Raw genomic sequence first — 56,484 nt, forward strand, 5'->3', positions numbered from 1 at the left:
AGCGATGCTCGCCAACTCTGGAAAGCTTCCTTGCAAGAAGGGGACAAGGATAGGCAGAAACACATAAACCATCAAAGGAACAGCTGATATGAATAGGAAAAATATTCCAATATAGAAGCTTATCCTTGCCCACAGAAGTTGCCTTCCAAGCTCTTCGTGCGCGGTTGAGAAGCTACTTGCAAGCCCTGCAACCGTAGCCCCCTTCAGCATACCCTCACTCTGATTGATTAGGTCAGTGACCGACTGTTCTTGTTCTTGAAACCTCTCAAAGAGCTGCCTCTGGATTTGGTTCCCTTCTTCAAAGTCAGCATTACGAGCTTTGAGTCGCTTGTCGAAGCCGTCAAAGTTGTTTTGGTATTGCGTCACTTCATCCTCTAAAGACGATGCCAAATATTGAATGGAATCGATAGAAGCCTTCTTCTCCGTGGCGTCGGCAAGATATTCGCCGATAGTTTTGCGTTCCTTCGCACTTTCATCTTTTAAGCGAACAGCCTCTTCCCACGCAGTCCTTGTGTCAGATGCCTTTGTCAAAGCGTCCGCAACAGCTTTTTTAAGCTCCATGTTTTCAGTCCGCAGTTTTTCAATTTCCTCACTCGAACTCTGTACTAAGGAAGACAAGGCATTCGCCGCCGCTTGAAAGCTGAAGGTTGCCTTGGAGGGCCGCAAGACGACTAAGATACTGAAAAATGCCTCTAGTAGGCTTTCAGTTGTGTCACAGAAGTTCTTAAAAAAAGCCCTGAAGTCATGGTTTTGACCATTAACGGTTTGGAGGTGAAAGTTGTCATAGTTGAAGGATCCTACTCCTCCACCGCCTTGGACAATCTGCCGAAATTGGTTGGCGAGGGTATCAAGGTGCTGTTTCGAACCGTCTATCGCTTGCTTCAACTGCAAAATCCGAGGCAAGGGAACAAGGAGGGAATGGTTCGACTTCCCGAACGTCTCGGAAATGTCTGCGACTACGACTACTCGGCTAAGACAGTCCGCGTAACTGATATCTGTCCCATGTATGTTTTTCTTCACATTGAAGTAAACACTGCCACTCTCGGTGGAGCTGTTGAAGTACCCAAGCAAATCAGTTGCCGAACTGGCGAGGTCAGCAGCTCCGAGACTGATTTCTTCGATTTGTGTTTTTCGCATGATTGACCCACCCTGAATTGCACCCTTCGCAATCAACTACCGTCAATGTCAGAGATTCCTTCGAAGTGCGCAAGGCCTTGGCTGCCGAATGATGCTAGGCCTTTACTGCAGGCATAAGCACTACTCGGTCTATGAATAGACAGCAGATTAAAACGTGGTCTAAATTCACGGCACGATGCCAGTTGAACATGAGCATGCGCCGCAGATCACTACCCAAAGCCAGAAATTGCCTGAGAGCCCCAGCACCTTCAAAAGGTATACCCTGAGGTACACCCCAACAAAAAAGCCCTCGAAGACGATCTCCAAGAGCTTGCGCTAACCTATTGAATTAACTGGTGCCGCTGAAAGGACTCGAACCTTCGACCCCATCATTACGAATGACGTGCTCTACCATCTGAGCTACAGCGGCGTTCCAACTGGCACAAGGGGTGTGCCGGAAAGTGGAAGTTTGATACCCAAGCTCCCAATAAGATGCAAGTATGATTTGCAATGGCAGAGAATGCATCCACCATCAATCTACGAAGGCAGGAGACGCAACAAAGAGCACGCGTCCTGCCTGTCCAAGTCTCTTAGAGCACGTCGCGTTCATTAGCATTCACGCATCGCGCTCTAACATATTTGGCCTAGCGAATTCTTCTCGTTTGATTGAATCCAATCAAACGGAACACGCCCTTAGCGGAAGAACCTGAAACTCTGATCCTTTGGAGTTTTCGGATCTTCATCATCTGGTTCAGGTCCTGGGTCATCAGGAAGCTGAGAAAGCGGGAACTCCACCAGCTTCTCATCTTTCTTCTCAGGTTTGTCATCCGGCGAGCTCGGAGCTTCCTTCTCGGTCTTGGAAGGGTCCTCTGCCTTGTCCGCAGCCTTTTCATTGGCTTTGGTCGGCGCCCAACTGGAAGATTCCACAGGTACGACAGTCGCACGAGGTTCTTCAGTCTTGGCTTGCTCATCCGGTTTTTTCTCAGCAGATGGCTCTTTAACAGTCTCTGTCACAACAACAGGTTCAGCAATGTCAGGCTTTTCCGCCGGTGCCTCCACAGGCTCGTCCTTCACTGCAGCAGGCTTCTTTTCCTCCTGCGGTTTCGGCACAACGATATCCGCCTCCACCGGTTCCTTCAGAACCTGTACAGGAGCTGCCAGTTCAGGTGGTTCAAACAGCTTGTCATCGATGACTTCAATCAACTGCTCCTGATCCACAGCCCCTTCCGGTGCTGCCCACTCATAGGCATCCACACGGCCAGTCTTTGGAGAAACAGGCGCCCAGTTGGCAGAGACAATGCTATCCGCAGTCCAGACTTTATCGCTTGGCGCACGTACAGCACGGGACAACCACTCACGAATGCGGCCCTGATCACCATGCTCGCGCTCTTCAAGATCAGCCATCAGCAAGAACGCACGTTGCGTTGGCTCAGAGCGCAGAACCCGCTTGAGCTGGTCACGTGCTTCATCAAACTTCTTGGCTTCAATCGCAGCAACAGCAATCGCAATCGCGCCCTCAGAAGAATAAGCACGCATGCTTGCCAGTGTTCTGACGCGGCTCAGACGATCCGTGACGGAATCCCCCGGACGAACATGAGCATAAGCGTCAGCAAGGTCTGGGTGCGGGCTTAACTTCCAGGTCGCTTCAAGGATCTTACTGGCTTTGCGCACCTCACCTGAGCGTGTCCGCAAACGAGCTGCAACAATCGCAGCAGGTACTAGTGAAGGAGCAAGGCCATGCGCTTCGACGGCAAGCGTGCGTGCACGATCCGGGTTCTCATTCTCCAGCTCAAGAGCACGCGCAGTTAGCAGTACAGCTTTCTGGCGGCGAAGAGTTTTCTTGTCCAGCATGCGAGCAGCATAGTTGCGCTCAAGCGTTGCAATGGCTTCTTCCCAGTCACCAGAAACGGCCTGATACCCAAGCACGGCATTGCCAGCCCAACGCAAACCCGGAACCAGATTAAAGGCTTCCTCAGCAAAATGGCGTGCGGCTGCAGGCTCACTTTCCCGTTCCGCTTCAATGTAAAGGCCGTGCAAGCCTACAGCCATGGAGCGATCATCTTCCAGCATCGCCTCAAACCGGCGACGGCTCTCTGCATGATCGCCATCCAGCTGAGAGGCCTGTGCCAGAAGCAAGCGTGCAGCAGGCTCGTTACCGTCCAGCAGTTTATCCGCCTTCAGGCCAAACTTGCGCGCATGTAGCGTATCGCCAGAGCCAAGGGCCAGCAGCCCCTGAGACAGGGCATCGTAGCCTTTGTCTTTCCGGCGGCTCTGCATGAAATGGGAAACCAGAGTTGGCGACTTCCAGATCAACCGGAAGAAGCCCCAAGCCACAATGGACGCCACAATGGAAGCACCAAACGCAACAACAGCTGTCAGCAAGCTTGCCTGAACAACATACCCTTGCCATTCAAGCGTAACGACGCCCGGACGGTCTGCCATCCAGGCTCCACCGAGAGCCAGCAAAAATACAAACGCGAAAAAGATGAGAACGCGGACCATGTCCTTCGCTCCTTTCCGATACTACTTGTTTTCAGAAACAAGCGACTTCAAAACTTGAGCGGTGATTTTCTTCACCAATTCATCTGCTGCCAAACGGGCTTTCACCTGCTCTGCCCACGCTGCACCAACCTGTTGCATCGGTTCTGGCAAAGCATCATAAGCCTTAATCGCTCCGGCAAGATCACCCGCAGAAACCCGGGATTCCATCGTGCCAAGCAACTCGCCGGAACTCGTGCCATCACTGTCAGTCGGCGTCCGGACAGAAACCAGCGACTTGGCACTGGAGAACAGACGATCAACCACATCATCATTCTCACTCGTCAGCGACACCGCACTCATATCACGCGCGACCTTACCAAATCCGGCAATCAACGCGGCAGAGGACGGAATACCACTCGCAGCACTTGCCTTCAGTGGCGCTAACTCAGCAGCATCCCCTGGCAGCACCGCTTCAACGGCAGCCAGTTCCGCCTCATAGGTCTCACCAGAATCAACTGCGTTGCGCAAAGAGGCAATCGCGATTGCACGCGCCGCCCGCTCCTGCGCACTTGCAGTGCCGAGAGCCTTCTCCAACCGGTCAACACGTGCAGTAATCTGCTGTGTTGTCTCGGCATTCGCCTGCGTCAGCGCTTCAATCTTGCCTTCAAGAACTTTTTGCTCAGCCGTCAACTTGCCAATCTGTGCTAGCGCTTCATCCACCTTGGAACCAGTCACAGCCAACTGTGAGCTCAGATCCTTCAGTTGTGTCGGCGCTTCTTTCAAAGCCTGAAACTGCTTCTGCAAATCCGTCAGACTGCCTTGCATACCCTTGAGAACCTGCTCAGCATTTTTTCGAGACGCTGCGGTCAGATCAGCAACCTGCTTTACCAGCTGATCCTGTGTCTTCTTCATGCTGGCAACAGCAGCACCATCACCGGCAGCACCGTTGGAAATCAGCTCGTTCAGCTCTTTAATCTCAGCGCCAAGCGTCGAAACCTGCTCTTGCACCTTCGCGGTCACACCAGCAGTCGCATCACTCAATTTACTGCTGGTTTCTTTCTGGATCGCATCCAGCTGATCAGTCAGGTTCTGAATGGTTTCCTTAGCCGCAAAACTACCCGCCGCATGATCTTTCAGCGCCGTAATTTCCTGACTCAGCTGCGAATAGCGGTTCTTGGAGCTTTCCAGAAGAGCCTGAACCTCGGTCGCATTCTGGCCAGAGCCGGCGCCAATCATCTGAAGCATGCCAACCTGATGCAGACCAACGCCAGCACCAGCAACAATCAGCGCACCAATAACGCCAGCAGCAATCATTGCGCCAAACCCAGCGCCTTGCTTGGGCGGATGCGGAGGCTTATCAGCAGGCCCGCCGGGACCTTTGCCAGAAGGAGGCGGTGGTGGAGGCGTATCCTTGCCACCCGAACCAGCCTTATCAGCCTTGCCCTTCACAGGCTCTTTCGCAGCAGAAGTGGTTGAGGTTTTGCTCGCGGCAGCAGTTTTGCTGGCACCTGTCGTCTTCGTAGCAGAAGGCTTTACTGTGCTGGATGCAGCAGCATCCTTCTTCTCATCAGCAGCGGTCTTTGCGCTTGCAGCAGCAGTCGGCTTGGCTGTTGTTGAGGCAGACTGAGCGCCCGTAGCAGTTTTAGCACCTGTTGCAGGCTTAGCAGCAGTTTTGGTCGCTTCAGTATTTTCAGGCTTCGCAGAAGATTGTGATTGTTGTTTGCCAGTTGGCGGCACAGAGCCCGCCTTGGTAGAAGTCGCCTTGCTCGCAGCAGGCTTGGCCGCAGGACCAGCGCTCGCGGCAGGCTTATCAGTCTTGGAAACGTCTTTCGCAGGCAGGTCAATCGTGACAGGCTTTCGGGATCCACTGGAGAGCGGAGATTTCCGTGATGATGTTCCACCACCCGAGCCTGCCCCGGTGGACGCCCCACCCTTTTTGTCATCAGCAGCCATCAAAACCTCCTAGAATGGCGCGTTTCAAGCAGTTTCCAGCCGCGCCAATTTTCATAGTCACGCAATCTCGACAAGGCCTCTTAAGAGGCCTCTTTCTTAACATAAGCATCCCTTTAGCAAACTGCTATCAGGGAGAATTAGCACCTTGCCAAACAAACTGCGACTTCTCCATAGGGCTCAGAGAAGTGCAAATCACTTCCTCTCAACTTATCGAACCATTGAGAAGTTCAAACAAGCTATCCTCACGCGGCGTTTTCGCAGTAAAAACCTCGCCAAACGCTCCAGCTTGCTCTGCAACCCGCTTAGAAACACATAATGCTTTCATAGAGTTAAGAAACACTATGGTTTTTTCAAGATTTGAAAGGCTGAGAAAAATTTGAATTGTTCGCGGAGAATAAAACAACGCACAATCCAGCATCCCTGCTGCAATCAGTTCACGGGTTTTCTCAGAAAAGCCAGTCGCAGCAGCCATTTGGTAGACCTCCACCATACGGCAGGCAATGCCCTGCTGCTCCAGTTGTCCGGCCAGGTCACCACTGCGGTCAATCGCTGCAGGGTAAAAGACAGGCCCCGCCTGTTTGCTGTCCGCAATCAGTCCGCCAAGGGAATCAACATCCCCATCCGCACATATGATCTCTTGGAAACCGGAAGCCTCTGCAGCTTTGGCTGTCGCCTCACCCACAGAATAGAGAGGAAGGTGCTGTAGCTGTGAAACAAGACCATTGAAGACAAGGGCTTCAATGGCATTCGCGCTCGTCACAGCAATCGCTTTGGCGTCCCCAGCCACATCACCGTCAACGGTCAGCGGCTGGAAACTCAGCATCGGCTCAACAATCACCTCGTGTCCCATAGCAATCAGCTTCTGTGCAGTTTTATCTGCCTGAGGCTGAGGACGGGTCACGAGTATTTTCATTAGAGCTCCAGAAAGTTTGGACCAGACTTCGCCTTCAGCTCTTTGCCAAGCTCGCGGCCAATCTCTTCAGCATTGCTTAACGGGCCTTCGCCTTCAACTGTGTGCGTCTGGCTGCCATCCGGTTTGATCACCTCACCGCGGAAACGGATACGATTACCTTCCACATGAGAGAGACCAGCAATCGGCGTACGGCAAGAACCATCCATCTCAGCCAGATAAGCACGCTCCAGCAAAAGGCGGCTTTCAGTCTCTGCGTGATGGATCGGCGCAAGAATGCGCGCAGTCTCTTCATCACCAAGACGCGCCTCAATACCAATCGCGCCCTGCCCGACAGCAGGAAGGAAGTGCTCCACATCCATCAAAGACGTCACCAGATCACCTTGTCCCAGACGTCGCAGACCAGCGTAAGCAAGGAAGGTTGCGTCAACCACACCTTCACCGAGCTTGCGCAAACGGGTCTGGAGGTTACCGCGATACATCACCACATCAAGATCAGGCCGCAGACGCTTAATCTGTGCCTGACGACGCAAACTGGAAGACCCGACCACAGCACCCTGTGGAAGATCTGTCAGTTTTTCAACCTTTGGAGAAATGAAAGCATCGCGCACATCTTCACGTGGAAGGTAAGCGGTCATGCCCAGACCATCCGGCAGCACTGTCGGCATATCCTTGGAAGAATGAACTGCCAGATCAATGGACTTATCCAGCAAAGCTTCCTCAATTTCCTTAGTGAACAAGCCTTTGCCGCCTGCTTCGGAAAGAGGCCTATCTTGAATTTGGTCTCCCGTTGTTTTTATAACAACAATCTCGAAGTCATCATCGGTTAACCCGTGTGCCTTCGCGAGACGAGCGCGTGTTTCATACGCCTGGGCCAGTGCCAGGGCGCTTCCACGTGTACCAATTCTTATAGGTTTTGTTTGCAAGGATCACATTCCCAATGCTAGGGGCTCATGTTAGATGAGCGACATAAAATCATCGGCCCGCGAAATCAACCATGCTTTGCGCATGAGAGAACGACAAAAACCAAGCGGCCAAAGGAGACCAAACGTGCTGACCATCCTCGGCATAGAAACGAGTTGTGACGAAACTGCCGCTGCTGTCCTTGAGATTGATCAAGATGGCAAATGCGTAATTTTGTCCAACGTGGTGCATTCTCAAATCGATGAGCACACACCGTTCGGCGGTGTTGTACCAGAGATTGCGGCGCGCGCCCACATTCAGTTGCTGGATGGTATCGTAGATCAGGCGATGAAAACAGCAAATGTGAAGTACTCTAATCTATCCGCAGTTGCTGCAACCGCTGGCCCCGGCCTCATTGGCGGCGTCATCGTGGGCTTGATGACAGCAAAATCTATCGCCATGGCAATCGATAAGCCATTGATTGCAGTGAATCATTTGGAAGGTCACGCCCTCACCGCACGCATGACGGATCAGGTTGAATTCCCATTCCTGCTGCTCCTCGTCTCCGGCGGACACACCCAGTATCTCCTCGTAAAAGCTCTTGGGGAATACGAAAGATTGGGCACAACCATTGATGATGCGATTGGTGAAGCGTTTGACAAAACAGCCAAACTGCTCGGCCTGCCATATCCCGGTGGTCCGGCTGTAGAAAAAGCTGCAAAACTTGGTGATCCAACCGTCTACAAACTGCCACGCCCACTTTTGGACCGCCCCGGCCTCGACATGTCTTTTGCCGGGTTGAAGACAGCAGTGCGCACCGCCGCCTTAAAAGAAGAGCCTGTCAGCGAGCAAACCGTCAACAACCTGTGCGCCTCCTTCCAGGAAGCTGTCGCGGATGTTCTCGGAAAACGCAGTGCACGAGCCTTCGAATTATTCAAAGAGCGCTATCCGGATACGCCTGTCAAAATGGTTATCGCGGGCGGTGTCGCAGCAAACGAAGCAATTCGCACTCGTCTCAACGAGGTTGCCGCGGAACATAGTGCAGAATTAATCGCACCACCGCACAAACTGTGCACAGACAACGCCGCAATGATTGCATGGGCTGGAGCGGAGCGCCTGAGAAAACTCGTTGCCGAAGACCCATCCATTCTAGAGCAAAACGGTAAGGGCGACGACATGAACGAAGCCCCACGCCCACGCTGGCCCCTGGACAAGATCTCCGAAAGCGTCGTTGGTTTCGGTCGCAAAGGCGCGAAGGTATAATCAGCGAAGATACTCACCAGCAGATTGTGGCAGTAGCCCTCCCGACAAAAATTCAATACCGTGCCTAGCGTAAGCCCGATAACTAGGAAATACAGAATGCTGGATAAATCTGATCAAAGAAAAGCCTCCCGCTGGCTTTTTTTTGGGGTGCCTCTAGCAGTTTGCATCATCTCTGGTTTGATCAATTGGCGGATGGGGCTGTTTGCTGCTGTTTTCCTTGTTCTTGTCTATCTATTAATTGCAATAGTTTCTGGCGCCTCTTCTCTGATATCCGCCAAAATCACCAAGCCTCTGAGACCAGAAATTAAAGAAGCCATTGGTGTATGTACTTTTTTATTTATTTATGCCGCTCTAGGCGTCGCCTTGGACTCAAAGCCCTTTATTCGGCAGTACATTAACGACAACTTACTAAATGGCGCACAATTAAACTTGAGCTTTATAGATCCCGTTTTCGCAGGAATTTGTATCCTCGGCATTGCTGCCTATACATGGTGGAGGATTGCATCGAAAACCAAACAATAACCTTTCCAGTTTTCAGGGCACCACTATACCAATCAGCATGATACTTCCAAAATCCCGCCTCGCCTGCGGGATTTTTCAGTTCTGAAGCGCTAAAAACTTATCCCCCTGCTCTCAACCACACTTATTCTCAGTGTTGTGCTCACGTATTCGGGCAGCTGATGGACCGACCATCAGTGCGGCGTGGGCTGGGCGGGGCTACCGGGTGAAGTAACGCATCACCCGGCGGGTTCGTTGAAACACCCCTTGAAAGTCTTTAGTGCAGGGACCAAGCGGAAGCTGGTCACCCGATGGGCGTCTACACTGGCAGGCGTTGAACTGTTTTCGACAATCGCATTTGCCTCTGGCAAGTCTTGTGCGTTGCTGACAGTGCCTGCTCCCAATGCCTTTCGGAGGAGATCTTGTTTCATACAAAAACGCCCGGGCAAGGCGAGCAGCCAATGCCGAAGAAACTAATTTACTTACAATGCGCAGGCACTGCCTGCTCGCCTTGCTCACACCCGAACTTTCGGGGCATTCCGTTCCACGCTGCAGGTAAAACCATGCGGCGCTAAAGCGCGTGTCATGCTGCTTATTATGTGCAAACTGCTATAACGCCTTGCTTGCAACAAACTCCTGCAAATAACATCTGCCAAATTCAAACAACATTGATTTGATTGATTCATGGTGGAAACGACATTGCAGCCTCGGCACAAAGCCTACGTCTACATGACCTGCGGCACACATCTTCTCGTTTTTGACGAACCGGAAACCGACATCGCAGGCACATTGCAGGTGCCAGGTGGAACACTGGATCCGGGCGAAAGCTATCTACAGGCCGCCAAACGCGAGTTTGAAGAAGAAACCGGTCTGAGTGTTTCCGGCGCACTCGAACAGTTTACAGGGCATGACTTCCTGTATGACGATGCCCTCACCTCAGGTCCGGAGCTACACCGCCGCAAATTTTTCCATCTCAAAATTCAGGAAAAAGCAAAGCAGACTTGGGATCATTACGAAATGAGCCCAAATGACGGTGGAGATCCTATCCTCTTTCGCTTCTTCTGGGTTGATTTGGCAGACAACGAAACTAAGTCCAAGCTAACAATGCACGGAGGGTTCGATATCCCTCTTGAGCAACTGTGTGAACGACTGAACATCACCCAATAAGGAAAACAACATGACCACTGCTCTAAACAAGATCGCTGTAATTGGCGGAGGATCTTGGGGAACTGCGCTCGCCTTGGCAGCCGCAAGAGCAGGTCGGGAAGTCTCCTTATGGGCCCGCGATGCGGAAACCATCGCCGCAATAAACGCCAGCAAACAGAACCCGAAATACCTGCCCGGCATCGAGTGGACAGAGCAAATCACCGCTACCGGCATCCTCAAGCATGCTGTGAGCGGTGCCGATGCCCTCTTGCTTGTAACACCAGCGCAGACAACCCGGGCGATGACAGAAGCGATCAAGCCGTTCTTAAAGCCAGCAACACCAATCGTTCTCTGCGCAAAAGGCATCGAGCAATCAACCGGCCAGCTCCTGTCTGAGGTGATCAAGTCCGTGGCGCCTGACGCCATCCCGGCAGCGCTGTCTGGCCCAAGCTTCGCACATGACGTGGCAAAGGGCTTGCCAACAGCCGTCACAATCGCGGCTGAAGACGGTGCAGTAGCAGATCAGCTTTCCGCAGCACTCGCCTCAAAAAGCTTCCGCCCCTACGCAACTGATGACCTCATTGGCGTGCAAATTGGTGGAGCCCTCAAAAACGTGCTCGCAATCGCATGCGGCGCAGCGGTCGGCTATGGCCTTGGCGCCAGTGCACAGGCAGCTTTGACGGCCCGTGGCTTCGCAGAACTGACCCGCCTCGGCATGGCACTGAATGCCAGAAGCGAAACGCTCACAGGTCTGTCTGGTCTTGGCGACTTGGTCCTCACATGTTCCTCAACCCAATCACGAAATTTTGCCTTCGGGTTAAAGATCGGACAGGGTAGAACACCGCAGGAATTGGTTGCACCAGGACAAAAGCTTGCAGAAGGCGCTCACTCCGCTAATATCGCGGTCGCCTTGGCAGCCGAGCATGGTGTCGACATGCCAATTGCAAACACCGTGTCACAAATCGTAGCTGGGAAAATCGACGTCGCACAGGCTTTGAGCGACTTAATGACGCGCCCCCTCAAACGAGAGACACACCCCTAGTAGAATCCTTTTAAGCTAGGAATTGCCTGGTTGTATATCAGGGATCAAATGGTTAGGTTGAAAACCTGCTACTGGAGTATCCAATATGCTGTACGCTCTCATCTGCACTGATAAGGCGCATTCTGAAGACCTTCGCCAGAAAACACGACAAGACCATCTCGATTTTCTCAAAGGTCTTGGTGATCGCTTGAAGGCAGCTGGTCCTTTTATGTGTGATGACCTCGTATCTCCGACGGGTTCGCTGGTCTTGGTAGAAGCTGCGAACAGGGACGAAGCATTGGCAGTAGCTAATGAAGATCCTTATTCACTCGCAGGCCTCTTTGAATCTGTTGAGATCCGTCCTTGGAACTGGGTAATTAAGAACCCGGAAGCCTAATTTTGTTGTAAGTATTACAACACGTCAATTCTGGAGCACCAGTCTCTCATTGTAGGCAGGTGCTCTTTTTAATGGAGGCAAAGTTGCAATACTGGCTGTTCAAATCCGAACCTAACAAGTGGTCTTGGGATCATCAAAAAGCCAAGGGCGAAGAAGGCGAAGAGTGGGACGGCGTACGCAACTATCAGGCCCGCAACTTCATGCGCGACATGAAGATCGGAGACCGGGGCTTCTTCTACCATTCCAACATCGGCAAAGAAGTTGTCGGCATCGTAGAGGTCTGCGCGCTCGCACACCCGGATTCCACAACCGATGACCCACGCTGGGAATGCGTAGACATCAAAGCCGTCAAAGACCTTCCGCAGACAGTAACACTGGCGCAAGTGAAGGCCGAAGAACGCCTTTCCGATATGGCCCTCGTGACTTCCATGCGCCTTTCTGTTCAGCCGGTAAAGCCGGAAGAATGGGCCGTGGTTCTGGAAATGGCAGGAATGGACCCATCTGAGGTCTGATCTCACGATGAAAATTACGGACCGGCGCGCTTTTATTTTGGAACAGACACGGCAACACCCTGTTCCTCATGCGCCGTCCATATTCCTTCACCTGGCAGACGAAAGCGTCGATCTCTGGCGCATGGGTGAAGAGGAGCTGGAAGAACTCGGAGTCTCCTCCCCGTTCTGGGCATTTGCATGGGCAGGCGGACAAGCACTGGCACGCTACATTCTCGACAATCCCGAGACTGTTAAAGGCAAACACATCCTCGACTTCGCCAGCGGCTCAGGCCTCGTCGCCATCGCTGCAATGAAAGCCGGAGCAGCCTCAGCTGTCGCTGCAGACATTGATCCGTTCGCCTCCGATGCTGCACTTATCAACGCAGAGCTGAACCAGGTTACAATCAAAGTCAGCACTAAAGATCTTTTAATAAGCTCTCTTGGCAATTACGACCTGATCTGCTGCGGCGATGTCTTTTATGACCCGGATATGACCACACGGGTTCTCAGTTGGTTGGATTCCAGTCCTAAGGAAAAACCAATTCCGGTTTTGGTAGGAGACCCTCGACGCTCCTATTTTCCAACCTCACGTCTCACCCACCTGCAAACCTATGAAATTCCAGTACAACGAGAGCTGGAAGACAACGAGACAAAAAAGACATCCGTCTACGCGTTTTCTTGACTCTCTGAGTATCAATCACCGGCTAGGTCGGCTCATTTCCTCAAAGAACCGAGCAAGCGATTCCACATTCGCATCGGCTTTATAGGGAGACGTCAAAGCACACTCGACAATCACAGTCCGCTTATCAATCTGAAGCGAGAAGTCACTGGTCAGCGGCCACATACTCCAGCTGTCACGCAACGAGTTGTAACGCAAAGAGGTCCCGAACAGACCACCATTCACGAGAAGATTGATCGAGACATTGCGTCGAAAATCAAAAGGACCAGTTTCAAACTCGGCTTTGGCAGGCAAAAGGCTGGTGTATCGATTGGCTTTACTGAGAAACATCCATTGCTGTTTCTCCTCTGTGACATTCCGAAAAACACTCCGATAGATCGCCATACTGCCTCACCGCTGTTGAAGTTGAACCACGTGCAATATGTGACCTGACGTCAGCGATAACTTAGCGTGACTAAGCTGTCCTTGGGTTAGTTAAGGAGCGGCATTGGCAGTTCATTTAATTTTACTCAACTGACCCTTTTGCAATTGATTTGCTCTTGCAATATTTCACTGCACTGGGCCAAAGTGAGGTTCATTTTCTAATCTCAATAAGAATCCGAAGTATTTGAGGGAGCGCTCCGATGCCAACCATTAATCGTCTTGCAGAAATGCACGATGAAATCACCGCTTGGCGCCGTGATTTTCATGAACATCCTGAAGTTCTTTATGAGACACACCGTACATCAGCAAAAGTAGCCGAAATCCTGAAAGAGATCGGCGTTGATGAAGTCACCACAGGTGTTGGCCGCACAGGCGTAGTTGGTGTTATCAAAGGCCGCAACGGCGGCGCTGGCAAATCCATCGCCCTTCGCGCTGACATGGATGCCCTTCCAATGGCCGAAGAAACCGGCAAGGAATACGCATCCAAAAACGAAGGCGCCATGCACGCATGTGGTCACGATGGCCACACTGCAATGCTGCTGGGCACCGCAAAATATCTTGCCGAGACCCGCAACTTCGACGGCACAGTCATTCTCGTGTTCCAGCCAGCTGAAGAAGGCGGCGCTGGCGCAAAAGCAATGATGGACGACGGCTTGTTTACCCGTTGGAACGTTGATGAAATCTACGGCCTGCATAACCAGCCTGGCACTCCGATTGACCACTTCGCAACCCGCTCTGGCCCGCTGATGGCATCCACCGATGAGTTCACCATCACAGTCAAAGGCGTCGGCGGCCACGCAGCATACCCACACAACACAATTGACCCTGTTGTGGTTGGCTCACAGATTGTATCTGCCCTGCAGTCCATCGCATCCCGCAATGTTGGACCACTGCAGTCTATCGTAATCTCTGTGACTTTCTTCCAGGCCGGCACTGCATACAACATCATTCCAGACACAGCGAAACTGGGTGGTACCATCCGCACATTGGATCAGGATGTCCGCAAGCAAGCTGCTCAACGTGTGAAGCAAGTTGTCGAGGGCGTTTGTGCCGCCAACGGCGCAGGCGTGGACTACGATTTTGCAGATGGCTACCCATCCACATCAAACCATCCCGATCAGACCAAATTCGCAACCCAGATCGCTGCTGAAATTGCAGGCAGCGCAGACAAAGTTGATGAAAACATCGACCCAACCATGGGCGGCGAGGACTTTGCTTACTACTTGGAAGAAAAGCCGGGTGCTTTCATCTTCCTTGGAAACGGAGAGTCTGCAGGACTGCACCATCCGAAATATGACTTCAACGACGAAGCTATTCCATATGGCTGTTCCTATTTCATTAAACTGGTTGAAACTGCAATGCCAGCAACCTAAAGTGCACATTGCAATTTTCGAAGCCTCGGATTTTTCCGGGGCTTCTCTATATATAAAATATTTAGGCCATTACCGTGCAGATATCTAAACAAGCCATTGAAGTCGCTCATAAACGAATTCAGAAATACATTCGCAAAACTCCGTCTATTGTGAGCGGTAACGGCACTTTTGGCCTGAAGTACTCCATTTCTTTGAAACTGGAACACCTGCAACACTCAGGTTCCTTCAAAGCACGTGGAGCATTCAACTCATTACTAAACAACTCAATCCCGGAAGCTGGCATAGCAGCAGCCTCAGGTGGCAATCACGGCGCTGCCGTTGCCTGTGCAGCTCATGCACTTGGCAAAAAAGCCAAGATCTTCGTCCCTGAGATCTCCAATCCAGCGAAGATCGATAAGATCCGCAGCTTCGGCGCAGACGTCCATGTCGAAGGTGCCGCCTATGCGGATGCTGCAGCACTCTGCACCCGCTACCAGCAGCAAACCGGCGCAATTGATATTCATCCATTCGACGCCATAGATACAATCAACGGTCAGGGCACCGTAGCATTAGAATGGGCGGAACAAAGCCCTGATCTGGATACCATCCTTGTCGCTGTCGGTGGCGGGGGCCTCGCAGCAGGTGTTGCAAGCTACTATGCAAACAGCCCCACCAAAGTCGTTGCCATAGAGCCATTTGGTTCCTGCTCCATGAACGCAGCACTTAAAGCCGGCGAGCCAGTTGATGTAGAACTGAACAGCATCGCGGCCAATGCACTTGGTGCAAAGCGATGCGGCACCTTCCCGTTTGAGGTCGCAAGAAACCACATCGCAGAATCCATCCTTGTTGAGGATGACGCCATTCTCGCCGCGCAACGCCGTCTCTGGAGGGAGATGCAGCTCGTCGTCGAACCAGGCGGCGCAACGGCACTGGCAGCTCTGATCTCCGGTGCATACAAGCCAGAAGAAGGCGAGCGCATCGGTGTCCTATTGTGTGGTGGTAACGCTGAACTCATTCAGGTCAACAACACCCTGTCTGGCCGATAAAAGAAAAGCGGTACATCCGTATGGAGGTACCGCTCTTGGAATTCTCTAAAGAACTTTACGCAGAAAGCTGCGGGTTCTTGGATCATCTGGGCTCGTGAAGATCTTCTCAGGTGGGCCCTGCTCAACAATGCGCCCACCTTCCATAAACAGAACACGATCAGCGATCTCTTTTGCAAATGCCATCTCATGAGTCACGATCAACATCGTCTGATGAGCCTGCGCAACGCGGGTAAGCAGCTGCAGCACTTCATCAACCCACTCAGGATCAAGCGCAGAAGTCGGCTCATCAACCAGCATAAGCTCTGAGTTACTCGCCATCGCCCGGCCAATACCAACACGCTGCTGCTGACCACCAGAAAGAGACGCAGGATAAGCATCTGTTTTATCTGCCAGACCGATGTCCCGCAGAATTTCATCCGCCCGCTCAAACGCAGTCTCTTTGGCTTCACCACGAACGGTGATCAAGCCTTCAGCAATATTCTCACGCGCTGTCTTGTTGGCAAACAGGGCATAGTTCTGGAACACAAAAGCCGTCCTCAAACGCATCTCTTTGATCTGCGCGGCATTCGCCTTTTGAACATCAATGCTTTTGCCATCAAGAACATACTCACCTTGCTCTGGCGTCTCAAGAAAGTTGAGACAACGCAGCAAGGTGGATTTACCGGTCCCGGACGGACCAATAATGGCGATGCGTTCGCCTTTTTTGATATCCAGGTCGATCCCGTTCAACACAGGGACACCATTATAGATTTTTGTGAGCCCGCGGATCTGGATCATCTGGAAACAGCCTTTGAAAGTCGATTTTCAATCTGGGTCTGAACGAAAGCAAGGCTCTCAACAACACCCCAATAAATAACGGCAACGACAATAAACGTCTCGAAGTACAGGAAGCTTCCTGCTGCTTCTTTCTGCGCAGCACCCATCAATTCAGTCACACCAAGCGTAAAGGCCAGACTGGTGCTTTTGATCAGATCGATGAAGTAGTTAATCAGCGTTGGCGCAGCAACACGCGCTGCTTGCGGCAGAATAATCCGGCGCATCATCTGACCAGTAGACATACCAATCGACTTTGCTGCTTCCCATTGGCTACGGTCAACACCCAGGATAGCTGCACGGATACTCTCAGCCATGTAAGCAGAGAAGTGCAGAGTCAGACCGATAATCGCAGCAGAAACCCCATCAATCGCTGTGAGGAACGAAAACAGCTGCGGCAAACCGTAGTAGAACAAAAACAGCTGAACCAGCAGCGGCGTTCCACGAAAGAAGCTGATAAAGAGCCGCGTGATTGCATCCAAGACAGGAAAGCGCACCACGCGGATAATTGCAAACAGCGATGCAAGTATAAGCGCCAAAATCATGGACACACTTGCCATACCCAAGGTTAGGGGTAAGTACTTTAAAAGGATCGGCAAAAGGCCGAGCATGTAGTCCAGATCTAAGGCGCGCATGATCAGTTCTTATTATTAGAGCATGCCCTCGAACGACGGGAGTAAATTCCCGAAGGCATGAAAAAGGAAAAGCAGTTCCACCAAAGATTCTTAGATGCGAACTGCTTTACTAATTCTGAACGGACAGCTTAGTCAGCTTTGGTGATGTCCGCTCCAAACCACTTGTCGGAGATCTCAGCCAGCTTGCCTGAAGCCTTCAGTTCGTCGATTGCAACATCTACCTTAGCAGCCAAAGCTTTACCATCTTCATCAGTACGGAACGGCATTGCGTTGCGAATTTCAGAGAATGGAGCACCAGCCAGAGCCAGTGGCAACGGAGTTTCTTTGATCACCTGCGTTGCACTGATGCGATCATGAATAAACGCATCAACACGGCCAAGTGCAGTATCCTGGGCCAGGTTGCTTTCGTAGGTGCGGATGTCAATTTCATCAGCAAACGGCAAACCGCGCAGAAGCTCTTCAAAGTTGGAACCAAGGTTTACAGCAACGCTTTTGCCTTTAAGGTCTTCAACGCCACCGATTTCTTCGTTGCCAGCTTTTACAACAACCTGCGCACCGTCATAAACGTATGGCTGGGAGAAGGTGAACTTGGCTTCACGCTCAGGTGTAATGGTGATCTGGTTTGCAATAGTATCAATGCGACCAGCTTCCAAAGCACCAATCAGGCCGGAGAAGCTCATGGTAACGAATTCAACTTCATCACCAGTCTGCTTAGCAATTGCGCGAGCAACGTCAACTTCAAAGCCCTGCAGAACATCTTGCTTAACAAATGTGAATGGGAAATACCCACCAGACATGCCCACACGGATTGTTTCAGCCTGAGCAGGAACAGCCACGAGAAGGGCAAGTGCAGCAACAGTAGAACGAGAGAACATAATCTATTCCTGATTACTATTATTTTGTTGAGCTCGTTCTATCAGAATGAGGAAAATTTTCTACAATTAGCGAAGCTGTGAGCTTATTTAAATCAAATAAACTACCAATACTGGAATTTATTAGAATTAGATGCCACAGAATCTCACATGCATAAAAAATACTTCCTATAAGGCGCACCGAGACAAAATCTCATTTGAGAACACCTTGTCATTTTCTGCAATTTTCCAGCAATATCACGGAGATGTTACAGGTAAAACGTGCAGTTACCCCTAGTTTTTAGCCAATACGTATAACTAGGGACCTCCCCCTTTGAAAAAAAATGCTCCCCGTAAAACAGAGAGCATTTCTGGTTCAGATCTGAAGCGTTTTGTCAGCTCACCATATCGAAGAACTCTGCTTCAAGCTCACACATATGAGTAAAGCTCTCTGAGATCTCGCTTTGGCGCTTCACGCGTTCCTCTTCGCCAATCGAGTTCACTTCCCGCTTAATCCACTCAATGAACTCTCCAAACTCATCGGTCGCCAGAAACTCAACCCACTCAGCAAGGTAGAACCGCTCAGGCCGTGGCTTGGCTGCTTCCCGATGGCCCCATTCGCGATAGATCCACTCCGAAGCCAGCAATGTTGCCATGCCATCAACGTAGTGACCTTTGCCAGCTGTCGACAACAGCGTTGCGCCAATTGCCCGGGTAATCGTATTGGGCTTTGCAACCTCATAAACCTCAGGCGCGATGCCCAGTTCTTTAAAGGTGCGCTGAAAATAGCCCAGTTCATTAGAAGTCAGTTGCTGCGCAAAGCCAGACAACCGTGCTTTAGCAGCCATTGTCGGCGCCTTGGCAATCAGGAATCCAAGCGCAGATGCCAAGTCCTGAATGTAGTGGTAATCCTCCAACAAGTAACGGGTGAACACCTCGGCACTCACTGTGTCGTTGCCAACAGCACTGGTAAACGGGTGATTGATCGCCTTATTCCAAGCAGGTCCTGCAGATTTCACAAGCCAATCCGTAAAGGTCTCATCCGTATGAGTGATCTTGTAGTTGGCATAACTTGCAGTGTTCAGCATTCTCGTGTGCCTCCCAACACATTGTCCTGAAGCGCATCCTCCTAAAAGTGGTTCGGATATTCCCAAAAAGGACACGCATGGCAAAAACGCTAAGAGCAGGAAGCGTCAATCTTGAGAAACGCAAAGTGCTCTGGCTTACATCTATTTCGAACAATGCCACTCAGAGTTACGCTGCACTAGACGGAAATCACCGTATATGCCCCCTGCAATTTTAGGGGTATCATCTCGCGCCCGTCGTACTGCACCACGCTGCACCTTCTACTTTGGCGGGAAAGCTAAGCCTTCCACTCATACAAAATATCGGGCGCGCCTTCTTCATTCTCTGAACCGCTTGTCCGCTTCACTTCCTTAAACCCATGCGCTTCGTAAAATGCTCTCGCATCCACATTCCTGGCAAAGCACATAAGCTTCAGATTTCCGGAAGAGTGAGCTTTTGCTTGGTTTAAGAGCCTTGTACCAACGCCCTTCCGCAGGTGCCGCGGATCCAGATAAAGCTGTTCTACCCAGTCATCTTTGGTGGCCATCATACCTATGATTTGCTCATCTCCCATGACTATTGTCAGTTCATTCTCTTTAAAAACAATATTCTGAAAGAACCAAAGATCTTCTTCTGGTGTGTGCAGTTTAGGTATAAATGAAAGGCATCTGTCTCGCGAATACCGGTACATACGAGCGACCTCAGGCAATTCATCATACTGCGCAGCTCTAATTTCAAGTGTCTGCATATTCCCCCCATAATTTGGCAAAACCTAGCATAACCTTAGCGTAAAATATCCCTGCAAACACCAGTAGCACCACATGGCATCCCATGCAGTGGTAGAGTTAGGTTTCCCGAAGATCGGGAGGAGCAAGGCGGCAGGTGGTGCCTGCGCAGTGTGAGTAAGTTAGTTTCTTCGGCATCAGCTATCGCCTTGCCCGGGCTTTCTTGTAATGAACAACGTCGCCTCTTTTGCCTATAAGGCACGATAGCCGGTTTCCCGGAAAGAAAGTGGCTTATCCAAACACGTTTCCATGCCCAAACAGTTCCTCCGTCTTTGATAGACACTTTCGCAAAAGCAGGTTTTACTGCCGGTGCTCGTGTATCTATCACCGCGTGATACCCTATAGTCCTGGGCCCTTCCCCTCAAACCATGCGGTCACGTTTGAAGTTCGGTTCACCGGACCACTGAAAGATGCGTTACGTCTTCCAACAGCCCAACCCAGCCTACGACAAACTGACGGTCGCTCCGCCAGCAGCCCGCTACGTAGGCATAGACACAGAGTATCGGAGGAATTGAGGAGGGGGATAAGTTTTGTGACCAGAGCATTCTCATTCTCTCCGAATGAAGCAGTAATCCTCTTTCACCTCTAACAAAAAAGGGCACCCTAAAAGGTGCCCTTCCTAATCTCATCAGTTGCTGAAAAGCTTATGCAGCAGCTTCTGCTTTTGGCTTAATCAGGCCACGGTTCACCAGAACCTCAGCAATCTGAACTGTGTTCAGCGCAGCGCCTTTACGCAGGTTATCGGAAACAACCCACATGTTCAGGCCGTTCTCAACGGTCGCGTCTTCACGGATACGGGAAACGTAAGTCGCATCTTCGCCAGCACACTCGTAAGGAGTGACATAGCCGCCGTCTTCGCGCTTATCGACAACCAGAATGCCCGGCGCTTCACGCAGCAGGTCCTGAGCTTCTTCAGGAGAAAGTGGACTGTCCAGTTCCATATTCACGGACTCGGCATGCCCAACAAACACAGGCACACGAACAGCTGTACAAGTCACTTTGATGGTAGGGTCGAGCATCTTCTTGGTCTCAGCCAGAACCTTCCACTCTTCCTTAGTGTATCCATCTTCCATGAATTCATCGATGTGCGGGATCACATTAAACGCAATGCGTTTAGTGAACTGCTGAGGCTCAATCGGGTCGTTTACGAAAACAGCGCGGGTCTGGTTGAACAATTCGTCCATCGCATCTTTACCACCACCGGAAACGGACTGGTAAGTGGAGACAACGAGGCGCTTGATACCAGCTTTTTCGTGAATTGGCTTAAGAGCAACAACCAGCTGTGCAGTGGAGCAATTCGGGTTCGCGATGATGTTCTTCTTTTTGAAGTCAACAATATCATCTGCGTTCACTTCAGGCACGATCAGCGGAACATCCTGATCATAGCGCCATGCAGAAGAGTTATCGATGACAACACAGCCCTTGGCAGCAATCTTCGGAGCCCACTCTTTCGCGATGGTACCGCCAGCAGACATGAGGCAGATATCAACATCGGAGAAATCAAAATTCTCCATCGCTTTAACTTTCAGCGTCTTGTCACCAAAGGAGATTTCTTTGCCCTGCGAACGGCGAGATGCCAATGCAATCACTTCATCAGCTGGGAAACCACGCTCTGCCAGAATATCCAGCATTTCCGCACCCACATTGCCGGTAGCACCTGCAATCGCAATCTTATAACCCATTGGTTTTGTCCTCTTCGTCTCCCCCGCTGGCTTCCGGAGGCTGACTGCGCCCGGTGAGCCCTCTGGCGCCCTCCGTCCCGGGGAGAGCGCGGGAAAGAGAGGCACCTTAGACGGTGGTCTTTGTCGTTTTCGTGATGATTGTCTTGGTAGTCGTTTTAAGCGCAACAGAAGCCATGCGCGCGGTCATCGCACGTTTCATGGTTGTCTTCATGTTGGTCATCGCAAACATCATGCTGCTAAACACTACCTTCAAAATTGATCGCGCAGAAACTGCCTATAACCACATCATTTGTCAACAGCATTTTCTAGGCTTGTTGCCAAGGTCGATATATCTCAAATCAACCCAAGACAAAACCACCGTTTTTGAGAAAAAACCTCATGCTCATCGCAATATTACTGACGTATTCTCAAGAAACAGTGAGGCGGCACGCGAAATTGCATCATCAGTTTCAAAAGGCAAAAACAACTAAAACTTGCATAAAATATACATACTATCTAAACATTGCTTAAAACAAACTTGAATCTAATTTCGCAATAAATATTGCATATTTGGGAGAGTAAACATGAACAAAGCTGGTGGAATTATTTGTCTCATTGCAGGTATTTTTAGTGTCTTCGCAGCAGGAGCGACACTCTTCATTGGTGGTGTTGGCGCTGCGCTTGAAGCTGAAGGCGGTGAAACTGTCATTATGTTTGGCTGGGTTGGCCTTCTCATGTCTTTTGTAATTATCATTCTTGGAGCAATTGCAATCGGCAAAGCTTCGAAGGTGCTAGGCGGAATTATTGTTTTATCATCAATTGTTGGCGCAGTTGTAGGTGGCACTTTTGTTGCTATTTTCATGGTGCTGTCTCTGCTGGGCGGCGTCCTTGTTTTGTTCAGCAAGAAAAAACCTGTAGTCCAGCAAGCAGCTTGAAGATCCACAATGAAGTATTCTAAAATTATATCAGCTCTGTTTATCGGACTGACTGTAACCGCGTGTAACTATGAAACACAGGTCTCCTTGTATGCGAGTGACTTGACTGAAGACACAGGAGAAAAGCCAATCTACGCCCCTATCATGTTGATGGGGGAGGGCACATTCTCCCAAAATGATTGTGGCAAAATACGTAACAAAGTCGAACCTTCACTTCAAAACTACTTTGAGAATGTTGAATTCAAGGGGTGCTCAGATGGTAGCAATTTGGATAACAAAATCTCATTCAGTGCAAGTGCACCAGTTCATGTTGGCTCCGTTCAAAACGGAATAGCTACGACCGACTTCGACCTGCCATTTGGCGTTCTCATTGCTTACGATCAAAATCTCCCTAACTCAAAATTTATTTTGATCTCTAGAGGCGACAACTACAGACCGTTTGCAGAAGCTCTCGACAATGCAATGACGGGCTCCAACCTTCTCCAGAATGGTGCAAAAATTACTCTTGAAATCCAAAATGACACTCGAGGAGAAATTTCATTCACGAGTACCGGCGTATTTGTGAATGGGGCTGCGATAAGTCGAGAAAACTCTGAAACGTTTCCTCTTCAGCGTCGTGAGAGTATTCACGTCAAGCTGTCAGATGTCTCCCAACAGTTTATCAAAGACGATGGCTGGGAGCAGATCGGAAGAGTCGATTTTAAAAAATAATTGGAGCTTCAGACACATTTAGAGGCATCCATGGATGCCTCTAAACCACATCTCCAAACGCATTCACGGCCTTCCCGCCAAGCTCAATTTGCCGCAGTTCAGGCACGCAGCTTTCCGAATCCAGTTCAGCTGCCCAGTCCACATCACCCGCATAGCCATAGTGCGTCAGTTCCTGCCCACTCACGCAGCCCTTTAGCGCACCGAGCAAATCATCAGCACACGAAAGGTAACCCGCCCGAGCAATCGAGGCTTCTGGCGACATCGGGCAGTCCAGCATATGCGCAAGTGCACCGCAGGCCAGTTGATCCTCGAAGGCAGGCCGCAAACTGCCATCCGGCCACTTCTCACCCGCAGCAACCAATAAGACTTTGCCGGAAATCACCTTAAGATAAGCCGCCACCGCTGCTGCATTCCGAAGTGCAGCAGCAAACACCCGCCCTTCTCTTGGCAAAGCAGAAAGCGTCGCACCGTTGGGGCTGGGCAACACCAACACATCGCTAGCCGACAGCCCCATGAGCGTTGGTGGAGACAATGAGTAACCATCCTCCCGGCGCTTCCCTGCACAAACGCCGCCGAGCACATCGGCCAGTTTCCTACCCTCTTCCCGATCAGCAACAGGCACCACCATCGCCCCTCTGCCACAAGCTACAGAAGTCGCAGTCGAGAAGCTCAGGCAATCAGCAATCACAGTCGCAGCAAAGCCATCACTGCTTGCGTTCCGTCCCCATTCCAAATGCACAAAGTCAGCCATAAACAACCTCAAAATGATAAAACCGTGGGCACCCGAAAAAGTGGGCCAATCAATCCTTGCATGGCATCGCGTCTGCACTCAGTTTGAACAGAGCGATCAAAAGTCACAACGGAATAATGATGGACCTCCTTTCTCAATTGCAAGCACTTGCTGTCGATCTCGAACGCTCTCAGCTGCCAGAGGTCTTCAAGTATGCATGGTGGGTCTATCCGGCAATCAACACAGGCCACATCGTCGGGTTAGCCATGCTATTCGGCTCCCTTATCCCGCTTGACCTGCGCATGATGGGCATGTGGCGGTCCATACCATTGTACGACCTTGCACGTCCCCTCACCCGCATTGCCCTTCTGGGCGGCCTGATCGCGATCACGACTGGCATCTTCCTGCTTTCAGTCAAAGCGCAAGTATACGTCAACGCGCCCATATTCTGGGCTAAGTCGGGCTTTTTCACACTCGCCCTGCTCAACGCATTGTTCCTGCGCTTTAACAAACCGTGGCGCTATCTGGCACAAGTCGACTCCCGCGGCACCATCCCCCGCTTCAAATCCGCTGGCTTCATATCGCTGTTCAGCTGGCTCGGAGTCCTGATCTGCGGGAGAATGTTCGGGTACCTCTAGTCCGATAAATCAGTAAGCTTTCCTATTTTTCGTGGCACAGAAGCTAAGCTAAACAGAACGGACAAAACCGATGATCATCCGCACAGAGCTACCATCTGACGTCGAAGCAATCCGCAATCTCGTTTATGCAGCTTTCGAAAACCACCCACACCATGAACCCGGCGCAAAGCCAACAGAGCACCTGATCATCGACCAATTGCGTGCCAGCGGTGAGCTGACACTGTCACTCATCGGAGGGCAAGCTGGCGGCATGGTAGGTCATATCGCTTTCTCTCCTGTAACAATTGATGGTGTGGACAAAGGTTGGTATGGCCTTGGCCCAGTGGCTGTTACTCCGAAACATCAGGGCAAGGGCTTTGGCTCCGCCCTGATCATGGAGGGAATGCAGCAAATCAAGCAGATTGGTGCCAAAGGTGTCGTTTTGCTTGGGGAGCCGGACTATTACAGCCGCTTCGGCTTTCAACAAACAGAAGACCTCGTCTTCCCCGGCGTGCCAGCGCAGTACTTTATGCAGCACACCTTTGAGGGAGAGACACCAACAGGCACCCTCGCTTATTCCGGGGCCTTCGCAGCAAGCTAATATGATGAAGAATTACGGCTACTCATCACATTTGTCGAGCAGGGCCTGGCTCAAAGGCTTATCCGTTGGCTTCAACTCAGCCTTGTTAATCGCAATGGGTGAGTAAGGCGGATCGGTAATCGTGCCCGGCACCACCATATGTAAGACATAACAGCCCGCATAAACCTGCGAAGTGCCGTCGGAAAGATGTGTTTCAATCGCTACCGGAAGCGGCCAATAGAGCTGGCTCATGCCTGCATCTGGCTGAGTAGACCCATAGCGCAGCTGCACGGACTCCGTTGTTCGAAACCCTTCCTTCCACTCCTCAAAGTTCTTAGGTGGGGTGTTGAAGTAGCTATACGCCTGCACATATTCTTTGCGGTTGATTGCGTTATAATAGCTTTCGATCACCGCTTGGGGGGTGCTGCGATCATCCATGTAAGGAATGCCATCAAACACCAGGGCATTGCCGCTCGATGCACCACAAACCGCCAGTATTGCGCAGGCTCCGGCGAGCCTGTTTCGATTGAACATGGTTGTGTCCTGTTACGTTTTTAAATCACACAACCAAGTTCAACAAAGACAAGCTAATGCAGGTTTAAACCACTCACTGTGCTCTCATATAGACGGCTTCGTTGGTAAACGAACCGGCATCTAACAGGTGTACAGTTTGATAAACCGTGAGCTGAGAACCGTCTTCATTCAGCTCACGCTTGGCAACCATAATGCTAAGGCCGCCGCGCTTTGCTTCAGAAACCAGATCTCCATCCGTGTTCAAAGAGAGGGAAAGCGTATCCGCAAACGGGTTTTGCGGCATAGGGCGATCTTCCCCATCAGGAATGCCTGAGAAGTTGGCCTCAACGGTCTCGCCTTCGCCTTCAACGGTTTTCATGAAGAAACCGATCTCGCCATTCTTCTCGACAATTTTCAAACTGCCGCCCCAAGGCATAGAACCCTGCTCATAGTTTGAGGCATCAGGATCCAGAATCCAGGTTCCGAGGAAGGGTCTTAAACGTTCATCCATGCTCTGTCTTTCAGCAATGCTTCTCAAAATTTGTCTTGGCTCAGGCTTATGCCGCACACGGGTTTTTCGCGCAACCAAATCACACGGCTAACTCCCGTGATTAACATCCAGTGGCCAAACTTCCAAAAAACCAATCTTAAAGCAGCAGGTACATCTAACGGAACTTTTGCGCTCTTCGCTGACAATCACAAGCAAAAGAACTCACTCCGGAGGCCTCATGCTCAAGCGCTTTGCCATCCACCCGATTGCCTTGTTCAAGATCAGCTTAGCCCTACTCGCTTTTGTTCTTCAGCCAATAGCCGCAAATGCCTGCACCAGCTTTGTCCTGTCCACCGTCGACAACATCAAAATGTATGGTCGCACGATGGAGTTCGGCAAGCAGATCCCCACTAAAATTGGGCTCATCCCACGCGGTTACAAGTTCCAATCTCAAATCAATGATGAAGCGGGCCACAGCTGGACCGGCAAAATTGCTGTGATTGGCGCCAGCATCTTCGACAGCCCTGCCTTGGTTGATGGCATGAATGAATACGGTCTGTCCGGTGGCGCCCTCTACTTCCCTGGCTCTGCAGCCTACAAAAACCCGTCAGATGATGAAGCGCAGCGCGCTAAGGAAATCAATCAGGTAGACTTCCTCGTCTGGATGCTTTCAACCTTCAAAACAGTCGAAGAAATCAAAGTCAATCTGGATCAGGTCTCATTAGTCGGAACTTTCTACGAGAGCATGGATGAGATCCCGCCGCTTCACTACACCCTGCATGATGCAGCTGGCTTTTCCATCGTCATCGAGCCCATAAATGGCGAGTTGAAAGTCTACGACAATCCTTACACCGTGCTCACCAACTCGCCAGACTTCGAGTGGCATGTCCAGAACATCCGCAACTACCTGTTCCTCTCTCCATTCAACATCGGCTCTACTGAGATCATGGGACAGGAACTAGCCCCCTTCGGTCAGGGTTCTGGCTTGCTTGGCATCCCGGGTGACCCAACTCCGCCTTCCCGGTTTATCCGTGCTCTGGGTTTAATCTCCACCATTGATGCCGCTGAGCTAAACAAGAACCGGCTTGTCACTATGGAGCACGTGCTCAACAACTTCGACATTCCAAAAGGGTTTGTAAGGCCTGCAATTTCGCCAGTCGAGCAGGAACAGGAAGCCAACGATTACACCCAGTGGTCGACCATTGCTGACATTGAAAACAGAAAGTACTTCATCAAAACCTACGAGAACCCAACGCTGCATGGCGTGAGTTTTGAAGACTTCGATGTCACAGGGTCACAGATACAGTACGTGAACCTGCCAAGTACCAAACCCACACAGCCGCTACTTCCACCCATGCAATAAAAAAAACAGGGCTCCCGAACCAACGGAAGCCCTGTTTCAAATCTCTAAACTCTGAACTGCCAGCTTATGCTGAAACACCTGCAAGAGCAGTCAGCTCGGCAACAATGGCATCACCCATCTGTGCGGTGGTGATGGTTGCTTCACCATCCTTCGCGATGTCTTTTGTGCGCAGACCTTTGTCCAGTGCGTTGGAGATTGCTTTTTCAACCATATCGGCCTCAGCAATCTTCTGGAAGGAGTAGCGCAGTGCCATTGCAAAACTTGCGATCATTGCAATTGGGTTAGCAGCACCTGTACCAGAAATGTCTGGAGCAGAACCGTGCACTGGCTCATAAAGAGCTTTGCGCTTACCGGTTGCGTCATCAGGCGCACCAAGAGAAGCAGACGGCAGCATACCCAGAGAACCAGTCAGCATCGCCGCAACATCAGACAGCATGTCACCAAACAGGTTGTCAGTTACAATAACGTCAAACTGCTTTGGCCAACGCACCAGCTGCATGCCGCCAGCATCTGCCAGCATGTGGTCCAGCTCAACATCAGCGTAGTTTGCTTTGTGTGTGGCAGTTACCACCTCATTCCAAAGCACGCCGGACTTCATCACATTGCGCTTTTCCATGGAACAAACTTTGTTGTCACGGGTGCGTGCAAGATCAAATGCAACGCCAGCAATACGCTCAATTTCGTAGCTGTCGTAAACCTGCGTATCGATACCGCGCTTCTGGCCGTTGTCCAGATCGATGATCTCTTTCGGCTCTCCGAAGTAAACACCACCGGTCAGTTCGCGAACGATCAGAATATCCAATCCTTCAATGACGTCCGGCTTCAAAGAAGACGCGTCAGCCAGCGCTGGATAGCAAATCGCAGGGCGAAGGTTCGCAAACAAACCAAGGTCTTTGCGCAGACGCAGCAGGCCAGCTTCCGGGCGAACCTCATAAGGCACATCGTCCCATTTAGGACCGCCAACAGCACCGAAAATAACAGCATCAGCTGCCTGTGCTTTCGCCATATCTTCTTCAGAGATGGAAACGCCGTGTGCATCGTAGGCACTGCCACCAACAAGGCCTTCGTCATACTCGTAAGTATCTTCGCCCTGCTCGTTGAGCCAGGCGATAACCTTTTTCACCTCCTCCATGATTTCAGGACCAATTCCATCACCAGGAAGAAGCAGGAGCTTGTTGGATGCCATGGGTCAATATCCCCGTTTTCTGCAAATTGAAGTTGACCATTTGTGCCGCCTCGCCTCACTCATTGCAAGGTTCAATATTTCAACGAAAATGGATGGGTGCTCAACTATTGCCACACAGACAGGTTTCTTTAATCCCACTATGCTAGATTTTTGAAACTGAGAGTGGACAGTTCTAAGGCACTGCAAAATATGCATAACTTGTTAGTCATAGGAGGATCGGGCTTTGTGGGTGCATCTCTCATCCCGGCCTTACTTTCGAAGGGATATAATGTAACCCTGCTCAACAGAGGCACACGCCCAGTTCCGGGAACCAGGCAGTTGGTTGCAGACAGAAACGATCCTTTTGCCATGCAGCAGATCACCGATAAATTCGAAGCGGTAATCGATACAAGCGCTTACACGCGAGAGCAGTCGAGGATCGCATTCAACACCTTCGGCATCCATGCCAAAAAGTGGATTCACCTCTCCAGCGCAGCGGTTTACAAAGAAACCAAAGGGCACTTACCGAGCGAGAAAGATCCGATCGGCGGAGCGTCCGTGTGGGGCGTTTATGGCAGAGATAAATCTGAAGCAGACCACTTCCTACTAAATCAGGAACACACACCAGCCGTCGCCATCCGCCCGCCTTATCTATATGGCCCCAACAATGATATCGACCGAGAGCAATTTGTCTGGGCGCGTGCTTTAACAGAACGCCCGATCATCCTGCCCGGTGATGGCCAGACCAAACTGCAGTTTTTGCACGAAGAAGATCTCGCCAGCTTCATCCTCTATCTGCTGGCTATGCATGCCATGCCGACCGAAGCTATCAATCTGGCTGACCCGCATATCCTGACCATCGAAAAATGGGTGAAGATGCTCTGCGATATTGCAGAGGTCGAACCAGAAATTCTCTACGGCAATGATATGGCGCCCAGCATCCCAGCCCGTGAGTATTTCCCGTTCCGCGATTACAATTGCGCACTCGATGTGACCAGATATCTGGAAAACTTCGATTGGCAACCGCAGTACAAACTACGTGATGGCTTCACGCACACCTTCAAAAGCCACAGCAAAGAGGAGCTCGCCAAAAGCTCCCCTCCGACACTGGCTGAAAAGGCGATCGAGTACTAAGTTGGGAAGCGGCTACTGGTATCGCCCATGCCGCTCCAACATCTCGATTCGATATCCATCAGGATCAGTCACAAAGAAGAACCGTGCCAGCAACTTGCCTTCCACGAAGAACTCTTTGATGTCCTCCGGTGCAAGCCCTTCCTCCTGAAAACGCTTATGTTCAGCAGCCAGCCCATCCACACAGAACGCGATGTGCCCGTACCCGTCACCTAATGAGTATGGCTCGCTGCGGTCTTTGTTGACTGTGAGCTCAACCTCAAAATCATTCTCCGCATTGCGCAGATAAACCAGCGTAAAGCTGTCAAAATCTAGCCGCTCGGCAACTTCCAGACCAAACGCCCTACGATAAAACGTAAGCGAACGCTCTTCATCCAGAACCCGGATCATCATGTGAATTGCTTTTGCCATGGAAGGACCTCTCAGCAGAATTGACTGCAAAAGGAGTAGGTCGCACAAGCCACTGTCGTCAACCGCAACATGACACATATCCGAACTGCCCTTTACCAGTTCACAAATCTTGCTCAATTGAGCTGGGCCACTTGCAGTAACAATGCACGCCACCTATGATCGCAGTGTGGTTCGGACACCCGCCGCTCGCAAGCATACCGCTCTGGTGAAGCTCCATCTTTTCTACATCAAACCGCATAATTTCAGCGGTTTACTGGCAACGCGAGCTCCAGCACTTTCCCGCTTCTGAACTGAAAGCAGTTTTGATGTCTGACGTTTCTTCTTCCAAACCGGACAATATTTTTCTGTCCGGCTCCATACCTATTCTCTTTGCAAAAACCGCAATACCCCTCAGCCTTGTCATGATGGTCAATGGCTTACACACCGTCGTCGACGCCTATTTTCTGGGAACCTATGTGGGTACACAAGCGCTGACTGGCGTCACCCTCATGTTCCCTCTCTTCATGATTCTGGTTTCCCTGTTCACGCTCGTGTCCAACGGCTTCGCCAGCATCTATGCAAGGGCCTTTGGCGCCAACAACCACCGCATCGCAAAGAAGATCATCGACAGCGCAATCGCCCTCGCCCTGATCGTCTGCGGCATCCTCATTCTGGGGTTTCTGGCAGCAGGATTTCAGCTTGCCCTGTTCCTGACCAACGGCTCTGACGAGCTAGCCGGAATTGGCTATCAATACATGGCGATCCTCATTTTGGGCTCGCCGCTGGGGTTTGTTCTTTCCATCAACATCGACAGGCTGCGTTGTGAGGGATTACTGCCTCTCATGACAGTCATCACGCTGAGTTCTGCATTCCTGAACATCTTCTTCGATTGGCTCTATGTAGTTCAGTTCGGCTGGGGCGTAGCAGGCTCTGCCTATGGGACATTGACTGCACAGCTGATCTCATTGGTGGCGTTGATCGTCTATTACACATCCAAGCGCAGAGAACTTTCCTTCCTGAACTGGCGGCCAGTGAGCTTCCAATGGAAGTCTCTTATTGCCCTTGGTGTTCCCCAAAGCCTTGGCTACACGGGCGTCTCACTGGCTGCTGCCGTCACTCTGTTTGCAATTCAGCTTTGGGCCGGAAGCAACTATGAAGTCACCGCAGGTGCCTATGGCATCATCACCAGAATGATGACCTTCACGTTCCTGCCTCTGCTGGGTCTCAGCATGGCGCTACAATCCATTTCAGGAAACAACTACGGCGCCCAAAAGCACGACAGAACCGCACAAACCTTGAAGATCGCGATCATAATCTCGCTCATCTACTGCAGCGGTGTTCAGGCAATCTACTTCCTGTTCAGCTCCCAGCTGGGCGCTATCTTTGTCGATGACGCGGCCACAATCGCAGACGTAGAGCGCATCATACCAATCGTGTCCATGATGTTCTTCCTCTCTGGTCCGTTGATGATGGTGGGCACGTTCTTTCAGGCGATCGGCGATGCCGCCCGCGCAGGCATTCTGATGCTGGCCAAAACCTACCTGTTCGCAGTCCCGCTTACCCTCATTCTGCCCTATGCAATGGGAGAAGCCGGAATTTGGTACGCCAGTGTGTTCTCAGAAGTTCTGCTACTGGGCCTCACCTTTGTCGTCGTGCTGGCTCATAAACGAGCAGCGACTCCGGCCACAGTTCTCGCGAACACATAACCAACACCCCCTCGCACACTCTTCACGGTATGCGAGGGGCACAAGTTTGTTGGCAACCTGTACCAAACAAGACAGCAGCCTCTCCTCACCCTCGCTAAATCTAGTCTCATGGATGCATCCCCTTGCAACAGACGACCGTCTTTATTGCAAGAAACAGCATCAACGGCATACACGTTCTATGGTGAGGCGCGCGAGACTGCATGACTGATTTGGTAAACGCACTGCTGATCGAACTCGGCAACAGAATTGGCTTTGACAACTTCTCCCTGAACGAAGACGACCAGATTTTCCTCGGTCTTGATCAGGACCTCGCCATGAGCATCGTCTGGCGAGATGAAAGCCAGACCCTCCTTTTCAATGCAGTTGTCAGCAAGCGCGACACCAACAACCCGCAAGTCCTTCAGGCTTTGATGCAGGCCAATTGCGTGTTTGCAGACAGTCATGCCATGGCGTTTAACATCAGCCCAAAAGCAAGCTGCATAAATCTCTCCATGGTGGTGACGATCTCCGACAGATCCTCCTTTGCCCTGCACAACAAGCTGGACATGTTCATCCGCACAGCTGCCTCCTGGCACGAGCGTCTTAAGAATCCAGAGGGTCTCAGCCCGAACTGGGATAGCCCGAACCACACCAACCCCTGCCAGTCCGATAACTTCGCAGATTTTGGAGCAAGAGTATGAGCACCATTGAACTCTCCAGTTTTGTAACTGCAGCCCAATTCGACAACGGTCTGGACAAACTGCACACTACGCAAGAGGCCGTTACACAACGCACCTCTCATACATCGGTTGGCGGAAAAGTGCTTTCCTGGGCCAAACTCCATATCACTGGAGATAGCCAGAAATCTGCAGATCAGACCCGTTTTCAGGAAGCATTAAAAACAGAATTCGGCAAAGACGTCGGTGAAGCCGCTTACAAGGCTTTCGCACCAAGTGATGGCAAATCCCACAGCCTGACCAAAGCACAGGTACTGGACACAGTTGAGTTAGCACTCACAACTCAGGAAAATAAAGCCGCAGAGCTCAATGTAACGACACAAACGGCTATCCTCACAAGCGTCACCAAAACGCATGGTGCAGAGGTAGCAGCCAATGTCACCAAACTGCTGGAAGACTCCAGTGAGTTTACAAAGGCTGGCGAAAATCCTGAGCAAATAAAAACAATTGTCTCACAGATTGCAGAGGATGTTGCGAAGAATCTGGCAGCAATAAACGCCAGCATCGCTCAGCACATCGAGAAACTAGGCGACCGTGAACACCTGGCAGCAGCTGCTTCAGAGGCTGGCATCCAGATCAACTGGGACAATGTCTCCCCTGAGCAGATCACAAAACTGCAGGAAAACGTTCAAGGCAAACTAGAAAATCAATCCAGACCAGACAAATCAAACTCTTCTATTCGCAGCAGCTTGAAGGATGAACACATTCAACAGGCCGTAAACAACCAGCTGCGCGCCATCGAAGCGCTTCAATCAGCAAGCGCAGGCGGCACTTTGCTTGTAAGCGTCTTCTCAGAGTTGGGCCTGCCTGCAGAGAAGGTGAGCGCAGCGGCATTTGGTGAAATCGCAACCGTATTGAATGGCGTCTTCAACACGGTTTCCGGTCCTGAAGGCACGAACGACATTACAGATCAAATCGATGATATTCTTCAGAAAAGCATCATCAACAGCGCTGTTCAGGACGTGTTGAAATCGACACTGAGAGAAGCAGCCCAAACAGATGAGTTCAGCTCCCAGATTGCCCCGTTTATTCCTGAAGGAACCCCAAAAGAAATAAAAGCCGCGCAGAAATGGTTGCCTGATCTGGCTGCCAAAGAAATTGTACGCTCAATAAAAGACGACAATGACTTTCAGGAGCAAGGCGGAATCGTCAATGCAGCAAAGGCTGAGCTTGGCAAGCAGATAGAGACAGCTCAAAGCACCAATGAAATTATCAAGGGCTTTGTAGAACACCTGACGGCTGATGAAATCAATGCAGAGCTGCTGACCGAGTTCATAGCAAAGCACTCCAACAACGCGGATGGTTTGGGCGGTGACAACAACAAGTTTGCCGCAGAACGTCACTTCACAAAGATTTTCAATGAGCGCCCGGAGATCCAGCAACAGTTGAACACCGCTTTCCGCTCCGAAAAGCTCAAAGAGAACTCTCAGGTGGTGAGCGAGGCTATCGAGCTCATCACGAAAAAGGTCGAGGATAAACTGGTCAACCGTCTTCAGCAGGCAGGCAAACACCCGACAGAAGCTTATGCGACCGCTTCAGTGATCTCATCCACACTGAAAGGCCCATTCGTTCAGTTGTTTGCACCTTTACTGGACTCGCTAGATTCCCCTGATGAAAACACAGTCTCAGAAGGCGAATTCCTGGAGCAAAAGCAGGCAGTAACAGATGCTTTTTTCTTCCCGAGTGATCCGTCGGAAGACGCAGCTGAAATTGCAAACGGTCTTGTAAAGAGCTTCCATAAGCTCTTTGAGAAGCACAATCTTCAGCTCGACTTCTGATCTAGCAAAGTGTGCCAGCACAAATATCCAACTGCTGGCACCAATCCTGTTACAGCAAAATCACTGCTGTTCCGCCGAGCGATAGCAGAGCACCACCCCAGGCCAGAGGTCTTGGCATGTTTCCTGTTCGCATCCAGAGCAATGGCAGAATAAAGACAGGCGACAGCGAGCCAAGAATGCTGGCAACAGCTGCATCATAATGAGCGTAGGCATAGAGCAGCAGCGAAACAGATATGCCATATCCAATAAACCCGGGCAGCACCACGCGAAACAACAACATCCAGCTCATCTCTGTTGAGGCCTGAACCGCCGAGACAGGCATCAATCCAACCAGCGCCACAATAAACGCAGCGCCGGTAACCCGCACCGCAGATGCTGCCAGCGGCTCAGTCCCAGCAACAAGCAATGGTTTCAGGACAAGCATTCCAATCCCTTGCGAAGCGGCTGCAACAAGCGCCAGCAACACAATCACAACCAACCCACCACTGCGACGAGTAGCTTCTGTTTCCTGATCAGAACTTCCAAACAAAATCGCCAGGCAAATGCCGAACAGAGCGATTGCGATGCCAACAATTTCGGTAAAGCTCAGCTCCTCACCAAGAAACGCAAAGGCAAGCACAGCAACGATCGGCGTTTTGAGAGAGAGCAACAACTCTGTTTGCCGTGGCCCAGCTCGACGCAAACACGCCATCAAAGCCAGGTTTCCAATAATCACGCTGACAACAACGCTCACCACAAAGGCAGGCCATTGGCTCCAATCAACTGTTTGCCAGTACCCCAACACAGAGCAAAGCACACACAGGATAGCGCCGGATGTTAGCAGTTGAATGCGCGTAAATTCAAAAACGCCAACACGTTGTAGCGGTCGGTGGGCCAACATTGATCCACATGCCCACCCTAATGATGCCGCCAGAGCAGACGACACCGCGAAAACAACCATAGCAAAACTCTCCAAACATGCTACAATATCTGTAGCAATACATCGCTATAACAAACCTAGCAAAAAGGAAAGCCCTATATCTGTGAAAATACCTAAGGCAGGAACCCCGGTTCGTGGCTCAAAATCCGGTAAGCCAATCATGGTTCTCTTTGATTTGCTGGGTAGACGATGGGCTCTTGGCATCATCTGGAACCTTTCAACTGGCCCGCAGACCTTCCGCACGCTCCAGTCCAATTGTGACTCTGTCTCACCCACTGTGCTCAATACGCGCTTGAAAGAACTACGAGAATGCGGGATCGTCATAAATGGAGAAAGCGGCTACGAACTGACAGCAGAAGGCGAAGACCTGTTCACCTACCTGCAACCCTTAGGCCACTGGTCTCAAACATGGTCCCATGCAGCCAAATTGAAAGATGACCAATGAAATTCAACCATATCGGCATTCCAACCAAGGGATATTTCGAGGAAGAGATTCCCCTGCCTCACCTGCACATGACCGTCAGCGACCACAAAAACAATCCCTTCGGCATCCAGTGGCAGCGTTATGATGAAGGTGCGCCCTACCCTGAAATCGTGAAGACAGTGGCGCATGTGGCGTTTGAAGTTGACGATTTGGCAGAGGCGTTGAAAGACCAGAAGGTTATCATCAAACCCAACTCCCCTATCGACGGACTCACTGTCGCCTTTATCGAGGTAAATGGAGCTCCGGTTGAGCTGATGGAAATTGATCGCACCATCTGCAAGGAAGACATCTAGCCCAGCGCTCACACCTAACAGCAACTTAATGCCACCAAGGCGCTTCCCACCTGCACTCTCAGTCTTTTTTCAGGCCCTCAATTTAAAGTTTAGCGCATCAGAGACTATGCCGGTGGCCCATGCAGCAGGAAAAACCGCCCAGCGCTGAACACAAAATCGCATTCATCCCTTTGGTGCTGATCACCACAGCACTGTTTATGACCCTGCGAAACATGCCAATGATGGCAGAGACCGGTATGCAAATGGTCCTGCTCAACGCCATCACCGTGTTTGCTTTCCTCATTCCAACAGCATTGATCTCAGCAGAACTTGCGACAGGCTGGCCGCAAAATGGTGTGTTCCATTGGGTCGAAGCAGCTTTCGGCACGCCCGTTGGCTTCGTGGCCGTGTTTCTGCAATGGATACAGTCCATCTTCGGCGTCACATCAATTGTCGCCTATGCCACAGCTACACTCACATATGCCTTTGATCCGGAGCTGGGCTCAAATCGCTACTACATCACCTTCTCGGTGCTCGCCCTCTATTGGGCTGCAACACTGATCAATTTCAGAGGAACAGAAACCTCAGAGAAGATCTCAGGTTACGCTGTCTCCATCGGTGTCTTCTTTCCCTCAGCCCTGCTGATCCTTTTTGGCATCTACTATCTGTTCTCTGGCGAAACCATTGCACTCGACACCTCAGCAACACTCTCAAACTGGGTTCCATCACTCTCCGACACCACCAGCCTCGTCTTCTTCATGAGCTTCGTGTTCGGCTTTGTCGGCATCGAAGTCTCCGCCTGCCATGCAAACGAAGTAGAAAACCCGCAAAAGAATTATCCACGTGCAATTTTCACAGCAGCAATCGCTGGCTTTGTCATCACCCTTGCAGGTGGACTTGCCGTCTCACTCATCCTCGAAAAAGGCAATATCTCCAACATCAACGGCGCCCTTCAGGCTTTCTCCGCTTATCTGAATGCCTACGGCCTTTCCATTCTAACACCCTTTATCGCACTGCTGGTTGCAATCGGCGCTGCTGGCCAGGTCAGCACCTGGATAGTTGGCCCAGTAAAAGGCATGTGGGCGGCCAGCAGAAAGGGACTACTGCCAGCACACTTTGCGAAAGCCAACAAAAACAACGTCCCCACAGCACTGCTGATCCTGCAGGCATCTCTCATTTCATTCATTGCCCTGAGCTTCATCCTCTTCGAGAACGTCAATCTGGTGTTCCTCGTTCTCACCTCAACAGCAGTACTGCTTTACTCATTGATGTACCTGCTGATGTTCGTAGCAGCCATTCGCCTGCGTTACACTCATCCGCATATCCCGCGCCCGTACAGAGTGCCCGGCGGCAATTGGGGCATCTGGCTGCTCGGTATCATCGGTATGTTGACTGCCATAAGCTGCTTTGCGATCGGCTTCATTCCCCCACCATCCCTGCCATTCTCAATAAAGAGCTTTGAAGGCCTCATGGTTGTGGCCGTTATTCTCGCCCTGCTGGTTCCACTCAGCATATGGTTCCTACGCCGCAAGAAAATCTCGCACGCCTCGAAAAGTAGAGGGCACGAGTAATGGGCAAAACACCACGCAATCAGCCAAAGCACCACATAACCCTTTGGCACTTGGTGTTTATGACCACAGCGCTCTTCATGACTATGCTGAATATGCCGCTCATGGCACAAACCGGCATGAAGATCCTGTTCTTCAACACAGCAGTGATCCTCTGCTACATCCTGCCAGTCGCCCTCATTTCAGCAGAATTGGCAACAGGTTGGCCCAAACATGGTGTCTACACCTGGGTGCAGGAAGCCTTCGGCGCCCCATTCGGGTTCATGGCAATCTTCCTGCAGTGGTTTCAGGCCATTTTCGCCATGGTCGCAACCGTTGCCTACACCACCGCAGCCCTCGCATTTGTGTTTGACCGTCCACTTGATGAAAACCCATGGCTCATGTTCACGGGTATCATCATCATCTACTGGGGCGCAACCTTCGCAAACTTCAAAGGCACTCGCATCACAAAACGTATTGCTGGCATTTGCCTGCTGGCGGGAACCATCTTCCCATCCCTCACCATGATCATACTGGGCCTGCTCTACGTGACGGGGCCTGCCCAACCCGCCATTGATATCAGCCTCACCACAGCCAATATCATCCCATCCCTCTCTCAAACCTCAACCTTATTCCTCTTCCTCAGTTTCCTCTTTGGTTTTATTGGAATGGAAGTTTCAGCGGGCCACGCGACAGAAGTTCAGAACGTTCGGCGCACCTACCCAATCGCAATCCTCATCGCAGCATTCATCGGCTTTTCAATTTCTCTTCTGGGTGGTTTGACCATCGCTATGATCATCCCGGCAACGGAGATCTCAAACACCCTTGGCGTCCTGCAAACCTTCACAATACTGCTCGATCATTATGGCGTGCCGAACATCTTACCCATTGCGGCTATGTTCATCGCTGTTGGTGCCGCCGGACAAGTCAGCACTTGGATTGCAGGACCAGTGAAAAGCCTCGCAGTCGCCGGACGCGATGGTATGCTCCCCAAATTCCTACATGGCTCAAACACCCACGATATGCCAGTACCACTCATGTTGGTGCAGGCCACCATCGCCACACTCATCGCAACCGCTTTTCTGCTTCACGTGAAGACCAACGAGGTGTTTTTGTACCTCACCTCAACAGCCGTCCTGCTTTACTCTGTCATGTATTTACTGCTCTACAGCACCGCAATCCGTCTCCGATACAAATACCCCAATGTTCCGCGGACCTATAAGGTCCCGTTCGGCAATTGGGGCATCTGGGTGTTGGGCAGCATAGGCTTCAGCATCTCACTCATTGCCTTCATGATCGGCTTCCGGCCTCCCGACGAAGCCGACTTTCCGGCAACAACTTATCTGGCAATCATCATCCCCGGCGTGTTCCTCACACTCAGTATTCCGTTCATTCTCTGGAAGGTGCGCCGCCCCAATTGGAAAGCCAGCAAACAAACAAAAAAGCCGCGCCCTACACCATAGAACGCGACCCTCCAAAACTCTATCAAACCAACACTCAGATTGGCTCTCTTACCCTACAAAGGCTTAGTCCTCAGCTTCCTGCTCTTTCAAACGCGCACGCAGATCTTGCGCATCTTCAAAGATCTCGGTTTCCTTGTTCATAACCCGCAAGGAACCGGAGCCAATATCAAACCACGCACCGTGAATGTCCAAATTCCCCTGTGTGACAAGCTTTTCAATAAACGGGAACGTCATCAGATTCTTCAGGCTCTGGCGAATACCAGCATATTCCAGCGCAAGTTGCGGATCTTCATGTTTATCGACAGGAGTACAAGCCAGCGTGATCGCAGCTGGTTCCAACATCTTGATCCACGGTCCAACAAACTGACCAGTCTTACTGAGTTTGCCATTACTTTCGCGGAAAGCCTGAACACCACCACACTTGCAATGGCCCAGCACAACAAGATGCTTCACCTTCAGGCCAGTCACTGCATACTCAAGCGCTGCACTGGTACCGTGCGTGCCACCGCCTTGGATAAATGGAGGCACCAGGTTCGCCACGTTACGAACCACAAAGAGTTCACCCGGCTGCGCATGGAAGATACCTTCAGGTGTAACCCGGCTATCACAGCAGGAAATCACCATCACTTCAGGTTCTTGGCCATAGATGGCGAGGTTTTGATATTCCTCTTCAAACTGGCGATAAATCCGCTCTTTATAAAGGCCGTATCCAGTCAGCAGTTCTTTCGGAAAATCAGTCATGCGTCGCCATTTCGTTAGTGTCGGTATTGTCTGCCTATATAGCTAAGGCAAACGATCTTTCAACTGGCGAAAAGACCAGAAACTTAAAAGTCTCTCAGCATATACGCCCACAATGTACCTTGCCAGTTTCTCGAAAGCCAAAAGAAAGCCAAAAGCCAGATTAGCTCCTTCGAGCCATGACTTCTATTTCGACCTTCATCTCTTCCTTGATGAGAGCGCAAATAACCATGGTTGCCGCAGGACGGATTTCACCAAAATACTCACCAAGTACGGCAAAAACCGCCTCAACGTTACTCCGGTCAGTCACATAATAGCGCGCTCGAACCACATCCTTAAGCGAACAACCAGCTTCGCCAAGCGCACCTTTGATCGTTTCCAGCGCATTAACGGCCTGTGCGCCCACATCCTCTGGCATTTTCATCGTCGAATAGTCATATCCGGTCGTGCCAGAAACATGGACGAAATCACCATCTACAACTGCGCGAGAATATCCAGCGGTCTTTTCAAAGGGTGATCCTGAAGAAATTAGGGTTCTCTCCGACATAACAACCTCCCTCGACTACAACTCAACACGCTGCGGCAGAACCACCAACAGCATTTAGTGTTTGTAGGATACAACTGAGACAGCTCAGATCAATTGAGAAATTGGCGCCTTATTCCTGACGACTTGATGAGAAAAAGCAGCTCAGCCCAAGTGCGGTCCATAAAGCGATGCCAATCCAGTACATCAGCGGGTCTTCTGTCCGGTAGATGACATCATAAAGAAGCGTGTATCCCGCATAGAGATCCCACGCGACCCACGCCAGCAAAACAACACCTACAATCCGCCAGAAAAAGCTCACCATGGGCGAAAACCTCCTACCACCCATAGTAACGCTTTGATCTTGAAGAAAAACCTACGGTTTTGGGGGGCCAAACAGTGAACAACTCAGCACACTCACTCAAAGTGAATCAGTCGAGATTTGCTAACATTTTTACTGATTCGCTTGCACAATCCTACAATTTCAACGTCAGGATGTAGGTTTAGCTAAAAACAAGACACAATTACCTAATCATAATCTACATTTAATTTGCTCATTCCTACTGATTCTGAGATATAAAGGGTCTCAAACGGACAGAAAGCTTGCTTGTTTCTCTCGAGTATTTTTGTCGATCATCTGGAGCACGGATTGCGGAAACCACCACATTATCCGTCAACCTATTGAATTTGTTCAATTAAACAAGTCAATTGGACAACCAAGGAAAATACAAAGGCACGAGAAAAAAGATCAAAAGCGACACATACTATGCGAAGTGTCAACCTTCTAAGGTGTTGCTTGATAACTAAAAATACTTCTTATTCAATGCCTGCCGTGTTGTTGTTGGGGGACTACATACATGACGTTAACTGCGGTTAAGACAAAAACGTCTTGCGGTAACTTTTTTGAAGATTTTCACGTGGGCCAGGTCATAAGACATGGAACACCAAAGACAATAAACGAAGGAGATACAGCTCTTTATACTGCATTATACGGATCTCGATTTGCGGTACAGTCGGGAACTGCTTTTGCAGAAAACATTGGATACCCATATTACCCGTTGGACGACCTGCTAGTCTTCCACGTGGTCTTCGGTAAAACAGTGGGAGATATCTCACTGAACGCCGTCGCAAACCTGGGGTATTCCGACTGCCGTTTCCTGATGCCTGTCTATGCCGGAGATACAGTCTCCGCCACGTCAGAAGTCATCGGGCTGAAAGAAAATTCAAACGGCAAAACCGGTGTTGTTTACGTGCGCTCTACTGGCTATCGCCACAAAGAGCCAGGGAATCCTGAAAAGGTTCTGGAATACACCCGCTGGGTCATGGTGAAAAAGCGCGATGAAGATGCGTCTGCACCAGAAACCACCCTGCCGGATCTGCCAGACGGAATTTCCGAGGACTGCCTGGGGCAAGCCGTTCCAGAGCTTTCAATCGATAATTGGGACTTTGACCTGTCCGGTTCACCATTCCGCTTCGATGACTACGAAGTGGGTGAAAAGATCAACCATGTCGACGGTATGACCGTGGAAGAAGCTGAACACCAGCTCGCAACACGTCTTTACCAGAACACAGCGAAAGTCCACTTCAATCATCATAGCGAGAAAAACAGCCGCTTTGGCAAACGCCTGATCTACGGTGGCCATGTCATCTCGCTTGCGCGTGCTTTGTCTTTCAACGGACTAGGCAATGCTTTCCATATCACAGGCATCAATGCAGGACGACACGTTGCACCACTCTTTGCGGGTGACACCGTTTACGCATGGTCTGAGGTTCTGGATAAAAAACGGATTGAAGGAAGAAGCGATATCGCAGCACTACGCCTGCGCCTCGTTGCAACAAAAGATCTTATTTGCGGAGATTTCCCATACAAGAATGAAGACGGGAAATACCAAGACGGCGTAATCCTTGATCTGGATTACTGGGTCGTCATTCCGGTTTGATCTTCACCGTATCCCTGAGAAGCCAAAACCTCTCAAGAACGGATACGGCCAAACGACAAAAAAATAAAACAACACAAAAAGAAAGCCCGGCGCATCACCTGCCCGGGCTTTTCTGATTTTCAATCAGTTCCAGGAATTCACCTCACCGCTTGGTCAACAACTCGTCCAGATAGCGCAGTACCTCAGTAGAAGCGTCTTCCATGCGTTTGTAAGCAGCATCTGCACCTGCATGATCTGCTATTCCCAAAAGGCGTGCGCATTCCTTGCCTTGTTCGTGAACTTCAGCATGAACAGGCAGCAGTTTCTTAAACGCCAGACTATCGCGAACACGAGCATCATCCACCTTGTCATACCACTTGCCAAGACGGCACTGATGATGATCTGAAAGCTCACTCACCTGCAAATGACTGAGGCCAACCGACATTTCGGCAAGGTGCTTCTTCCAGATTATGTGATCAGCCTTAGCACGATGCAGAATGAAGTTCGGTACGCCTCGCTTATCAAACTCAGTAAACTGCTCTTCCACGATGGATTCAGATTGAGCAACCGTCTGGATCACATGCTCAATCCGCTCATTCACATCGCGTGCATGCCCTGCAATTGCATGGACACCGCGATTGATTTCGCTGGTTGCCTCTTCCTGCTGCGTCAGCTGGCGTGCAATTTCACGCATCTGCGTACTCGCAACTCCTACATCGCGCAGCACTTCAGAGATCAAACTCTCGGCATTCTGTGAGTTATCAATACTCTTGCTGACCAGAGATTGCGCATCATTCACAGCTGAGTTCACATCGTTCACGTGAGCCTGCAAGGTCTCAATCCGGCAACGAATATCATCTGTTGCCTGCTGTGTTTGACCGGAAAGGTCCTTCACCTCGGAAGCCACAACAGCAAAACCCTTGCCCGCCTCGCCAGCACGCGCGGCTTCAATCGTCGCGTTCAGTGCCAGCAGATTTGTTTGCTTGGCCAATCCCTCAATCGTGCCGACAAAGGTGCCAATCTGAACAGCGGCAGTTGTCAGCTCATTTGCAGCAGCAGTCATACTTTCAAAGAACCGGCCAATATGCTGGCTTGCATCTGCAGATTCTCGAGTTGCTGTTTCTCCCTGCTGCATGGCCTCATTTGCAGATTCCACCGCATCCGCAGCTCCTTGAGCGCTGGAGGCGATTTCAGAAAACGAAACGTTTAGCTCTTCAACACCGGTCGCAATTGTCTGCGCACCTTCATCCGTTTTGCGGATATGCCATGTGATTTGGGAGATCGCGGCCATCGATTCACTGGCTTGCAGGGAGTACTCTACCGTTTGACCAAGGGTACGCTCGTCCTGATCATCAAGCTTCTGCTTCAGCGTTTCAAAGCGCTCATAAAGATCTGCTGGAACACCTTCCACTTCGGGAAGTGGACGATCTTCCATCAAAGCCGACAGAAGTGCATCAATTCCTTCGCGATTGATGCCACCCACATCTGCTTGATGTGATCCTTGAGCTTTAGGTGCGCTCTTCAACATTCCGGACCAGTTCATCTTGAATTACCTTCCAAACTGCACATTCAGTGCAGATAATTCCCTAGCCGCCAATCTCTCATCACCACAACCCAGCCAAGTCACCAGAGACTAAGCAAGTAAGATCAGCGTATTTACGTACCCCACAACAGGTCATTCAAGACAACAAGTGCAACTATCCCAACGTCAAACTCATGAGCTTGAAAGACTCATGCTTAAAACATACATAAATTATTACTAATAATAGCTTACCGTCCTAATAAGCATGGTTTTAGCCTTTAGATTCAATGAGTTCTCATAAGGGGCAGACAAAATAAAAGCCCCGGCCTTTCGGACCGGGGCTTTGAATACATCAATCTAACTAAGCTATCAGCTCACTTCGTGCTTCAACGCATTCCGCGCCAGCATCACACCCTGCTTTTTGGTCTTCAAGATCTCGCGAGCCTTCTCAAACTTCGGATCTTCCCAGAAGATCATGCAACCGTTGCAGCCGCGACCACAACAACCTTCCAAACCAAGACGAGGAGACTTCGGCTTACGATCCTGACTGCCTTCAGCAATCGCATCAATCAGTCGGTCGCGCTGGCTTTCATACTTGTTCTGCTGCGCATTCGTCGCTTCACCACGCGCCTCAATACGCTCTGCTGTCCGGTCCAGCTTCAGTCGGCTCCATTGCTCAGGTGTCAACGGACGCTCTTTACGCACCACAGTGTTTACCGGGAAGCGATCCTTAAAGTCAGCTGCATCGTCTTTGTCGAACAGCGAGAACGGGATTCGCACCAGTGGCTGCTTGCCAGCGTGCACTTCCTCTGTAATCTCACCAGACTTTGCGTTTTCAAACTCATAGATACGCAGCAAGACGCTGTCGTCGGACAGAGGCTGCAGAAACTCCAGCACTTCCCCGGCAACAATCTTGTTCTTCACTTTCATGTAGAACGCTTCGTCAGTCACCTTCTCAACAATGCCGGCAAACTCCCACTCACCAATAGAGTGTGTGTCTTCATAATTGTGGGCGTAGTTGTTCAAACGACCTTCATGGAACGCAGTTGTGTAGCCACGGTTGGCAACACTGTACATTTCGTCCATGTACTTTTGCGGGTTCCAGTTCTCAGGGTCACGATAGTAATCATCAATCGCCATGCGGTAAGCGCGTGCAACAACCGCCACGTAGTACATGGACTTGCCACGGCCTTCGATCTTCAGCGAATCCACACCGATGCGCAGGAAGTCATTGAGCTTCGGCATCAGGCACAGGTCTTTGGAGTTCAGAATATAAGAACCACGGCCATCTTCCAGAATTGGCATCAACTCGCCGGGGCGGCATCCCTCTTCCAGCAAGAACTCAAACATGTCCATGTTATCTTCGTTCAGCTCAAGCTCATTGATTGTGCCGTCTTTCATGCGCATGCGCACTTTGTAGTTCCAACGACAGGAGTTTGCACAATTCCCCTGGTTCGCACCACGCTCTGCCATAAAGTTGGAAAGCAGGCAGCGACCGGAGTAGGTCATACACATCGCGCCATGAACAAATGCTTCCAGACGAATGTCCGGGCACTTCTCACGAATTTCAGAAAGCTCCGGAAAAGACACTTCACGCGCCAACACAACCAGATCCGCACCCTGCTCTTTCCAAAAATCAACGGAAAGCCAGGAGCAAACGTTCGCCTGCGTGGAAATATGCAGCGGCACGTTCGGCAGCTCTTTGCGCATAAACTGGAACACACCCGGATCAGCAATGATCAAACCATCCGGATTAATATCGCGAATAGTCTCGGCATATTCCTTCAGCTTGGGAACGTCCTTATTATGAGAAAACAGGTTCAGCGTCAGATAAACACGCTTGCCATGCTTATGCGCAAATTCAATCCCCTCAACAACCTGCTCAAGCGTAAACTCTGCCTTCGTACGCAGGGACATATCTGGCGTACCAAGGTAGATCGCATCTGCTCCATAAAGCACAGCAATCTTTAGCTTCTGAAGGTTGCCCGCAGGCATCAGGAGTTCTGAAGTTCTCATAGTGGCGACCAAATTCTCTGGTGTTTTCTAAAGCTCTGTTGTCGAGCTATTGACCAGCGCCTCGGCAGTGTCTTTGGGAAACAGCAAAAGGACGCGTATTTAGGGGTGCTTCTAAGGGATTTCATCAAGGATGAACAGAACAATTTTGTCTCACCCAGTTTGATGGGCCCCTGCAATTCCATCGCTCGGCAACACACCACTCCAAAAAATCCGTATAGCGATGCTTACAAAGAAATGGGCAGATACCTAAGTACCCACCCAAATCATAAGAACACTCATGTAAGCTGACGGTTAATTGCCCCCGCCGTCAGCTACAAACAGCAAGGCTCGTTTAATCGACGAGCGCTGCCACTGGTTCATAAGTTTCTTCATCTACAAAATCGTAGCGTAACTGATTTTCAAACCAATCACGGAAGCTGCGAATTTTTGGCTCAGCTCCACGCTTCTCACGCCACATCAGTTTATGTTCACGACCGTCCTGCTGATATTCAGGGAAGATCGGCACAAGACGTCCGGCGGTCTCAGCTTCGGCACTTAGAAGATTGGACTCAAGAACAATGCCGAACCCCTTTTCGGCAGCGTCAAGAGAAAGTGCTGCATTCTCAAACACCATCATCTCATTGACGATCGGGTTTGGAACACCAGCTTCAGACAGCCATGTCTCCCAGGAAACCGTGGCACCTTCACTGCGAATAATCGGCAGTTTCAGCAGCTCATTCGGCTTCTTCGGGTAGCCAAGATTATCCAGCAGTTCAGGTGAAATCAACGGACGAAACTTCTCGCGCCCTAAGGAGATTTCCTGAAACTCTTCTGGAGTATTGGACTGACGTGTGAAGACAAGATCATACAGCCCGCCTTCAATATTCTGATCAGAGCCACTGCTGGAAACAGTCACGGTGATCTCTGAGTTATGCGCGGTAAACGAACGAAGACGGCGCAACAACCAATTGCTGGCGAAGCTTGAAGAACAATGGATACTCAAAGTATCCCTGTTCCCGACGGCTTCGATAGTGCGCGTTGCAGTTGATATTCTGTCAAATGCCTCGGCAATCTCCGAGGCATATCGATAAGCCGCTGCAGTCGGGAAAACCGCTCTGGAACGGCGCTCAAACAGCTCCAGTCCCAGGTGATCCTCCAGCGCTTTGAGCCGGTGACTGACCGCACTAGCGGTAATTGCTAGCTTTTGGGCCGCCGAAACCAAACTCCCAGTTTCCATAACTGCACGAAACGCGACCAAAGCATTCAAAGGGGGCAAACGATTCATGAAATGCCTTATTCTTGATAGAGTGAGAGATACAACCAATATTCCGATTAATGATGTAGACGTAACATAGCGCCTCCCCAATTTGAACACCCTCAAATCAACTAGGTCACGTCAAAAGTTATGTAAAAGAGCACATTTCCACAATAGATAACACCACACATAAACTACTCAATTATTGATAATCTACGGAATACTTTGTGATATTCAGTATAAATAATCGATATAAAATTCATTACAGAGAAAGAACATAACAATATCAATTTTACGCTAGGAGATCATAGAATAGGGTCGGGATACACGCCTAGGTTAAAGATCAAAAAAATTAACTATTCAACTGACGCCTGCTTTAGGTCGGACGAATACCAACATATGCAGCACGCGGACGTATTTGTTCTTGCATTTGATATTGTTCGAGCGCCTGAGCGATCCAGCCGCTAATTCTTGAAATACAAAACAAAATTCCGGCAGAATTTTTTGGTAAGTCCAAAATCTGCTCCAAAAGTGCTAGTGGAAAATCCACATTCATGTGCTTTCCGAAAAGCTCCCGAGATCTTTCCAGTAATGGTGGAATCAGTGCAACAAGCGGGTGATCCAGCTCACTTTGCATGAGTTTGCCTAATAGAAATTCGCCCCTTGGATCAGGCCCGCCGTATACGGAATGCCCAAGTCCCGGCAGATATTCGCCGTTCATACATCGCTCTTGCAACACGTTCTCTATATCGTCAGCTACATGAATATGTTTCAGCCAACTCAGCACGCGCTCTGCATTTGTTCCATGTCTGGGTCCCATAAACGCTCCAAGCCCGGACACAAGAACAGCATGCAGCGGCGCCCGTGTCGAAGCCGCACATCTCACCGCATATGCGCTGGTATTAAGCTCATGGTCAGCACACAAAACAAGCGTCGCACGGATCAGATCGACGGCCTTTTCATTCTTCACGCCCCAGGCTTGAGCAATCTGCCGGTGCATCGGGTCAGTGCTCGGCGCTTGCATCAGTAGCGCACTGGCTGCAAGGCGAATGAGGCTCGCCCCTTTTCGCTTGAGCAGCTCCTGAGACAGCGTGTAGGCCGCGCTGTCTTGTTCCGGCCAGGAACAGAGCGCCACAATCGCCCGCTCAGCAGGCCTCTGGTGCCCGCTCATCACCTCAACGGCATGAGGCGCAGGCTGAGCAAACGGATCATTCTCACAATCCCACAGCAGCGTGGCGACACTTTCAAGCGTACCAGCCTTTGCAAGTTCCAGTGCAGACTGACCGCGGTAGTAATGCCCCTCATCTGTCAAAAGCGTCAGCTTGGTCTCAAGCACGCCCTTTGCAGCAGCATTCCGGGACTGCCCATCCCGTTCCTCAGAGCCTTCTCCAGCCCGACGACTTCGCAGGAAGCGGATATCTGAAGCATCATAGAGCCGCGTCCTCCCCGGCCCTTGAACCGAGCGGACCAACCCACGGCTCACATAGGCATACAGCGTGGCCGGGCGCACCCCCAACTCATTGGCAGCTTCTTTAGCGGAAAGATAAATAACTTCAGACATGGCGCACCTATTACATGATCAACGTTGATCATACGAATAAGGCTGGCACACGCAATACTATAGATGTCCAATCAGAAGACCGTCAGTTGCCCTTGGTCGCATTTGAGGCTTCAGCAGCAGCAATCAGATCCTTGCCGATCTCATCTTCAAACTCACCCCATACAGGTCGCATCACATCCGCCCATTGCTGGCGCTGTTCTGGCGTCAACTCACGCACAGTGTAACCAGCATCGACAATCCGTTGCCGGTTCTTGTCGCTCGTCTGCGCAGCTTGCGCATTAGCCTTGGTCAGCGTTTCTTTGAAGATCGTCAGAAACTGCTCTCGCACATCAGGCTTCAAGCTTTCCAACCACTCCTTGGGCGCAAACACAACATAAGCCAGCAATTGATGGTTGGTCTCAGTAATCCCGTCCTGAACCTCAAAGAACCTCGATGTGAAGATGTTGGACCAGCTGTTCTCCTGACCATCAACAACCCCCAACTGCAAAGCCCCATAGACCTCTTTAAACGCCAATTTCTGCGCACTCGCTCCCATCGCCTCAATCATCGCAACAGCCACATCAGAGTTCTGCACCCGAAACTTCAGCCCTGCCCCGTCAGAAGGTACGAGCAACGGCTTATCGGCAGAAAAGTGCTTTAACCCATCATAGAGATACCCAAGTCCCACAACCCCGAAATCAGACATGACATCAAGCAGTTCCTGCCCCTTCTCGCTGGCAGTAAAACGCTGTACTGCATCCATATCCTCAAACAGGAAAGGCAGATCAAAGAGTCGGAACTTGTTGGTGTAAACTTCCAGTTTTGAAAGAGAAGGCGCCGCCAGCTGCACATCACCCAGTATCAGGGCCTCCATCACCTTCTCATCGTCATAAAGCTGGGAAAAGGGAAACACCTGCATGCAGGCCACATCGTTCATCTCGGTGTTCACCCGCTCGGCCAGCATGCGCGCGAAATCCCCTTTGGGATGGCCTCTCGGCGGCACAACATGGCTGAACTTGATAACAACTTCGCCAGGCTTACAGTCAATCTGGGCGAACGCAGGTGTGGCGAAAGCAACGCCCAAAGCAAGAATTACAGCGGTGATCGCTCTCCTCATCAGCTCCTCACGGCAACATTATGGGACCTGCCTATTATCGCAGTTCCCCCCAAAAATCCGCCTAAGCTATTGCTCTGCATTTGCCTCGAATAAGCCGCAACAAAAAGGCCGGAGCAAATGCCCCGGCCTTTCAAAACATATCTTGGTGCCAGCTACCTGACGATAACCTCTGGCCCCATCATATAGGTCGGCAGCGCCGTGGAGAGCCATGGCAAGTACGTAACCAATACCAGGAACACCAGCAGAACCATCACAAACGGTGCAGCGGCACGCACCACCTGCACCAGACTCATGCCCGTTATGCCCGAGGTCACAAACAGGTTCAGCCCGATCGGCGGTGTAATCATGCCGATCTCCATGTTCACCACCATGATGATACCCAGGTGAATTGGATCAACGCCCAACTCCACAGCAATCGGGAACACCACAGGTGCCACAATCAACAGCAGACCGGATGGTTCCATGAACTGACCACCAATCAGCAGGATAATATTGACGGCAATCAGGAAGGTGAACCAGTTGAAACCCGCACCTAACATCCAGTCGGTAATGACCTGCGGGATACGCTCAGCAGTGAGTGTGTGAGCAAAGAGCAGCGCATTCACGATGATGAACATCAACATAATCGTGGTCTTGCTACTCTCAACCAGCACCTTGCGGGTATCCCGGTGGAAGAAGGCAGGGAAGAAGTAAAGAACACTCAATCCAATATTACGGACAATTGCCTCAAGCAGTCCTTCACCAGACTTACGCCATTTCTTGTCCTTCAGCGGCCCCATATCACGATAGATGAACAGAGCAATCAGGCACGCATACACAGCTGCCACAGCCGCAGCTTCTGTTGGTGTAAACACACCTGCGTAAATACCGCCAAGGATGATCACAATCAGGAACATACCAAACGCAGCTTCAGCAAACGTGGACCACAGCACCCTGATGCTTGGGAACGGTTGCGCAGGCAGGTTTTTCTTACGCGCGATGATGTAGATCGTCACCATCAGCATCAGACCAGCAACAATGCCCGGAATAACACCCGCCAGGAACATGCGCCCAACAGAAACGTTGGTTGCAGCTGCATAAACAACCATCACAATGGAAGGCGGGATCAGAATTCCCAGCGTACCAGCATTGGCGATGATGCCTGCAGCAAATTCCTTGGAGTAACCAGCCTGACGCATCGCAGCAATCGCGATGGTACCAATCGCAACCACAGTCGCTGGAGACGAACCAGAAAGCGCAGCAAAGATCATACAGGCCAGCACGCCAGCCATAGCCAGACCACCACGCACCCAGCCAACAGTTGCCACGGCAAAGTTCACAATACGACGGGCAACCCCACCAGTGGACATGAAGCTGGAAGCCAGAATGAAGAACGGGATCGCGAGCAGTGTAAAGTTCTGCGACGCATTGAACATCTGAATGGTTACAGAGCTCATGGAGTCATGTGAGAACAATGCGATGTAGAGAACGGAAGACAAACCAAGCGCAATCGCGATTGGTGCCCCGATAAGAAGCAGCCCAAAGAGCAGCAAAAAGAGAACAGCGGTTTCCATTGGGCTTAGTCCTTCAGCACGTCTTTGTTTTCTTCAACGAGCTCTTCAGCTTCGTGCGCGGCAATCATTGTGTCGCGTTGGCCAGTCAGAATGAACCAGCACATTTGCAGCGACCGGAAAGCCAGAAGGGCAAGTCCGATTGGCAAGATGACATAGCCCCACCACCGTGGAACACGCTCTTTCACACCAAACATCTCCTGATACCACTCAGGAAACTTCAGATCTTCCATGCCGATTGGAAGCTTGTAGTACTTGGCAACGTAATCAAATGCACCGCCGGAAGACCCGCGGTTATCAAGCCCAAGCAACCAGCCAAACCAGTCTGCATCAAACAACAGCGCCGCATACAGCAGCGTCACCAGCGCACCAATCAGCCCGAAGGTGCGGAAGACCGGTTTCGGAAACAGGCGGATGAAAGCATCAACGCCAAGGTGCGAGCCAATTTTCAGGCCATAGCTCATGCCGAAAAGAATAAGCCATGCAAACAGCACGCGGGTGAACTGTAGCGCGCCACCCCAACCCGAGTTAAAGCCGTACCGCATGACGACCTGCCAGAAGGTGACCAGCGTCATCACCGCAAGGATGGTGGCGATAAAGCCTTCTTCGAAAGCATCTATTATTTTATTTAGTCGAGACAAAGCGCCCTCCCCCAACAGCACTCTCATTTCTCAGTGTGTTGCGGCACGGAGAAAGAAACCATTGTGGTTTTTCAGGGTCTGCCCGACCAATAGCCGGACAGACCTATCAAGATGTATTGGATTAGTTGTTTGCTGCGACGGCAGCGTCGATCACATCCTGACCGATGTCATCAGCAAACTTGCCCCATACAGGCTTCATCACATCAACCCACTGCTGACGCTGCTCAGGTGTCAAACTGCGAACTTCTACACCAGATTCAATGATCTTCTGCTTGTTCGCTTCGTTGATAGCGGAAGAGCGAGCGTTCGCATCGTTGGTCACTTCGGTGAAGATAGTGATGAACTGGTCGCGAACTTCTGGATCAAGGCTATCAAGCCATTCCTGAGAGGTCACAGCAAGGTAAGACAGCAGCTGGTGGCTGGTTTCTGTAATACCGTCCTGAACTTCAAAGAACTTCTTGGTGTAGATGTTGGACCAGGTGTTTTCCTGACCATCAACAACACCGGTCTGCAGTGCGCCGTATACTTCTTTAAACGCAAGCTTCTGCGCGTTTGCTTCCATTGCTTCAATCATCGCAACAGCAACGTCAGAGGTCTGAACGCGGAACTTCAGGCCAGTAGCATCAGCAGGTGTCAGCAAAGGCTTGTTGGCGGAGAAGTGCTTGATGCCGTTGTAAACATAGCCGAGACCAACAAAGCCGATGTCAGACATCGCGCCCAGCAGTTCCTGACCCTTTTCACCCTGTGTGAAGTTGTTCACTGCATCCATGTCGGAGAACAGGAACGGGAGGTCAAACACACGGTACTTGAGTGTGTAAGCTTCGAACTTAGCAAGAGAAGGCGCAGCGATCTGAACGTCGCCGAGCAGCAGAGCTTCCATCACTTTGTCATCATCAAACAGCTGGGAGCTTGGGAAAACCTGCATACAGGCCTTACCATTCATCTCAGTGTTGATACGCTCTGCCAATGCAGTCGCAAAGTCACCCTTTGGGTGGCCGGTCGCAGACACAACGTGACTGAACTTGATAACAACTTCACCCGGATCACACGCTTCAGCAGCAACGGCTTGAGTAGCGGTGAACATGCCAGCTGCAACTGTGGCAGCAGTAACCAATTTCTTCATAGTATCCTCCCAGATGGAACGGAGCGAAGCTCCTCACGATACCAAAAGCAATCTGCGTGCCAGTTTTAATACTATTAGTATTTTCAGCTACTTACGGATATCTACCTAATTATTCAAATTGCATTTGTTACGAATAAGTAACATTGACTACTCAAAAATGTGTCGAATTCGACACATTTCTATTCACCAATCTCATCCTTCCCAAGCCCATACTTCTTCATCTTCTCATAAAGCGCCTTGCGGGAGACGGACAGCGCTTCATACGTCGGCTTAATCTTGCCGTCGTTCTTCTCAAGCTCGGCAGCAATAATATCGCGTTCATAGGTACTTACGCGCTCAGCAAGCGTACCACTCTGCGGGCCCGCAACAGCCGCCGCCGCACCAGCGGCTTTCGGCTGCCCTTCCAGCCCCAGCACAAACCGGTCTGCCACGTTGCGCAGTTCACGCACGTTGCCTGGCCATTCCCGCTGCATCAGTTCACCGAGAAACTCCCTCGAAATCTCCGGCACTTCTTTCCGGTAACGCGCACGAGCCCCACGGGTGAGGTAATGGAACAGCACCGGAATATCCTCCAGCCGTTCTCGCAGCGGCGGAATAGCCAGCGTGATCACGTTAAGGCGGTAAAACAAATCCTTCCGGAACCGCCCTTGGTTGGAGGCCGCTTCTAGATCTTCTTTGGTCGCTGCCACAAAACGCAGGTCCAGCGGAATGGATTTGTTCGACCCAAGACGCTCAATCGTCCGCGTCTCAAAAACTCGCAGCAACTTCACCTGCAAGTCGAGCGGCATGGACTCAATCTCATCCAGAAACACCGTCCCGCCATGCGCATGCTCCAGCTTGCCAATCCGCAAGCCACTTGCACCGGTAAAGGCGCCCTTCTCATGCCCAAACAACTCACTCTCGATGATATCAGCAGGCAGCGCTCCGCAGTTCAGCGCCACAAACGGTCCATCTTTACGCAGGCCTTCCTCATGCAAAGCACGCGCAACAACCTCTTTACCAGAACCTGTCTCACCCAGAATAAGCACATCCGCATCCGTGCCAGACAGCGCGGTAATCGTACTCCGCAGCTCTTCCATGGACGGGGATTTGCCAACAATGCGCTCTTCCAGACCTGAGAGCTTGCCCAGCTCCTCACGCAGCACGCGGTTTTCCAGCGTCAAACGGCGCTTTTCCAGCCCACGCTCCACAACGGCAACCAGCCCACTAACCGGAAACGGCTTCTCTTTGAAATCATAGGCCCCGGCCCGCATGGCTTCCACCGCCAGCGGTACATCACCATGGCCCGTAATCAGCACCACAGGCAACGCACTGTCGATCTCGAAGGCAGCTTTCATCAGATCAAAGCCGCCCATCTTGGGCATACGGATATCGCTGACCAGAACGCCATAGAACTCATGCGTGATGTGCTCCAACGCTTCTTCAGCGCGAGAAAACGACACCACGTGATAGTCGGCCAGTTCTAGCCCTTCCACCAGCGCTTCACGCATATCTTCGTCGTCATCGACCAGAAGAATGGTGGCTTTATCGATTGCCCATACGTCCATACTAAACTTCTTCTTCCTCAAGATCGCCGGAAGTCTCCGAGGCATCCTTCAGCACAATCACAAAGCATGCGCCGCCAAGCTCAGACTGCTCATAGCGCAACTGCCCTTCCAGATCCTCGATTATCTTATAGGCAATGGAAAGGCCAAGCCCCAATCCTTCACCCACATCCTTTGTGGTGAAGAACGGATCAAAAATGCTCGCAACAACATCCTCTGGCACACCTGGTCCATTGTCTTCAAAGCGAATGACCACCTGCTGCTCATGATGAGAAACCGAAATCCGGATGCATGGTTCAGCCTGCGCTTTCATGGCATCCAGCGCATTGCTCATCAGGTTCATCAGCACCTGCGCAAGACGAACCTGCCCAGCCAGAACCTCAATGGATTTGTCGTCCTGCAACACCTCAGTGTGCACGCCCATCTGCTTGCAGCGTGGTCCCGTCAGCATCAGCACTTCACCAACAACGGCAGAAACCTTCACCGGAACAAGGTCACGTCCCGCTTTACGGGTGAACCCTTTCAGGATCTGACTGATCGCCGCCATCCGCTCCACCATGGCAACAATCTTGCCCAGGCTCTTCAGTGCGCGGTCTGACTTACCCGTCTCAATCAACACCTGCGCGTTTTCGGAGTGCGTGCGGATCGCACCCAGCGGCTGATTGAACTCGTGAGAAAGCGCGGCAGACATTTCGCCCAGTGTTGCCAGTTTGGCAGACTGCACCAGACTGGCCTGCGCCTGTTGCAAGCCTTTTTCTGCAGCCTCACGTTCTTTCACTTCCTGTGCCAGCAAAGCATTCATGGTGGAAAGCTCACGGGTACGTTCATGCACGCGCTCTTCCAGCCGCGCTGCATAAACCTTGTCCTGCCGGATACGTTCCAGCAACCGGCGTCGCCGCTCACCCGCCATCCAGAACAGACCACCACTCACAACACACAGCAGCAAAGCCACCAGCGCCGCCCAGATGGACTGCTGTCGAACCTGAGAGGTATCGGCAAACAACACCACCTTCCAGTTCAGCACAGGCAGCTCCTGCTCAATCATCTGGAAGTTGGGTTTGTTGAAAGGCGGGCTTAATCGCACAAGCTGGAAATCCAGATCATACCAGCGCTGCTCAATCACCCCATTGAGAGTAGCAGACACACGTCCGCGTCGCGTTGTACGCTGTGCAAACAACCGCTCTCCGCGCCAACTGGATTGGTTGGTGGCAACCACAATGCCGTTCTGATCCACTGCAACAAGGCGATCCTTTGAAAGCGCCCAGGATTGCTCAACCCCTTCAAGGCTTACACGAACCGCAATAAAGCCGTAGTCCTGCTCCCCTTGCCGAACCGGAGCGATGAACACATAGCTGGCTGGTCCGCCACTGCGGGAAAGAACCAATTGCCGCCCAAGACGCCCCTGCCGCGCAGCTTGCAACGCATCCGCATAAGAGGACATGCCCTGTTCCGCCATACTGGCGTTGTCGATCAGGTTGGACGCAACAATCTGGCCGTCAGGCTTCTGGAACCAGACCTCCTGCGCACCAGACATCCCTGCAATTACCTTGGCAACATTCTGCCCGCGCTCATGTTCATCATTGGCAAGGATCTGTACGATGTCAGAGCGCCGCGCCAACAACGGTGGCAGCAAGCGATATTTATCGAGGTACTTCTCAAGCCCTGCCGCCTGCACAGACAAAGTCGCCTGCCCACGCGTTTGCAAGTCTGCCAGATAAAACTGGCTGCTCAACTGCATCGCAACCCAGGCCACCACAAGCGCAAACACAGCAAACGTCACCAGTGCAACACTGGAGACCCGCTGCCATCGCTCAGATCTGCTTGTCCTGTTCACGTCGCTTGTCCGGTTTTGAATATAGTCGTGATGCCTCCCGAGACATCACCAAATGCGCTTAATCACTTACGGTGTAACCCGTGTTCGTTCACTGGTCTAGCGCAACACTTTTGATCAAAGCAAATACCTGTTGTCCGGCAGCCAGCTGCAACTCATGCACAGAATGGCGTGTCAGGCGCGCCCG

Annotated in this window: 57 protein-coding genes and 1 tRNA gene (2 of these 58 cut by a window edge); 24 read left to right on the top strand and 34 right to left on the bottom strand. The window is 51.1% G+C overall.

The window, feature by feature from the left end; translation table 11 throughout:
- The 6 genes from DHN43_RS15650 to hemC all read right to left on the bottom strand — a co-directional run.
- Positions 1–1,137 carry the 5' portion of a hypothetical protein gene (locus DHN43_RS15650; protein WP_063319717.1) on the bottom strand. The gene continues 366 nt to the left of window position 1, outside the view, so 1,137 of the gene's 1,503 nt are visible here — the first part of the coding sequence; its start codon is at positions 1,135–1,137; its stop codon lies off the left edge, out of view.
- A gap of 333 nt (positions 1,138–1,470) precedes the next feature.
- Positions 1,471–1,546, bottom strand: a tRNA-Thr gene (locus DHN43_RS15655).
- A 263-nt stretch (positions 1,547–1,809) separates the two neighbouring features.
- The gene (locus DHN43_RS15660) at positions 1,810–3,618 is read right to left on the bottom strand and encodes a heme biosynthesis HemY N-terminal domain-containing protein (protein WP_108819198.1); all 1,809 of its coding nucleotides are present in this window, start codon (positions 3,616–3,618) and stop codon (positions 1,810–1,812) included.
- 21 nt (positions 3,619–3,639) lie between these two features.
- Complete coding sequence (locus tag DHN43_RS15665) at positions 3,640–5,550, bottom strand: phage tail protein (protein WP_108819199.1); 1,911 nt, start codon at positions 5,548–5,550, stop codon at positions 3,640–3,642.
- Between the two features lie 202 nt (positions 5,551–5,752).
- A complete protein-coding gene (locus DHN43_RS15670; protein WP_108819200.1) occupies positions 5,753–6,463 on the bottom strand; it encodes a uroporphyrinogen-III synthase in 711 nt (236 codons plus the stop codon).
- Positions 6,463–7,386 carry a hydroxymethylbilane synthase gene (gene hemC, locus DHN43_RS15675; RefSeq protein ID WP_108819201.1) on the bottom strand — a complete coding sequence of 308 codons (924 nt, stop codon included), beginning with the start codon at positions 7,384–7,386 and terminating at the stop codon, positions 6,463–6,465. The genes DHN43_RS15670 and hemC overlap by 1 nt, the downstream gene beginning before the upstream one ends.
- A gap of 127 nt (positions 7,387–7,513) precedes the next feature.
- On the opposite strand from hemC, the gene tsaD reads away from it, so the two are divergent.
- Positions 7,514–8,626, top strand: coding sequence for a tRNA (adenosine(37)-N6)-threonylcarbamoyltransferase complex transferase subunit TsaD (gene tsaD / locus DHN43_RS15680; RefSeq protein ID WP_108819269.1), 1,113 nt, complete (start codon positions 7,514–7,516; stop codon positions 8,624–8,626).
- Positions 8,627–8,722: 96 nt separating this feature from the next.
- On the top strand, positions 8,723–9,148 hold the full coding sequence (locus DHN43_RS15685) for a hypothetical protein (RefSeq protein WP_108819202.1): 426 nt from the start codon (positions 8,723–8,725) through the stop codon (positions 9,146–9,148).
- A 215-nt stretch (positions 9,149–9,363) separates the two neighbouring features.
- On the opposite strand, the gene DHN43_RS27055 is transcribed toward DHN43_RS15685, so the two are convergent.
- Positions 9,364–9,555, bottom strand: a complete 192-nt coding sequence (locus DHN43_RS27055) for a hypothetical protein (protein WP_159096876.1) — start codon at positions 9,553–9,555, stop codon at positions 9,364–9,366.
- 253 nt (positions 9,556–9,808) lie between these two features.
- Between DHN43_RS27055 and DHN43_RS15690 the strand changes: the two genes are divergently transcribed.
- The 5 genes from DHN43_RS15690 to DHN43_RS15710 all read left to right on the top strand — a co-directional run bounded on the left by DHN43_RS15690 (position 9,809) and on the right by DHN43_RS15710 (position 12,861).
- Positions 9,809–10,291: an NUDIX hydrolase gene (locus tag DHN43_RS15690; protein WP_244271790.1), complete on the top strand. Its 483-nt coding sequence runs from the start codon at positions 9,809–9,811 to the stop codon at positions 10,289–10,291.
- 10 nt (positions 10,292–10,301) lie between these two features.
- The gene (locus DHN43_RS15695; protein ID WP_108819203.1) at positions 10,302–11,312 is read left to right on the top strand and encodes an NAD(P)H-dependent glycerol-3-phosphate dehydrogenase; all 1,011 of its coding nucleotides are present in this window, start codon (positions 10,302–10,304) and stop codon (positions 11,310–11,312) included.
- A gap of 85 nt (positions 11,313–11,397) precedes the next feature.
- The gene (locus tag DHN43_RS15700; protein WP_057461912.1) at positions 11,398–11,688 is read left to right on the top strand and encodes a YciI family protein; all 291 of its coding nucleotides are present in this window, start codon (positions 11,398–11,400) and stop codon (positions 11,686–11,688) included.
- Positions 11,689–11,771: 83 nt separating this feature from the next.
- Complete coding sequence (locus DHN43_RS15705; protein ID WP_057461924.1) at positions 11,772–12,200, top strand: EVE domain-containing protein; 429 nt, start codon at positions 11,772–11,774, stop codon at positions 12,198–12,200.
- Between the two features lie 7 nt (positions 12,201–12,207).
- Positions 12,208–12,861, top strand: coding sequence for a class I SAM-dependent methyltransferase (locus tag DHN43_RS15710; RefSeq protein ID WP_108819204.1), 654 nt, complete (start codon positions 12,208–12,210; stop codon positions 12,859–12,861).
- 15 nt (positions 12,862–12,876) lie between these two features.
- Here DHN43_RS15710 and DHN43_RS15715 read toward each other — a convergent pair whose 3' ends face one another.
- A complete protein-coding gene (locus DHN43_RS15715) occupies positions 12,877–13,188 on the bottom strand; it encodes a hypothetical protein (RefSeq protein ID WP_159096878.1) in 312 nt (103 codons plus the stop codon).
- 293 nt (positions 13,189–13,481) lie between these two features.
- Here DHN43_RS15715 and DHN43_RS15720 point away from each other — a divergent pair, with 293 nt between their 5' ends.
- Both DHN43_RS15720 and DHN43_RS15725 read left to right on the top strand, forming a co-directional pair.
- The gene (locus DHN43_RS15720) at positions 13,482–14,654 is read left to right on the top strand and encodes a M20 aminoacylase family protein (protein ID WP_063303889.1); all 1,173 of its coding nucleotides are present in this window, start codon (positions 13,482–13,484) and stop codon (positions 14,652–14,654) included.
- Between the two features lie 74 nt (positions 14,655–14,728).
- Positions 14,729–15,679 carry a threonine/serine dehydratase gene (locus DHN43_RS15725; RefSeq protein WP_108819206.1) on the top strand — a complete coding sequence of 317 codons (951 nt, stop codon included), beginning with the start codon at positions 14,729–14,731 and terminating at the stop codon, positions 15,677–15,679.
- Between the two features lie 45 nt (positions 15,680–15,724).
- Here DHN43_RS15725 and DHN43_RS15730 read toward each other — a convergent pair whose 3' ends face one another.
- The 6 genes from DHN43_RS15730 to DHN43_RS15755 form a co-directional block, all read right to left on the bottom strand.
- Positions 15,725–16,456 (bottom strand): amino acid ABC transporter ATP-binding protein, encoded by a 732-nt coding sequence (locus DHN43_RS15730; RefSeq protein WP_063308273.1) that lies wholly within the window; start codon positions 16,454–16,456, stop codon positions 15,725–15,727.
- Entirely contained in the window at positions 16,453–17,127 is a 675-nt protein-coding gene (locus DHN43_RS15735; RefSeq protein ID WP_063301518.1) for an amino acid ABC transporter permease, read from the bottom strand. The genes DHN43_RS15730 and DHN43_RS15735 overlap by 4 nt, the downstream gene beginning before the upstream one ends.
- Positions 17,128–17,255: 128 nt before the next feature.
- Positions 17,256–18,002 carry an amino acid ABC transporter substrate-binding protein gene (locus tag DHN43_RS15740; RefSeq protein WP_057465114.1) on the bottom strand — a complete coding sequence of 249 codons (747 nt, stop codon included), beginning with the start codon at positions 18,000–18,002 and terminating at the stop codon, positions 17,256–17,258.
- A 371-nt stretch (positions 18,003–18,373) separates the two neighbouring features.
- Complete coding sequence (locus DHN43_RS15745) at positions 18,374–19,066, bottom strand: TenA family protein (RefSeq protein WP_108819207.1); 693 nt, start codon at positions 19,064–19,066, stop codon at positions 18,374–18,376.
- A gap of 275 nt (positions 19,067–19,341) precedes the next feature.
- Positions 19,342–19,791, bottom strand: coding sequence for a GNAT family N-acetyltransferase (locus tag DHN43_RS15750; RefSeq protein WP_208995445.1), 450 nt, complete (start codon positions 19,789–19,791; stop codon positions 19,342–19,344).
- Positions 19,792–20,472: 681 nt separating this feature from the next.
- A complete protein-coding gene (locus tag DHN43_RS15755; protein ID WP_057465112.1) occupies positions 20,473–21,510 on the bottom strand; it encodes an aspartate-semialdehyde dehydrogenase in 1,038 nt (345 codons plus the stop codon).
- Positions 21,511–21,623: 113 nt separating this feature from the next.
- On the opposite strand from DHN43_RS15755, the gene DHN43_RS15760 reads away from it, so the two are divergent.
- The 3 genes from DHN43_RS15760 to DHN43_RS15770 all read left to right on the top strand — a co-directional run bounded on the left by DHN43_RS15760 (position 21,624) and on the right by DHN43_RS15770 (position 23,135).
- Positions 21,624–21,980: a hypothetical protein gene (locus DHN43_RS15760; protein ID WP_108819208.1), complete on the top strand. Its 357-nt coding sequence runs from the start codon at positions 21,624–21,626 to the stop codon at positions 21,978–21,980.
- Between the two features lie 93 nt (positions 21,981–22,073).
- Positions 22,074–22,424 carry a hypothetical protein gene (locus tag DHN43_RS15765; RefSeq protein WP_108819209.1) on the top strand — a complete coding sequence of 117 codons (351 nt, stop codon included), beginning with the start codon at positions 22,074–22,076 and terminating at the stop codon, positions 22,422–22,424.
- A gap of 9 nt (positions 22,425–22,433) precedes the next feature.
- Entirely contained in the window at positions 22,434–23,135 is a 702-nt protein-coding gene (locus tag DHN43_RS15770) for a DUF7424 family protein (RefSeq protein WP_108819210.1), read from the top strand.
- A 40-nt stretch (positions 23,136–23,175) separates the two neighbouring features.
- On the opposite strand, the gene DHN43_RS15775 is transcribed toward DHN43_RS15770, so the two are convergent.
- The gene (locus DHN43_RS15775; RefSeq protein ID WP_108819211.1) at positions 23,176–23,886 is read right to left on the bottom strand and encodes a 2-phosphosulfolactate phosphatase; all 711 of its coding nucleotides are present in this window, start codon (positions 23,884–23,886) and stop codon (positions 23,176–23,178) included.
- A 119-nt stretch (positions 23,887–24,005) separates the two neighbouring features.
- On the opposite strand from DHN43_RS15775, the gene DHN43_RS15780 reads away from it, so the two are divergent.
- Together DHN43_RS15780 and DHN43_RS15785 are read left to right on the top strand one after the other, a co-directional pair.
- Positions 24,006–24,503, top strand: a complete 498-nt coding sequence (locus tag DHN43_RS15780; RefSeq protein WP_208995446.1) for a hypothetical protein — start codon at positions 24,006–24,008, stop codon at positions 24,501–24,503.
- A gap of 70 nt (positions 24,504–24,573) precedes the next feature.
- On the top strand, positions 24,574–25,083 hold the full coding sequence (locus DHN43_RS15785) for a GNAT family N-acetyltransferase (protein WP_108819213.1): 510 nt from the start codon (positions 24,574–24,576) through the stop codon (positions 25,081–25,083).
- Positions 25,084–25,101: 18 nt separating this feature from the next.
- Here DHN43_RS15785 and DHN43_RS15790 read toward each other — a convergent pair whose 3' ends face one another.
- Both DHN43_RS15790 and DHN43_RS15795 read right to left on the bottom strand, forming a co-directional pair.
- Positions 25,102–25,596, bottom strand: coding sequence for a hypothetical protein (locus DHN43_RS15790; RefSeq protein ID WP_108819214.1), 495 nt, complete (start codon positions 25,594–25,596; stop codon positions 25,102–25,104).
- Positions 25,597–25,669: 73 nt separating this feature from the next.
- A complete protein-coding gene (locus DHN43_RS15795) occupies positions 25,670–26,086 on the bottom strand; it encodes a hypothetical protein (RefSeq protein WP_063298641.1) in 417 nt (138 codons plus the stop codon).
- Positions 26,087–26,303: 217 nt separating this feature from the next.
- Here DHN43_RS15795 and DHN43_RS15800 point away from each other — a divergent pair, with 217 nt between their 5' ends.
- Positions 26,304–27,428 (top strand): linear amide C-N hydrolase, encoded by a 1,125-nt coding sequence (locus tag DHN43_RS15800; RefSeq protein ID WP_108819215.1) that lies wholly within the window; start codon positions 26,304–26,306, stop codon positions 27,426–27,428.
- A gap of 64 nt (positions 27,429–27,492) precedes the next feature.
- Here DHN43_RS15800 and leuB read toward each other — a convergent pair whose 3' ends face one another.
- Complete coding sequence (gene leuB / locus DHN43_RS15805) at positions 27,493–28,614, bottom strand: 3-isopropylmalate dehydrogenase (RefSeq protein WP_063291788.1); 1,122 nt, start codon at positions 28,612–28,614, stop codon at positions 27,493–27,495.
- 189 nt (positions 28,615–28,803) lie between these two features.
- Between leuB and DHN43_RS15810 the strand changes: the two genes are divergently transcribed.
- Positions 28,804–29,727, top strand: coding sequence for an NAD-dependent epimerase/dehydratase family protein (locus tag DHN43_RS15810; protein ID WP_108819216.1), 924 nt, complete (start codon positions 28,804–28,806; stop codon positions 29,725–29,727).
- Between the two features lie 12 nt (positions 29,728–29,739).
- Here DHN43_RS15810 and DHN43_RS15815 read toward each other — a convergent pair whose 3' ends face one another.
- Entirely contained in the window at positions 29,740–30,135 is a 396-nt protein-coding gene (locus DHN43_RS15815) for a VOC family protein (RefSeq protein WP_108819217.1), read from the bottom strand.
- Between the two features lie 305 nt (positions 30,136–30,440).
- On the opposite strand from DHN43_RS15815, the gene DHN43_RS15820 reads away from it, so the two are divergent.
- From DHN43_RS15820 to DHN43_RS15830, 3 genes are all read left to right on the top strand, one after another.
- A complete protein-coding gene (locus DHN43_RS15820) occupies positions 30,441–31,820 on the top strand; it encodes an MATE family efflux transporter (RefSeq protein WP_108819218.1) in 1,380 nt (459 codons plus the stop codon).
- A gap of 200 nt (positions 31,821–32,020) precedes the next feature.
- Positions 32,021–32,500: a CesT family type III secretion system chaperone gene (locus tag DHN43_RS15825; protein WP_108819219.1), complete on the top strand. Its 480-nt coding sequence runs from the start codon at positions 32,021–32,023 to the stop codon at positions 32,498–32,500.
- Entirely contained in the window at positions 32,497–34,314 is a 1,818-nt protein-coding gene (locus DHN43_RS15830; RefSeq protein WP_108819220.1) for a hypothetical protein, read from the top strand. The genes DHN43_RS15825 and DHN43_RS15830 overlap by 4 nt, the downstream gene beginning before the upstream one ends.
- 49 nt (positions 34,315–34,363) lie before the next feature.
- Here the strand turns inward: DHN43_RS15830 and DHN43_RS15835 are convergent, their stop codons facing one another.
- Complete coding sequence (locus tag DHN43_RS15835) at positions 34,364–35,254, bottom strand: DMT family transporter (protein ID WP_057465100.1); 891 nt, start codon at positions 35,252–35,254, stop codon at positions 34,364–34,366.
- An 82-nt stretch (positions 35,255–35,336) separates the two neighbouring features.
- On the opposite strand from DHN43_RS15835, the gene DHN43_RS15840 reads away from it, so the two are divergent.
- From DHN43_RS15840 to DHN43_RS15855, 4 genes are all read left to right on the top strand, one after another.
- Complete coding sequence (locus tag DHN43_RS15840) at positions 35,337–35,678, top strand: winged helix-turn-helix transcriptional regulator (protein WP_108819221.1); 342 nt, start codon at positions 35,337–35,339, stop codon at positions 35,676–35,678.
- Complete coding sequence (locus DHN43_RS15845; RefSeq protein ID WP_108819222.1) at positions 35,675–36,010, top strand: VOC family protein; 336 nt, start codon at positions 35,675–35,677, stop codon at positions 36,008–36,010. The genes DHN43_RS15840 and DHN43_RS15845 overlap by 4 nt, the downstream gene beginning before the upstream one ends.
- A 119-nt stretch (positions 36,011–36,129) precedes the next feature.
- Positions 36,130–37,560, top strand: a complete 1,431-nt coding sequence (locus tag DHN43_RS15850) for an amino acid permease (RefSeq protein WP_108819223.1) — start codon at positions 36,130–36,132, stop codon at positions 37,558–37,560.
- Positions 37,560–38,999 (top strand): APC family permease, encoded by a 1,440-nt coding sequence (locus DHN43_RS15855; protein ID WP_108819224.1) that lies wholly within the window; start codon positions 37,560–37,562, stop codon positions 38,997–38,999. Before DHN43_RS15850 ends, DHN43_RS15855 begins: the two co-directional genes overlap by 1 nt.
- A 63-nt stretch (positions 39,000–39,062) precedes the next feature.
- Here DHN43_RS15855 and DHN43_RS15860 read toward each other — a convergent pair whose 3' ends face one another.
- From DHN43_RS15860 to DHN43_RS15870, 3 genes are all read right to left on the bottom strand, one after another.
- Positions 39,063–39,740, bottom strand: coding sequence for a carbonic anhydrase (locus tag DHN43_RS15860; RefSeq protein WP_057465095.1), 678 nt, complete (start codon positions 39,738–39,740; stop codon positions 39,063–39,065).
- A gap of 160 nt (positions 39,741–39,900) precedes the next feature.
- Positions 39,901–40,284 (bottom strand): RidA family protein, encoded by a 384-nt coding sequence (locus tag DHN43_RS15865; protein ID WP_108819225.1) that lies wholly within the window; start codon positions 40,282–40,284, stop codon positions 39,901–39,903.
- Positions 40,285–40,393: 109 nt separating this feature from the next.
- The gene (locus DHN43_RS15870) at positions 40,394–40,585 is read right to left on the bottom strand and encodes a hypothetical protein (RefSeq protein ID WP_057460807.1); all 192 of its coding nucleotides are present in this window, start codon (positions 40,583–40,585) and stop codon (positions 40,394–40,396) included.
- A gap of 532 nt (positions 40,586–41,117) precedes the next feature.
- Here DHN43_RS15870 and DHN43_RS15875 point away from each other — a divergent pair.
- The gene (locus DHN43_RS15875; RefSeq protein WP_108819226.1) at positions 41,118–42,200 is read left to right on the top strand and encodes a MaoC family dehydratase; all 1,083 of its coding nucleotides are present in this window, start codon (positions 41,118–41,120) and stop codon (positions 42,198–42,200) included.
- 142 nt (positions 42,201–42,342) lie between these two features.
- Here the strand turns inward: DHN43_RS15875 and DHN43_RS15880 are convergent, their stop codons facing one another.
- The 11 genes from DHN43_RS15880 to modC form a co-directional block, all read right to left on the bottom strand.
- The gene (locus DHN43_RS15880) at positions 42,343–43,722 is read right to left on the bottom strand and encodes a methyl-accepting chemotaxis protein (RefSeq protein ID WP_108819227.1); all 1,380 of its coding nucleotides are present in this window, start codon (positions 43,720–43,722) and stop codon (positions 42,343–42,345) included.
- 348 nt (positions 43,723–44,070) lie between these two features.
- The gene (locus tag DHN43_RS15885; RefSeq protein ID WP_057460812.1) at positions 44,071–45,717 is read right to left on the bottom strand and encodes a U32 family peptidase C-terminal domain-containing protein; all 1,647 of its coding nucleotides are present in this window, start codon (positions 45,715–45,717) and stop codon (positions 44,071–44,073) included.
- Between the two features lie 331 nt (positions 45,718–46,048).
- A complete protein-coding gene (locus DHN43_RS15890) occupies positions 46,049–46,981 on the bottom strand; it encodes a LysR substrate-binding domain-containing protein (RefSeq protein WP_108819228.1) in 933 nt (310 codons plus the stop codon).
- Between the two features lie 346 nt (positions 46,982–47,327).
- Entirely contained in the window at positions 47,328–48,512 is a 1,185-nt protein-coding gene (locus DHN43_RS15895) for a citrate/2-methylcitrate synthase (protein WP_108819229.1), read from the bottom strand.
- 82 nt (positions 48,513–48,594) lie between these two features.
- Positions 48,595–49,608: a DctP family TRAP transporter solute-binding subunit gene (locus tag DHN43_RS15900; RefSeq protein ID WP_108819230.1), complete on the bottom strand. Its 1,014-nt coding sequence runs from the start codon at positions 49,606–49,608 to the stop codon at positions 48,595–48,597.
- A gap of 152 nt (positions 49,609–49,760) precedes the next feature.
- Positions 49,761–51,161, bottom strand: a complete 1,401-nt coding sequence (locus DHN43_RS15905; RefSeq protein ID WP_057460816.1) for a TRAP transporter large permease — start codon at positions 51,159–51,161, stop codon at positions 49,761–49,763.
- A 5-nt stretch (positions 51,162–51,166) separates the two neighbouring features.
- Positions 51,167–51,799, bottom strand: coding sequence for a TRAP transporter small permease (locus DHN43_RS15910; RefSeq protein WP_063290431.1), 633 nt, complete (start codon positions 51,797–51,799; stop codon positions 51,167–51,169).
- Between the two features lie 121 nt (positions 51,800–51,920).
- A complete protein-coding gene (locus DHN43_RS15915; RefSeq protein WP_108819231.1) occupies positions 51,921–52,922 on the bottom strand; it encodes a DctP family TRAP transporter solute-binding subunit in 1,002 nt (333 codons plus the stop codon).
- A gap of 179 nt (positions 52,923–53,101) precedes the next feature.
- Positions 53,102–54,469, bottom strand: a complete 1,368-nt coding sequence (locus DHN43_RS15920) for a sigma-54-dependent transcriptional regulator (RefSeq protein ID WP_108819232.1) — start codon at positions 54,467–54,469, stop codon at positions 53,102–53,104.
- Between the two features lies 1 nt (position 54,470).
- Positions 54,471–56,300 carry a sensor histidine kinase gene (locus DHN43_RS15925; protein ID WP_108819233.1) on the bottom strand — a complete coding sequence of 610 codons (1,830 nt, stop codon included), beginning with the start codon at positions 56,298–56,300 and terminating at the stop codon, positions 54,471–54,473.
- Between the two features lie 88 nt (positions 56,301–56,388).
- Positions 56,389–56,484: the 3' end of a molybdenum ABC transporter ATP-binding protein gene (gene modC / locus DHN43_RS15930; RefSeq protein ID WP_108819234.1), read on the bottom strand. It continues 972 nt past the right edge of the window; the window shows 96 of its 1,068 coding nt (coding positions 973–1,068); its start codon lies off the right edge, out of view; the stop codon is at positions 56,389–56,391.

The organism is Pseudovibrio sp. Alg231-02, assembly GCF_900143565.1.
GTDB lineage: Bacteria > Pseudomonadota > Alphaproteobacteria > Rhizobiales > Stappiaceae > Pseudovibrio.

Excerpts from the sequence above, each read along its gene's own strand:
- DHN43_RS15920 (WP_108819232.1), bottom strand. The coding sequence starts at position 54,469 with ATGGACGTATGGGCAATCGATAAAGCCACCATTCTTCTGGTCGATGAC.
- DHN43_RS15700 (WP_057461912.1), top strand. The coding sequence starts at position 11,398 with ATGCTGTACGCTCTCATCTGCACTGATAAGGCGCATTCTGAAGACCTT.
- leuB (WP_063291788.1), bottom strand. The coding sequence starts at position 28,614 with ATGGCATCCAACAAGCTCCTGCTTCTTCCTGGTGATGGAATTGGTCCT.
- DHN43_RS15690 (WP_244271790.1), top strand. The coding sequence starts at position 9,809 with ATGGTGGAAACGACATTGCAGCCTCGGCACAAAGCCTACGTCTACATG.
- DHN43_RS15865 (WP_108819225.1), bottom strand. The coding sequence starts at position 40,284 with ATGTCGGAGAGAACCCTAATTTCTTCAGGATCACCCTTTGAAAAGACC.
- DHN43_RS15720 (WP_063303889.1), top strand. The coding sequence starts at position 13,482 with ATGCCAACCATTAATCGTCTTGCAGAAATGCACGATGAAATCACCGCT.
- DHN43_RS15790 (WP_108819214.1), bottom strand. The coding sequence starts at position 25,596 with ATGTTCAATCGAAACAGGCTCGCCGGAGCCTGCGCAATACTGGCGGTT.
- DHN43_RS15860 (WP_057465095.1), bottom strand. The coding sequence starts at position 39,740 with ATGACTGATTTTCCGAAAGAACTGCTGACTGGATACGGCCTTTATAAA.
- DHN43_RS15750 (WP_208995445.1), bottom strand. The coding sequence starts at position 19,791 with ATGCAGACACTTGAAATTAGAGCTGCGCAGTATGATGAATTGCCTGAG.
- DHN43_RS15665 (WP_108819199.1), bottom strand. The coding sequence starts at position 5,550 with ATGGCTGCTGATGACAAAAAGGGTGGGGCGTCCACCGGGGCAGGCTCG.
- DHN43_RS15800 (WP_108819215.1), top strand. The coding sequence starts at position 26,304 with ATGCTCAAGCGCTTTGCCATCCACCCGATTGCCTTGTTCAAGATCAGC.
- DHN43_RS15900 (WP_108819230.1), bottom strand. The coding sequence starts at position 49,608 with ATGAGGAGAGCGATCACCGCTGTAATTCTTGCTTTGGGCGTTGCTTTC.
- DHN43_RS15810 (WP_108819216.1), top strand. The coding sequence starts at position 28,804 with ATGCATAACTTGTTAGTCATAGGAGGATCGGGCTTTGTGGGTGCATCT.
- DHN43_RS15780 (WP_208995446.1), top strand. The coding sequence starts at position 24,006 with ATGGACCTCCTTTCTCAATTGCAAGCACTTGCTGTCGATCTCGAACGC.
- DHN43_RS15670 (WP_108819200.1), bottom strand. The coding sequence starts at position 6,463 with ATGAAAATACTCGTGACCCGTCCTCAGCCTCAGGCAGATAAAACTGCA.
- DHN43_RS15875 (WP_108819226.1), top strand. The coding sequence starts at position 41,118 with ATGACGTTAACTGCGGTTAAGACAAAAACGTCTTGCGGTAACTTTTTT.
- DHN43_RS15795 (WP_063298641.1), bottom strand. The coding sequence starts at position 26,086 with ATGGATGAACGTTTAAGACCCTTCCTCGGAACCTGGATTCTGGATCCT.
- DHN43_RS15915 (WP_108819231.1), bottom strand. The coding sequence starts at position 52,922 with ATGAAGAAATTGGTTACTGCTGCCACAGTTGCAGCTGGCATGTTCACC.
- DHN43_RS15880 (WP_108819227.1), bottom strand. The coding sequence starts at position 43,722 with ATGAACTGGTCCGGAATGTTGAAGAGCGCACCTAAAGCTCAAGGATCA.
- DHN43_RS15850 (WP_108819223.1), top strand. The coding sequence starts at position 36,130 with ATGCAGCAGGAAAAACCGCCCAGCGCTGAACACAAAATCGCATTCATC.
- DHN43_RS15885 (WP_057460812.1), bottom strand. The coding sequence starts at position 45,717 with ATGAGAACTTCAGAACTCCTGATGCCTGCGGGCAACCTTCAGAAGCTA.
- DHN43_RS15820 (WP_108819218.1), top strand. The coding sequence starts at position 30,441 with ATGTCTGACGTTTCTTCTTCCAAACCGGACAATATTTTTCTGTCCGGC.
- DHN43_RS15695 (WP_108819203.1), top strand. The coding sequence starts at position 10,302 with ATGACCACTGCTCTAAACAAGATCGCTGTAATTGGCGGAGGATCTTGG.
- DHN43_RS15775 (WP_108819211.1), bottom strand. The coding sequence starts at position 23,886 with ATGGCTGACTTTGTGCATTTGGAATGGGGACGGAACGCAAGCAGTGAT.
- DHN43_RS15845 (WP_108819222.1), top strand. The coding sequence starts at position 35,675 with ATGAAATTCAACCATATCGGCATTCCAACCAAGGGATATTTCGAGGAA.
- DHN43_RS15735 (WP_063301518.1), bottom strand. The coding sequence starts at position 17,127 with ATGCGCGCCTTAGATCTGGACTACATGCTCGGCCTTTTGCCGATCCTT.
- DHN43_RS15815 (WP_108819217.1), bottom strand. The coding sequence starts at position 30,135 with ATGGCAAAAGCAATTCACATGATGATCCGGGTTCTGGATGAAGAGCGT.
- DHN43_RS15745 (WP_108819207.1), bottom strand. The coding sequence starts at position 19,066 with ATGCTGAACACTGCAAGTTATGCCAACTACAAGATCACTCATACGGAT.
- DHN43_RS15770 (WP_108819210.1), top strand. The coding sequence starts at position 22,434 with ATGAAGTATTCTAAAATTATATCAGCTCTGTTTATCGGACTGACTGTA.
- DHN43_RS15855 (WP_108819224.1), top strand. The coding sequence starts at position 37,560 with ATGGGCAAAACACCACGCAATCAGCCAAAGCACCACATAACCCTTTGG.
- DHN43_RS15710 (WP_108819204.1), top strand. The coding sequence starts at position 12,208 with ATGAAAATTACGGACCGGCGCGCTTTTATTTTGGAACAGACACGGCAA.
- DHN43_RS15825 (WP_108819219.1), top strand. The coding sequence starts at position 32,021 with ATGACTGATTTGGTAAACGCACTGCTGATCGAACTCGGCAACAGAATT.
- DHN43_RS15905 (WP_057460816.1), bottom strand. The coding sequence starts at position 51,161 with ATGGAAACCGCTGTTCTCTTTTTGCTGCTCTTTGGGCTGCTTCTTATC.
- DHN43_RS15835 (WP_057465100.1), bottom strand. The coding sequence starts at position 35,254 with ATGGTTGTTTTCGCGGTGTCGTCTGCTCTGGCGGCATCATTAGGGTGG.
- DHN43_RS15870 (WP_057460807.1), bottom strand. The coding sequence starts at position 40,585 with ATGGTGAGCTTTTTCTGGCGGATTGTAGGTGTTGTTTTGCTGGCGTGG.
- DHN43_RS15830 (WP_108819220.1), top strand. The coding sequence starts at position 32,497 with ATGAGCACCATTGAACTCTCCAGTTTTGTAACTGCAGCCCAATTCGAC.
- DHN43_RS15715 (WP_159096878.1), bottom strand. The coding sequence starts at position 13,188 with ATGTTTCTCAGTAAAGCCAATCGATACACCAGCCTTTTGCCTGCCAAA.
- DHN43_RS15755 (WP_057465112.1), bottom strand. The coding sequence starts at position 21,510 with ATGGGTTATAAGATTGCGATTGCAGGTGCTACCGGCAATGTGGGTGCG.
- DHN43_RS15660 (WP_108819198.1), bottom strand. The coding sequence starts at position 3,618 with ATGGTCCGCGTTCTCATCTTTTTCGCGTTTGTATTTTTGCTGGCTCTC.
- DHN43_RS15685 (WP_108819202.1), top strand. The coding sequence starts at position 8,723 with ATGCTGGATAAATCTGATCAAAGAAAAGCCTCCCGCTGGCTTTTTTTT.
- DHN43_RS15785 (WP_108819213.1), top strand. The coding sequence starts at position 24,574 with ATGATCATCCGCACAGAGCTACCATCTGACGTCGAAGCAATCCGCAAT.
- DHN43_RS15890 (WP_108819228.1), bottom strand. The coding sequence starts at position 46,981 with ATGAATCGTTTGCCCCCTTTGAATGCTTTGGTCGCGTTTCGTGCAGTT.
- DHN43_RS15740 (WP_057465114.1), bottom strand. The coding sequence starts at position 18,002 with ATGTTCTCTCGTTCTACTGTTGCTGCACTTGCCCTTCTCGTGGCTGTT.
- DHN43_RS27055 (WP_159096876.1), bottom strand. The coding sequence starts at position 9,555 with ATGAAACAAGATCTCCTCCGAAAGGCATTGGGAGCAGGCACTGTCAGC.
- DHN43_RS15895 (WP_108819229.1), bottom strand. The coding sequence starts at position 48,512 with ATGTCTGAAGTTATTTATCTTTCCGCTAAAGAAGCTGCCAATGAGTTG.
- DHN43_RS15730 (WP_063308273.1), bottom strand. The coding sequence starts at position 16,456 with ATGATCCAGATCCGCGGGCTCACAAAAATCTATAATGGTGTCCCTGTG.
- DHN43_RS15765 (WP_108819209.1), top strand. The coding sequence starts at position 22,074 with ATGAACAAAGCTGGTGGAATTATTTGTCTCATTGCAGGTATTTTTAGT.